General features: G+C 65.0%; 42 protein-coding genes and 1 tRNA gene (2 of these 43 cut by a window edge). 20 read left to right on the top strand and 23 right to left on the bottom strand.

All coding sequences use genetic code 11. The features are described 5' to 3' along the window. The 10 genes from FRC98_RS17825 to FRC98_RS17780 form a co-directional block, all read right to left on the bottom strand. On the bottom strand, positions 1–1,207 hold the 5' portion of the coding sequence (locus tag FRC98_RS17825; protein WP_146982782.1) for a hypothetical protein. It extends 605 nt beyond the left edge of the window; the window shows 1,207 of its 1,812 coding nt (coding positions 1–1,207); the start codon lies at positions 1,205–1,207; its stop codon lies off the left edge, out of view. A gap of 315 nt (positions 1,208–1,522) precedes the next feature. Further along, positions 1,523–3,358 carry an RCC1 domain-containing protein gene (locus tag FRC98_RS17820; RefSeq protein ID WP_146982781.1) on the bottom strand — a complete coding sequence of 612 codons (1,836 nt, stop codon included), beginning with the start codon at positions 3,356–3,358 and terminating at the stop codon, positions 1,523–1,525. Between the two features lie 75 nt (positions 3,359–3,433). Beyond that, the gene (gene kamB / locus FRC98_RS17815; protein WP_146982780.1) at positions 3,434–4,501 is read right to left on the bottom strand and encodes a lysine 5,6-aminomutase reactivase subunit KamB; all 1,068 of its coding nucleotides are present in this window, start codon (positions 4,499–4,501) and stop codon (positions 3,434–3,436) included. Between the two features lie 113 nt (positions 4,502–4,614). Beyond that, positions 4,615–5,853, bottom strand: coding sequence for a M20/M25/M40 family metallo-hydrolase (locus FRC98_RS17810; protein WP_146982779.1), 1,239 nt, complete (start codon positions 5,851–5,853; stop codon positions 4,615–4,617). 130 nt (positions 5,854–5,983) lie between these two features. After that, positions 5,984–7,735, bottom strand: coding sequence for an acyl-CoA dehydrogenase family protein (locus FRC98_RS17805; RefSeq protein WP_146982778.1), 1,752 nt, complete (start codon positions 7,733–7,735; stop codon positions 5,984–5,986). 171 nt (positions 7,736–7,906) lie between these two features. After that, complete coding sequence (locus FRC98_RS17800; protein WP_146982777.1) at positions 7,907–9,133, bottom strand: serine/threonine protein kinase; 1,227 nt, start codon at positions 9,131–9,133, stop codon at positions 7,907–7,909. Between the two features lie 178 nt (positions 9,134–9,311). Beyond that, complete coding sequence (locus tag FRC98_RS17795) at positions 9,312–10,538, bottom strand: baeRF3 domain-containing protein (protein ID WP_146982776.1); 1,227 nt, start codon at positions 10,536–10,538, stop codon at positions 9,312–9,314. A gap of 235 nt (positions 10,539–10,773) precedes the next feature. After that, positions 10,774–12,096, bottom strand: coding sequence for a mechanosensitive ion channel family protein (locus FRC98_RS17790; protein ID WP_146982775.1), 1,323 nt, complete (start codon positions 12,094–12,096; stop codon positions 10,774–10,776). A gap of 31 nt (positions 12,097–12,127) precedes the next feature. Continuing rightward, a complete protein-coding gene (locus FRC98_RS17785) occupies positions 12,128–12,769 on the bottom strand; it encodes a hypothetical protein (protein WP_146982774.1) in 642 nt (213 codons plus the stop codon). Positions 12,770–12,869: 100 nt separating this feature from the next. Next, positions 12,870–12,955: transfer RNA gene (locus FRC98_RS17780), tRNA-Leu, on the bottom strand. A gap of 347 nt (positions 12,956–13,302) precedes the next feature. Here FRC98_RS17780 and FRC98_RS17775 point away from each other — a divergent pair. Next, the gene (locus FRC98_RS17775) at positions 13,303–16,143 is read left to right on the top strand and encodes a neutral/alkaline non-lysosomal ceramidase N-terminal domain-containing protein (protein ID WP_146982773.1); all 2,841 of its coding nucleotides are present in this window, start codon (positions 13,303–13,305) and stop codon (positions 16,141–16,143) included. After that, positions 16,140–16,838 (top strand): hypothetical protein, encoded by a 699-nt coding sequence (locus FRC98_RS17770; RefSeq protein ID WP_146982772.1) that lies wholly within the window; start codon positions 16,140–16,142, stop codon positions 16,836–16,838. Before FRC98_RS17775 ends, FRC98_RS17770 begins: the two co-directional genes overlap by 4 nt. A 167-nt stretch (positions 16,839–17,005) precedes the next feature. Here FRC98_RS17770 and FRC98_RS17765 read toward each other — a convergent pair whose 3' ends face one another. Both FRC98_RS17765 and FRC98_RS21720 read right to left on the bottom strand, forming a co-directional pair. Beyond that, positions 17,006–18,304, bottom strand: a complete 1,299-nt coding sequence (locus tag FRC98_RS17765; RefSeq protein ID WP_146982771.1) for a hypothetical protein — start codon at positions 18,302–18,304, stop codon at positions 17,006–17,008. Positions 18,305–18,451: 147 nt separating this feature from the next. Next, entirely contained in the window at positions 18,452–18,616 is a 165-nt protein-coding gene (locus FRC98_RS21720; protein ID WP_230467748.1) for a hypothetical protein, read from the bottom strand. Between the two features lie 259 nt (positions 18,617–18,875). Between FRC98_RS21720 and FRC98_RS17760 the strand changes: the two genes are divergently transcribed. From FRC98_RS17760 to FRC98_RS17735, 6 genes are all read left to right on the top strand, one after another. Continuing rightward, positions 18,876–20,813 carry a choice-of-anchor D domain-containing protein gene (locus FRC98_RS17760; RefSeq protein WP_146982770.1) on the top strand — a complete coding sequence of 646 codons (1,938 nt, stop codon included), beginning with the start codon at positions 18,876–18,878 and terminating at the stop codon, positions 20,811–20,813. Between the two features lie 375 nt (positions 20,814–21,188). Continuing rightward, positions 21,189–23,126: a choice-of-anchor D domain-containing protein gene (locus FRC98_RS17755; RefSeq protein ID WP_230467747.1), complete on the top strand. Its 1,938-nt coding sequence runs from the start codon at positions 21,189–21,191 to the stop codon at positions 23,124–23,126. A 304-nt stretch (positions 23,127–23,430) separates the two neighbouring features. After that, positions 23,431–25,365 (top strand): choice-of-anchor D domain-containing protein, encoded by a 1,935-nt coding sequence (locus FRC98_RS17750; RefSeq protein WP_146982768.1) that lies wholly within the window; start codon positions 23,431–23,433, stop codon positions 25,363–25,365. Positions 25,366–25,506: 141 nt separating this feature from the next. Then, a complete protein-coding gene (gene kal, locus FRC98_RS17745) occupies positions 25,507–25,899 on the top strand; it encodes a 3-aminobutyryl-CoA ammonia lyase (RefSeq protein WP_230467746.1) in 393 nt (130 codons plus the stop codon). Between the two features lie 32 nt (positions 25,900–25,931). Next, a complete protein-coding gene (gene kce / locus FRC98_RS17740; protein WP_146982767.1) occupies positions 25,932–26,768 on the top strand; it encodes a 3-keto-5-aminohexanoate cleavage enzyme in 837 nt (278 codons plus the stop codon). A 237-nt stretch (positions 26,769–27,005) separates the two neighbouring features. Further along, positions 27,006–27,299, top strand: coding sequence for an HU family DNA-binding protein (locus tag FRC98_RS17735; protein WP_146982766.1), 294 nt, complete (start codon positions 27,006–27,008; stop codon positions 27,297–27,299). Between the two features lie 190 nt (positions 27,300–27,489). On the opposite strand, the gene FRC98_RS17730 is transcribed toward FRC98_RS17735, so the two are convergent. Then, on the bottom strand, positions 27,490–28,449 hold the full coding sequence (locus FRC98_RS17730; protein WP_230467745.1) for a decaprenyl-phosphate phosphoribosyltransferase: 960 nt from the start codon (positions 28,447–28,449) through the stop codon (positions 27,490–27,492). Between the two features lie 129 nt (positions 28,450–28,578). On the opposite strand from FRC98_RS17730, the gene FRC98_RS17725 reads away from it, so the two are divergent. After that, entirely contained in the window at positions 28,579–30,087 is a 1,509-nt protein-coding gene (locus FRC98_RS17725) for a cellulose synthase family protein (protein WP_146982764.1), read from the top strand. A gap of 3 nt (positions 30,088–30,090) precedes the next feature. Here the strand turns inward: FRC98_RS17725 and FRC98_RS17720 are convergent, their stop codons facing one another. Genes FRC98_RS17720 through thiS form a run of 3 tightly spaced genes read right to left on the bottom strand, consistent with a single transcriptional unit; the run spans position 30,091 to position 31,810 of the window. Next, complete coding sequence (locus FRC98_RS17720; protein WP_146982763.1) at positions 30,091–30,753, bottom strand: thiamine phosphate synthase; 663 nt, start codon at positions 30,751–30,753, stop codon at positions 30,091–30,093. 3 nt (positions 30,754–30,756) lie between these two features. Further along, a complete protein-coding gene (locus tag FRC98_RS17715) occupies positions 30,757–31,554 on the bottom strand; it encodes a thiazole synthase (protein ID WP_146982762.1) in 798 nt (265 codons plus the stop codon). Positions 31,555–31,600: 46 nt separating this feature from the next. Next, positions 31,601–31,810 carry a sulfur carrier protein ThiS gene (gene thiS / locus FRC98_RS17710; RefSeq protein WP_146982761.1) on the bottom strand — a complete coding sequence of 70 codons (210 nt, stop codon included), beginning with the start codon at positions 31,808–31,810 and terminating at the stop codon, positions 31,601–31,603. 120 nt (positions 31,811–31,930) lie between these two features. Between thiS and murJ the strand changes: the two genes are divergently transcribed. Continuing rightward, entirely contained in the window at positions 31,931–33,535 is a 1,605-nt protein-coding gene (murJ, locus tag FRC98_RS17705) for a murein biosynthesis integral membrane protein MurJ (protein ID WP_146982760.1), read from the top strand. A 54-nt stretch (positions 33,536–33,589) separates the two neighbouring features. Here murJ and FRC98_RS17700 read toward each other — a convergent pair whose 3' ends face one another. Beyond that, entirely contained in the window at positions 33,590–36,055 is a 2,466-nt protein-coding gene (locus FRC98_RS17700; RefSeq protein WP_146982759.1) for a protein kinase domain-containing protein, read from the bottom strand. Between the two features lie 403 nt (positions 36,056–36,458). On the opposite strand from FRC98_RS17700, the gene FRC98_RS17695 reads away from it, so the two are divergent. After that, the gene (locus FRC98_RS17695; protein ID WP_230467744.1) at positions 36,459–37,052 is read left to right on the top strand and encodes a TetR/AcrR family transcriptional regulator; all 594 of its coding nucleotides are present in this window, start codon (positions 36,459–36,461) and stop codon (positions 37,050–37,052) included. Positions 37,053–37,093: 41 nt separating this feature from the next. Here the strand turns inward: FRC98_RS17695 and FRC98_RS21715 are convergent, their stop codons facing one another. Then, entirely contained in the window at positions 37,094–37,264 is a 171-nt protein-coding gene (locus tag FRC98_RS21715) for a hypothetical protein (RefSeq protein ID WP_230467743.1), read from the bottom strand. 340 nt (positions 37,265–37,604) lie between these two features. On the opposite strand from FRC98_RS21715, the gene FRC98_RS17690 reads away from it, so the two are divergent. Beyond that, positions 37,605–41,006: a DUF7107 domain-containing protein gene (locus FRC98_RS17690; RefSeq protein WP_146982757.1), complete on the top strand. Its 3,402-nt coding sequence runs from the start codon at positions 37,605–37,607 to the stop codon at positions 41,004–41,006. A gap of 354 nt (positions 41,007–41,360) precedes the next feature. Continuing rightward, positions 41,361–41,927, top strand: a complete 567-nt coding sequence (locus FRC98_RS17685) for a radical SAM protein (protein WP_347342171.1) — start codon at positions 41,361–41,363, stop codon at positions 41,925–41,927. A gap of 100 nt (positions 41,928–42,027) precedes the next feature. Here the strand turns inward: FRC98_RS17685 and FRC98_RS17680 are convergent, their stop codons facing one another. Together FRC98_RS17680 and FRC98_RS17675 are read right to left on the bottom strand one after the other, a co-directional pair. After that, on the bottom strand, positions 42,028–42,333 hold the full coding sequence (locus FRC98_RS17680) for an HU family DNA-binding protein (RefSeq protein ID WP_502260849.1): 306 nt from the start codon (positions 42,331–42,333) through the stop codon (positions 42,028–42,030). A 262-nt stretch (positions 42,334–42,595) separates the two neighbouring features. Continuing rightward, entirely contained in the window at positions 42,596–43,873 is a 1,278-nt protein-coding gene (locus FRC98_RS17675; protein ID WP_146982754.1) for an FHA domain-containing protein, read from the bottom strand. A gap of 307 nt (positions 43,874–44,180) precedes the next feature. On the opposite strand from FRC98_RS17675, the gene rpmB reads away from it, so the two are divergent. The 3 genes from rpmB (at position 44,181) to FRC98_RS17660 (ending at position 47,576) form a co-directional block, all read left to right on the top strand. Next, a complete protein-coding gene (gene rpmB, locus FRC98_RS17670) occupies positions 44,181–44,423 on the top strand; it encodes a 50S ribosomal protein L28 (protein WP_146973896.1) in 243 nt (80 codons plus the stop codon). Positions 44,424–44,686: 263 nt separating this feature from the next. Beyond that, positions 44,687–46,636, top strand: coding sequence for a GAF domain-containing protein (locus FRC98_RS17665; protein ID WP_230467742.1), 1,950 nt, complete (start codon positions 44,687–44,689; stop codon positions 46,634–46,636). A gap of 1 nt (position 46,637) precedes the next feature. After that, positions 46,638–47,576, top strand: a complete 939-nt coding sequence (locus FRC98_RS17660; RefSeq protein ID WP_146982752.1) for a tetratricopeptide repeat protein — start codon at positions 46,638–46,640, stop codon at positions 47,574–47,576. Positions 47,577–47,582: 6 nt separating this feature from the next. Here the strand turns inward: FRC98_RS17660 and FRC98_RS17655 are convergent, their stop codons facing one another. Next, entirely contained in the window at positions 47,583–49,985 is a 2,403-nt protein-coding gene (locus tag FRC98_RS17655) for a YncE family protein (RefSeq protein WP_146982751.1), read from the bottom strand. An 86-nt stretch (positions 49,986–50,071) separates the two neighbouring features. Then, a complete protein-coding gene (locus tag FRC98_RS17650) occupies positions 50,072–51,364 on the bottom strand; it encodes a YncE family protein (RefSeq protein ID WP_146982750.1) in 1,293 nt (430 codons plus the stop codon). A 530-nt stretch (positions 51,365–51,894) separates the two neighbouring features. Between FRC98_RS17650 and rpmG the strand changes: the two genes are divergently transcribed. The 4 genes from rpmG (at position 51,895) to FRC98_RS17630 (ending at position 56,884) form a co-directional block, all read left to right on the top strand. Further along, entirely contained in the window at positions 51,895–52,050 is a 156-nt protein-coding gene (gene rpmG / locus FRC98_RS17645; protein WP_111731220.1) for a 50S ribosomal protein L33, read from the top strand. A gap of 42 nt (positions 52,051–52,092) precedes the next feature. Beyond that, positions 52,093–52,335 (top strand): 30S ribosomal protein S18, encoded by a 243-nt coding sequence (gene rpsR / locus FRC98_RS17640; RefSeq protein ID WP_115606679.1) that lies wholly within the window; start codon positions 52,093–52,095, stop codon positions 52,333–52,335. Positions 52,336–52,692: 357 nt separating this feature from the next. Further along, on the top strand, positions 52,693–54,447 hold the full coding sequence (locus tag FRC98_RS17635) for a hypothetical protein (protein ID WP_146982749.1): 1,755 nt from the start codon (positions 52,693–52,695) through the stop codon (positions 54,445–54,447). A gap of 268 nt (positions 54,448–54,715) precedes the next feature. Next, positions 54,716–56,884, top strand: a complete 2,169-nt coding sequence (locus FRC98_RS17630; protein ID WP_230467741.1) for a WD40 repeat domain-containing serine/threonine protein kinase — start codon at positions 54,716–54,718, stop codon at positions 56,882–56,884. Between the two features lie 21 nt (positions 56,885–56,905). Here FRC98_RS17630 and FRC98_RS17625 read toward each other — a convergent pair whose 3' ends face one another. After that, on the bottom strand, positions 56,906–57,671 hold the 3' portion of the coding sequence (locus FRC98_RS17625) for an MJ1255/VC2487 family glycosyltransferase (protein WP_146982747.1). The gene runs 350 nt beyond the window's last position; the window shows 766 of its 1,116 coding nt (coding positions 351–1,116); its start codon lies off the right edge, out of view; its stop codon occupies positions 56,906–56,908.

Raw genomic sequence — 57,671 nt, 5'->3', positions numbered from 1 at the left:
GGCGCTCGCCCTGGGCCAGCGGGGCGCGCTTCTCAAAGGCGCGCGCGCCGAGCTGCCCTGCGCGCACCGGAGCAGCCGCACCTTGCAACGCCCGCTCCATCCCTCGCAGAAGATCGCGCAGGGCGTCGCGCTCGCGCGTCGACCAGCATAAAAGGGGCGTGCTCCAGGGGAGGTTCGCGGGCTCACTCAGGCCGGTGGCCTCGGAAGGTGGGTCGAAGACATTGAGCGAGAGATCTTGGCCAGAGGCCGCTCGCCAGCTCCCAAGGTGGCGGGCCTCCTGGTCGAGAAGATCGCGCCAGACCTGCGCCAGCTCGGCAAACGAGGGCCAGGCCTCAAGCTCGCCACTCTGGGGTGCGGCGCCCTCAGCGAGCACCTCGGCGACCAGGCGCAGCGCGCGCGCCTGATCCACACCCTGGATGGTGCGCAGCGTGCGCGCGGCCTGCCGCAGCGCCGAGCGCGGAGACACCCCGCCGCACTCCCACAACATCTCGGTGAGCGCGCCGGCGTGGCGTGCCCAGGGGGTCGTCTGCAGCGCGGTGCTGGCCGCCTCGACCGCGTTCTGGAGGTAGGGCACCTCACTCACGTCAAACCACTCCGGCCACCTCGGCTCAGCCGCGAGCGCGCGCATCAGCGGCTCGCGTCCGCTGGTATCGAAGCTCGACGCGGACTCGCTCAACCCGGCGATCAGCCCAGCATGACGCGCCTCAAAACGCGCCAGCCGCCAGCGCACCAGCGCCGGAATTCTGGTGGCGGCCACCGGCTTCGCCGCCGCATGCCGAGCGGCCTGCCCGGCGAGGTTGCGAACCTGCTGGTCGTCGCGCAGGCGTAAGAGCAATGAGACCAGGGTGGGTGAGAGCCCGAGAAGTTGCGCCAGCGTGGGCGCAAAGGCATCGGCCAGCGCCGGCGGATAGAGCTCCATCAGCAGAGCCGCGTTGACCTTAAGCGCCCCTGCTCCCGTCGCATCGAAGGTGGTGAGCACCGGGCGGCCGCGCTCCTGAAGCTGCGCAACCACCTCCATCGCCTCAAAGGCCACCACCAGGCGCTCGATGCGCGCGGCCTGACCCTCATCACCCAGGCCCGTCTCGGCCAGTGCACCGATGAGCGCCGGCAGGTAGCTCTCCAGCACCTCCACGACTACGCGGCGGGCGCGGTGGCGGGCCGCCTTCAGATCCGCATCTTCTCCCTGGATCGTTGCGACCTCTCTCACACCAGCTCCTGAACTCACCGCGCGCTGAGCTTCGCTCAGCGTCGCGTCATCGACATCACTCTTCGGGGGGTTGTCGCCAGTATCTTAGGCCCGGCGTTACAAGAATTGAAGTGTCGAACGCGAACTTCTGCTCTCCCACCCCCAAAAGTGCTGGCGAGCCCGGACCTTCACCGATGCTCCAGCCGCGATCAGCGCCCGAAGGGCGCGCCGTTGCGCGTTCACCGGTACGCGTGCAACGTGGCGCGACACATCGTGAGCGCGGCGGACTTCGGGAGACGCCGCCAACCCACTGGCGGCGCCGCCCCCACCCGATGCTCAGAGCGCTTCCAGCCCGTAGGGCCAGCTCACCGGCCCGGGCTCGGAGGTTTCGGTGCCTTCAATCTCGCGCCCGAGCTCGCTGTCGCCGTTTTCACCCCAGCACAGGAGGGCGCCGGCGGTGGTGATGCCGCAGGTGTGGATCTTGCCGGCCTCGATCTGCGCAAAAGTCTCGGTGGTGTCGACCTCGATCGGCACAAGCTCATTGCCGGTTTGCTCCACCCCGATCTGCCCGTGGTTGTTATAACCCCAGCACCAGGCCACATCATCGGGCGCGATCGCGCAGCTGTGAATGTTGCCGCTGCTCACGCCGCTGAGCTCCACGTCGGTGCCCACCTCTTTGGGTTCCAGAATGAGCGTGGTCGAGTCGTCGCCGGTGCCCAACCTCCCGGTCGACGCCGGCCCCCAGCAGAAGACGCGCGCGCCCCGCGAGGTGGCCATATCGGCGCAGGTGTGCTGAAAACCCGCCGCCAGGCGCACCATCGTCGCGTCTTCCACCTCCCCAACCGCTGTGGGTTCACTCAGGTTCTCGGTGCCCCCGTAGCCCAGACGACCATCGCCCCCTCGCCCCCAGCAGAACGCCTCATCCGCCTCCGTCAGCCCGCAGATATGCTCGGCGCCGGTGCTGATCTGACGCCACGCGCGCTCACCCGACACCGGCGTGGGCGTTGGCACAGTCCCGGCGGTGCTGCCCACGCCCAACCTCCCCGCCGGATTGTAACCCCAGCAAAAGGCCTCTGCGCCGCGTCGCCCGCAGGTCAACGAGTCGCCCGCGCTCACCTCATCCCAGTCGTCGAACTCACCTACCTGCACCGGCTCGAAGACCGCGTCGACATCAACCTCTCCGTTGCCCAGCCGCCCGTACTGCTGCTGCCCCCAGCACCAGAGCGTGCCATCGGTGCGAATCCCGCAGCTATGCGCTGTGCCCGCGCTCACCTGCGCCCAGCTCCCCTCAACCAGAAGCGGTACAAGAGAGCGCTCGGGCTCCAGGCTGCCAAGCTGCGCATCGGTGTTGTTGCCCCAGCACCAAAGCGTCGCGTCGGCCAGGATCGCGCAGCCGTGCGTCTCCCCAAGCGACAACGCGCTCCACTGAGGCTCCACCAGGGTATAAGTGCGCCGATCCTCGTTGCAGCTCTCCTCGCCATCGTCCTCCACGCAGGCGCGCACCACCAGCTCCACCTCCGGCTGCTCCAGCACCAGCGCCGCACCCTCTTCGCAGCCGACCAGCGCCTCGCAACTTCCATCCGCACACACCTCACAGGTGATCGTGCAATCCTCGCGGTCGGTGCACGTGGCCACCACCTCACCCAACGCCGCGCGGTACACATCGCCCTCGGCCGGCGCGCTCACCTCAAGCGCCGGCACCTGCACCGTGCGGAAGGACACCGTCTCCTGCACCTCCTCCCCCTCATAGCTCGCGCGAATCACCACCGTATGCTCCCCGGCGTCGACCTCCACCAGATATGGCGAGGTGCAGAGCTCGGCGGCGAGCTCATTGAGCTGACAGGTCGTCACGCAACCCGCCGGCTCGCAGGAGAAGGTCAGCGTGACCTCGGCTTCTGCCCCCTCAAAGGTCACGGGTGAGTCCACCGAATCGACCTCCAGTCGAAGATCGCCCGGCGGCTCCCCATCATCGGGCACATCGATGTCGGGCTCCTCGCCATCGGGCACATCCGGGCCTGCGTCGGCGTCAGGCTCATCGCCGTCGGGCTCACCGCCCCCGTCTTCGACGTCCGCGTCGCGATCTTCGGGGGGATCATCATCGCCGCACCCCGTTCCCACGCCCACCAGCAACATCACCGCCAGCACCAGCCCCCATCGCCGCCCGATCCTCATGCTCCCCCCTCATTGCCAGATAGATGCTCGCCGCACTCGCCACTGGCGAGCGCGCGCGCCCCTTTTTCGTTGCCCTCAGCTCTCCCGAAAGATGCGCGCAACCTCATCGGGGTCAACCGGATTAAACACCGGAACCTGCGGCCAGCGCGCCTCCAGCCCCTGACGCAACGCCCGCGCGTCGAGGTGGGCACCGGTCACAGACGTCGGGTTGTAGGTGATCGCCAGCAAGCGGCTGGAGTGCCCCACCCGCACCTCCCAGCTCCGCCTGAACCGTCGCCACAACTTCCCGCTCGGGTGCAGCGCTGTACCGTCGCCCACTACCAACGTCCGCCGGCGCTGCGTGCCCACCGCCAGCAGCTCCTCCAGCACCCGATCGCTCACAAGCCCCGGCACCACCACCCCCGCCGTCGACCTTCGCCATAACTTGCGCCCCTGGCTCAACCCCACCAGCCCCGAGGCATGCGGAAGTTCGCGCAGCTCGCCATCATCTTCGACCAGATACGCGCGCTGCTCGCGCTGCGCGCTCGCCAGCGCGTCGCGCCACATCGCCCGCTCCACCACCGGCAGTGTCAGCCGATCGACCACATCCGAGGTGCGCCGCACAACCTCCCGCACCGAGTGCCCCACCACCGCGCCGGTCGACATCACGATCGCCTGCGCCACCTCCGGATGCGCCCCCACCACCCGGCCGTACGCCCCGTCCACAAAGACCGGATTAGCCCCCAGCTCCTCCAACGCCCCCAGCGCCGCGCTCACATCCCCGCGGTGCCTCAACCCCGCCAGCACCACCTCGCCAGCGCCCCGGGCCCGGGCCACCATCACCTGCCCCAGTGGCGAGCTCATCCCTAACGCCCTGACGTACTCCAGCGGCGCCGTAGAGCGCGAGAGTGCCTGCTCCGCGCTCACCACCCAATGCCCCTCCCCCACCACAATCGCGGGCTTCTCCGTGCCCAGCAGCACATCGGACTGCTCCCCATCAATGCCGACCGACACAAGCCCCACCGCTCGCTCTTGCTGACGCGCGATCAGGGCGTTGAGTGTGGTCGTCTTCCCGCAGTTCTTCGCCACACCCACCACCGCCAGCCGCCCACTCTCCCACCAGCGCTCCCCCTTCGGCTCTTCGCGATCTTCTCCCTGACTCACGCCCTGCTCCTTGACGCCCAACGCCCATGCTCCATCAAAAAAACCAGCGACGGGTTACCCCCGCCGCTGGTTCACCGGACGCAAGCTGCGCGTCCGCTCTTAAGGCTCAGACCTTACGCACCGCGGTGGGTGAGCTTCTCCACCTGGTCAAGGCGCGGGTGCCCGTTGCGGAAGTCCTCCGCCGTCAGGCCCTTGCCGCCGTTGGCCTCGTCCATCTTCTGCAAGGTGCGCACGATGGCGTAGATCGAGGCCAGCACATCGCCGGTATGACCCAGCTCCGAGACGGTGTGCATGTTGCGAATCGGGAACCCGATCGAGGTCGCCGCCGCATCCACGCTCGCCAGGACCGCCGCCATCGCGTCGGTGCCGGTATCGCGGCCGCACACATCGCGCTGCACCGGGATCTCATGGGCGATCGAGGCCTCTTCAAAGAGGCGGTTCAAGAACTCGCTGGCCACCGCGCCCACGCTCAGCGTGTAGCCCTTGCCCATCTTCAGAGGGGTGAAGCGCTTGTCGCCCACACCCGGGGCCGCCTCAAGGTCGTGGTTCACGTCCACGCCGATCACCACATCGGGCTTCAGCTCGCCAGCGAGCACCCGGCTGCCGAAGCGGCCGATCTCTTCGTGGGTGGCGATGGCAAAGAGCACGCGCACATTCTTAAGCCCGCCCTCTTCCGCCAGGATGCGCGCGCACTCCGCGCTCACAAAGCAACCCAGACCGTTGTCCAGGTACGCCCCGGTGAAGCTGTCCGGACCAAACCCACGACGGATGGGGCGATCGAGCAGGATCGGATCGCCGGCGCGGATCCCCAGCTTCTCAACCTGCTTCTTACGATCGTCGCCGTGAAGGCCCAGCTCCAGATAAAGCTGCTCGGGCTTCAGTCCCTTATCACCGCTGCGCACCGCGCTGTCGGCGAAGTGAATCGCGCCCAGCGCTTCGATCGTGCCCCCGCGGATCTCGCGGTAGTTGCCCGGCTTCTCCGGATCTTCGCTGAAGAGGATCACTTCGTTGCCCAGCAGGGTCAGCGGCAAGAAGGAGTCGCTGTTGATCCAGATCTTGCCGTCGTCGGAGATGCTGCGCACCTGCATGCGGATCTTGTCGGCGTGACCGATGATCATCACCGTGAGGCGATCGTCCTCACCCGGGTGCGTGTCGAGCACCAGACCGGCGTTGCCGCGGAACTGATGCACCGCCCAGCCTTCCATCTTCACCTTGTCGAAGCGTGGCTTGAGCACCCCGTAAGTCATCGCGCCTTCCAGACCGATGGGGCTGGGGGCGGCGAGTATGTCGCGCATAAAGTTAAACTGCGCCTCGGGCATCGACTCGTTCCACGGTTGCTTCGTCTCGCTCATAATCTCACTCATCTTGGGTTGCGTGAACTTCCGGGCTCAACCTAGTGACCACACAGGTCGCTGGCAACGCTCGATTATGACGCGCCGCACCATGCCCGGGTTCTTCAGAGAAGTTGCGCGCACCGCACGCTCAAATGCGCGCGGCCAGCGTCTGCAAACGCTTGAGGTAACCCGAATCATCCACACGGCGCACACCGCGCACCCGCAAATCCAGGAAATGCTCCACCGAGGCCAGGTCCATCGCCTCTTCGGCCCCCTGCAGCTCGGTCGAGTCGCGCTCCCAGACCCGCACCACCGCGTAGAGCAGGTAGGCCAGCTCATCGACCAGTCCGCGCATCTCCAGGCTCGCTGTGGCCTGCTGCAAGCTCAGCACCCGATCGACCTTCGCCGAGAGCTCGCCCAACATCTGGGCCAGCTCATCGGCACGCGCCTTCTCCTTGCCCTTCACCTCATCGAGCAGCCCGCTCAAATACGCAAAGAAGCCACCGTGCACCTTGTAGCGATGCATATCGCGCAACACCTGCATATACAGCGTGTTGTGGGTGCCCTCCCAGTTCTCATAGACGATCGCGTCGCGCAGAAGACGCGGCAGCACCGAGAAACTCTCAATGGCCCCGTTGCCGCCCAGCACCTCAATGCCCTGCACACACGCCCAGCGCGCCGACATCGCCGTGCGCGACTTGTTGATGTTGATGGCCATGCGCAAAAACTGCCCCTCGCGCTCGCTGGCCTTCCCATCATCGAGGCGATCCTGGAGCGCCGTCAGGTGGAAGTTCGCCGAGACCATCGCCTCAAGCTCCGCGCGCACATCGGCCAGGGTCTCCTGCACCAGCGGATAGTTGATGATCGCCTGGCCAAAGGCCTCCCGATAGTCCGCGTAGAGCTTGGCCGTAATGTACGCCCGGCGCATCACCCCGCAGCACCCCACCGCGTTATAAAGCCGCGAGGTGTTGATCACGAGGTTCATCATATGCTTGAACCCCTCGCCGACCTCCCCCATATGAACGGCCCGTGCGCCGCGGAAATCGCACTCGCCAGACGCCATCGAGCGCGTGCCCAGCTTATCTTTGAGCCGACGCACATAAAATTCATTAACCGACCCATCGTCGAGCTTGCGCGGCACCAGAAAAAGCCCCAGCCCACGGGTGCCCTCGGCCCCCAGCTCCTCCATCCGCGCGGTCATCAAAAAGACGTCGGCGTCGATGTTTGAGCAGAACCACTTCTCGCCATAGATGCGGTAGCTGCCATCATCCTCGCGCACCGCCCGGGTGCCGTTGGCGCCCACATCGCTGCCACCCTGAATCTCGGTCAAGAACTGCGCCCCCTCCAGGTGATTGGCATACTCAGCATCGAGAAAGCCCGGCAAATACCTCGCCTTCAGCTCCTCGCTCCCCAACTCCTGCAAGACGCGAATCACCCCCGCGGTGCACGCCAGCGGGCAGTTATGCCCGGCCTCCCCGTTGAGGCTTGAGAGGTAGAAGCGGCTGAGCGCCCCCATATTATTGGGATGCTCCGCATACGCTGCCATCACCCCCGAGCCGTAAATATATCGTCCGGCCTCATGGTAGGTGGGGTGATGATCGATCTGCTCGACCCGCTCCCCAAACCCCGTGTAGCGGCTGAGCTGTGGTAGATTCGTCGTCTCATTGTTTTTGCGCACCACCTCATCAAGCTCACCGAGCACCACCTCCCCGAACGCATCGAGCGCCTCCTCCAGCGCCTCCAGCCGCTCGGGCCGCGCGTAGCGCCGAATCACCCGCTGAAAATGGGCGTCGGCCTGGTAGGCATTATGGCGCTGCGCCTCCCCAAAATTATTAAGCGCCTGACGTCCACGCGCATTGGGCTTCGGCGTCTCAAAGCCGGGATCGATCGAGTCGGCCATCGTCTCACTCCTTCGATGCGCCCGACGGGTAAGCGAGCGCTCACGTTTGGTGGTTTTTGCAACATCTCAGGGCGATGCGCGCCGTGCGACTGCGCTCGGCACCATCGGACCGGGCAAACCTACACACCGCAGACAAACACCGCAAAGCCCCCGAATCTCTTCCTCACACGCTCACCCCGGCACCGCACCGAACTGCTGGTAGAGCATGTACATCAACGCCACGATCAGCAGGATGAGAATCAGACTCATCATCGTCACGATCGTCATCGGCGCGACCAGCGGCTCTGGAAAGATAAGCCCGATCAACCCCTCGCGCCGCGGCGGAAGCCGCGGCCGCTCCGAGTCCTCCGGCTCCAGCAACATCAGCGGCAGCGGGCTGCGCTCCCCGGTCGTATCCAGCGCCTCGCGCTGCGGCGGGATGTACACCGAGGCATCCGGATCGCGCACAAGCTGCGTCTCGCGCATCCGCCGAAGCCGGTCGCGCACCTTGGCCGCATCGCGCGGCCGGCGCTCAACCTCTTTCTCCAGAAGTTCGCAGGTCAACTCAATGACCTCCTCCGGCACCGCCGCCCCCACCCGCGCCCGCAAATTGGGCAAAGGTTCGGTCTTATGCGCGCGCATCAGCGCCAGATCATTATCCCCCTTATACGGCGCCTCTCCCGTCAACGCCGTAAAGAGCAGCACCCCCAGGCTATAGAGATCGCTGCTGGCCGAGGGCCGCTTCCCGTCCACAAGCTCCGGCGCAATGATCCCGGGCGTGCCCGCGACCTGCCCACCCTGCGTCAACTCCCGATCGCGGGAGAGCAGCTTGGCCACCCCGAAGTCCAGCAGCTTCACATGGATCCGCCCGTCGCGCTGTCGGGTGAGCATGATGTTATCGAACTTCAGATCCCGGTGAATGATCTGCTGGCCGTGCGTCTCAATGAGAGCCTCACACACCTGGGCAAAGACCTCCAGGATGTCGGCCAGCTTCAAGTGCCCCCGCCGCAACGCCTGGCGAAAGGTCACCCCGTCGACGTACTCCATCACAAGGTAGGTCAGCCCGCCGGCGTCGGTGCCCGAGTCGATCAGCTGCACCACATGCGGGTGCGCAATGCCCGAGACCAGCTCCACCTCCAGCTGAAAGCGCTCCACCAGCGAGGGATCGCCGGTGAGCGTGGGCTTGAGCACCTTCACCGCCACCGTGCGGTTCACCGAGAGCTGACAGGCTTCAAAGATAATGCCCATCCCCCCGGCGTTGAGCACCCGGTCCAGACGGTAGCGTCCCTCCAGCACTCGACCCACCAGCATCTGCGGGGTGTCGAGTGGCTGCGTCGAAGAGCGCCGCCTCGGTGGCGTTTTGTCGGTGGGCTGCGTGGTCATCGTCAGACGCTCGCGGGGCTGCCAGCCTTCATCCATCCAACATCATCAAAGAGGCCCCACCATAAACCCTCTGCGCTCAGGCCACAAAGCCCCCGCGCTTATCACCAGATCACGAAGGGCGCCGCAGGCAAAGCCTGCGGCGCCCCTACTCCGTGCGATCGTAAAAACCTGGTGCGACGCGAGCGCGCGCCCGGCGCGCGCCCCCACCCTGAACTTAAGCCCGGGAGGTGTTCATCGGCGAATCCCCGCCGCGCAAGATCGCGCCGAGCCCGGTCTGGCTGGGCATCTTCTCATGGGGCAGCACCACCACCTCGCCGCCCATCTCGATGACCACCTCGGCCAGCTCATCGTAGACATCCTTGGCCAGGGCCTGCTCACTCTCTTCGGCCCCGTCGTCGAGCTCATGGACCTGCCCCAGCTCGCGGTCGAAATCCCCGCGCATCTGCGCACTCTCATCGAGCAGCAGCATATGCACGCGCCCCTCAACCACCCGACGCGCGACCTGCGAAAGATCGATCTCGGCGCTGCCCTTGCCGTAGCTGCGCTCCCAGAGCTCCAGCGCTCGCTCCACCCGGGACTGAGCCTGGGCCTCAACGATCGGCCAGGCGCGCTGGTGAATCTCCGCGTCGCTCCAGAAATGCACGTTGCCCTCAATCCCCGACTCCACAAGCTGCGAGAGCCCGGCGCTGCGCGCGGCGTCGTGGAAGATCGGATGGCAGAAGTCCACCGCCGCAAGGATCAGCGGCCCCTGCGCCTCCCCCAGATAGTCGGCGATCGCCTCACTGACCCGCGTAAAATACTGCTTCAGATACGCCTTATGCTGATCGCGCCCGCCGCCGTGACCATGCACCATCGGCGACATAAACCCGCCCGGACGGCCGTTGCGCGGCCCGGTCGCCGAGCGCAGCATCAGCCCGTCCTGATCTTTCTCCTCTTCGAGCTTGAGCGCGTCATGAAGATCGCGGGGCAGATTCTCAACCTCCACCGGCGAAGCCCCCGAGACGCTGCCCTCCCAGAAGTTGACCTGCTCCTCGCCAATGGCCAGCACCCAGTAGTTCGCCGGCGTGGCCAGCATCCCCAGCAAGGGACGCGTGTGGAAGTTGTCGCCCACCACCACCTCATCCTCAAAGGTGCGCGGCAGCCAGTAGACCCGCTGAAACTCCGGCGAGACAAAGAGCGCTACGCCCTCCCCCGACTGATTCCAGAAGTCGCGATCCTCAACCATCGCATAGAGAGGCTTGAGCATCGCCTCACTCCCCTCGGCGTCGAGCACCTCGGCCGCCTTGATCCTCCGCTCCGCCTCCTCCAGATGCCCACGCAACTTCAGACGGTTGACCTTCCCCGTCATCTCCCGGCGCTCCACAGGCATGTAGATCGAGATCGCCGGGGTGGCGTTGACACCCACCAGCTCGCGAAATTCGGTCGTCCCAAAGCGGTCCATACGTACTCCTTCATCCGTTGGATTGATGTGCAACAGAGGCTCCCCACCACCGCCTCCGACGCCTCCCTGGCGCTCTCGAAGTTGTAAGACCGAAGCCCCCCACGGCAAGCTGCGCGGCGCCCCATTCCCCTTTAGTTTCAAGACGTTACAAGCCCTCACCCCGCCCCCACGCCCCCCAAAAAACGCCCCGACCCAACGCGAGCTGCGCTCATCATCCCCCTCTCTTACACTGAGCTCAGGCCGAAGGCTTCGCGCCCGCGCCCGCGCGCGTCCCATTCTCCAGGTTTTCCCTCATCCCCGGCCCCGGCACGCCCTCCACCCGCACCGGCGTCTCCAGGTAAAGCGACTGGCTGGGGAAGGCAAACGAGCCCCCCTCTTCGTTGACAATGTCCATCATCGCAAAGAAGAGCCGCTCGCGGATCGCGTGCCACTGATACCAGGTCGTCGCCCGCGCAAAGCAATGCACATAGATGTCCAGCGAGCTGGCTCCAAAGCCGGCAAAACTCACCACGAACTGCGTGTTATCCACGCCCTCATCCTCACCGAGAAGCTCGCGGATTCGCTCGATGATGCGCTCGATCACCGCCTTCGAAGTCCCGTAGGTCATGCCCAGGGTCGTGGAGATCGCAATAACCCCCTCTTTGCTCAGGTTCGCCACCGCCGTCGTAGCAATGTCGGCGTTGGGCACCGTAATGATCGTGCGATCAAACGTGCGAATCTGCGTGGAGCGAAGCCCGATCTCCACCACGCGCCCCTTCCCGTGCTCCGACTCCACCAGGTCGCCGATCGTAAAGGGGCGATCGGTGAGGATCATCACCGACCCAAACCAGTTCGAGAGCGTCGACTGCGCCGCCAACGCAAACGCAAGCCCCCCCAGCCCCAAACCCGCGATGAGGCTGGTCACATCGTAGCCCCACTGCTGAATGACGGTGATCACCATCACCACCAGCACCGCCAGCCGCATCACCCGCTTCAACAGCGGCACCAGATGATCATCGATGCCCGAATCCGTACGCCGGGCCAGCGCCTCCAGATACGCCCCGATCGCATCGACGACGTTGAAGATCATCCAGGCCACAAAGACCGTGCCCATCGTCTGCAGCACCAGCACCGTGACCTGATGCAACGCCTCGGGCACCTGCAGGATCAGCACCGCCGCGTAGGTCGCAACCAGGTTAAAGAGCCACCCCATCGGCCTGCGAATCGCCGCGAGCAGGCGATCGTCAACATCGGTCTCGGTGCGCGCGGCTAACTTCTTCAGCGGCCGCATCAGCCGGTCGAGCAACGTGGTGCGCATCAAGATGCCCGCCATCAGCACCACGCACGCAAGCCCCACCCGCCAGATCGCGATATCGAGCACATTGAGCGCCATCACATCGTCGATCACCGCCTCATAACTCGGCAGCGGCGAATGCCCGGTCGCAGTACTCTCCACCCCGCTGGCTTCCGCGCCCGTATCCTGAGCAAAGGCTCGCCCGACGCTCAGGCACATCAGCGCCCCGCTCGCCAGACCCACCCTCATCGCTCGACTCAACATGCTGCGCGTCCCTTGCATCATCGCTGCTCCGCTCGTTGTCGGTTTCAGAAAGTCATGAATTGAATACGTCGACCCATTCCGGCCCAAACTTCAACCATCGTGCGGGGACGAACACAAACCGACCATCAAGACGAAAAAGATCGAAGGGATGATGGATCACTTCGCAAATCCATTCGCCTATATCGACGCCATAGTCTGCGGCTTCCGGGATGTTTTCCGCTCGAAAGATCTCGGCATACACCATAGCGACCCTTCCAGGCCCAAACACATCGGGTGCCTCATCGTGTACCATGGCAAGATCTCCCCATCGAAAATCTGGAAGTGACCGAAAAATCGCCTCAGCTTCATCATTGCGACACCGGCGCCGTGCTTCAGCTTCACGATGAAGCAAGTGTGGCACGTCCTGCGCAAGACCACAGTACATGGCTAAAAACGCGCCATAGTTCTCCAGGAGCTCCGGCGTTCTCCCCTCATGACGTATCACGCGTGTGAAGGTGCGGCTCATCAACCACATGGGGAGGTCGCACCATAACTTCGCGTCCAACAGTTCACGTAACTCAAGAGGATCGTCGACGCGTTCCCATACCCGAAGCAATTCGCGGTAGGAGTTCTCCCAGTCGTTCTCCGTCGTCGGAGGATCGGCATTCAGCCTCGATTGATAACGCCGGGCGACGTTGAGTAGGTTCTTAGACATGAGAACGCTCGACGTTTGGGCAAATCCTTAAAAAAGGTTTATCCCCAAATCCCAGACACAAAAAAACCAGCGCCCTCTCAGGCCCTGGTTCTTTTGATGATGCGGAAGGGGGGAGTCGAACCCCCACGGGCTTTTACGCCCACTGGATCCTTAGTCCAGCGCGTCTACCAATTCCGCCACTTCCGCCCGCTGCGTCGGGGGTTTCCCCCTCAGCGAGCTTGACGGTGTATAGGCAGATGCTCCGGAGGTGTCAATCAGAAAAATGCACGCCCCCCTAAAAATTTTACGCGCTGTCGGAAGCCCCGCCGCGCCAATACCCGGGCGCGACGATCATAGGGCCACACACGCCACGTGGAACCCGCTGAAACACAACAAGAAACCGCCCCTCACACCTCAATAATGCTCCAAAATACGACGCTCCGATCGCCGCGCCGGAGTCGGCGTTGTTTCAATCGCGCGCAGGCGCTAGGATCCGCCCACTTTATATGGCTTCTTTTTCCCGGCGGCCTCCCCGCCCCTGCTCGGAGTCTCCTGTGCGATCTTCCCATCTTCCCCACCTCCTCGCCGCGCTGCTGATTGCGCTGGCCAGCCTCACAGCCTGTTCCGAGCCCGATGGCCCGGCCGATACCCCCGACGCCGGCGACGAAGACACCTCCATCGACGACGTCGGCCCCGACGCCGACGCCGACGCCGGCCCGCAGAGCTGCGAGTTCCAGTCGGAGTGCGCCCACGGCACCTACTGCGACACCGAGGCCGGTGAGTGCGTTCCCGCCCCCGACTGCCCCGGCCGCCAGCACTGGGCCTCCTGCGTGGAGGCATTCGGTGAGATCGCCCCCGAGCTCGCCCGCCGCACCAGCTGCATCGAAGAAAAATGCGTAGTGCACTGCTCGCTCGATACGCACTGCCCCGCCGGCAACGTCTGCACCAACAATGGCCAATGCCTCCCCTTCACCGGTGAGATCACCGGCGAACACCCGGGCGGCGATACCCCCGCACCGCTTCAGGCCGGCGTCGCCAACGTGCTGATGAAGTTTCCCATCGGACTCTCGATGGGCGGCTACGGCAGCCGCGCGGCGATCAACGCCGGGCGCTACGTCGAGTCGCTGCGCCCCAGCCGTGGCCAGATGCACGGCCTCTACGCCCGCGGCCTGGCGCTCGACGACGGCACCCGCCAGCTGATCCTGCTGCGCGCGCCCATCATCTTCCCCTCCGGCGCCCTGCATGAGGCCGTCGCACGCCGACTTCAAGAAGAGACCGGCCGCGACTGGCGCTCAAGCCTGGTGCTCAGCGGCACGCACACCCACTCCGGCCCCGGCCGCCACTGGCATCTGCCCGCCGTCGAAGACGCTGCCATCCGCCTGGGCGTGCTGGGCACCGATGAGTTCAGCCAGGAAGCCTTTGAATGGCTCACCGACTCGTTTGCCGAAGCCGCCCTGGCCGCCCTCGACGATCTGGCCCCGGCGCGCATGGGCTGGGAAGTCGTCGAGAGCTTCGACGTCGACGACGCCATCTCCAGCGATCGCTGGGGCGCCACGCCCGCTTTCGATGATAACCGCGTGCTGATGCTCCGCGTCGACGACCTCGACGGCAACCCCCGCGGCGTGCTGGTGAGCTTCGGCAGCCACGGCACCCACAACTCCGGCGACTACATGACCGGCGACGCCCTGGCCGGCGTGGAGCGCGGCCTGGAAAAAGCCCTCGGCGAGCATTACGACCGCTTCGTGCCCGTGATGTACTTCAACCAGAACGGCGGCACGATGTCGCCCCGCGGCGACCGCTACGGCCACCGCGGCCCTCAGATCTTCGAGCGCATCGGCCAGCACTTCGCCGAGCGCGTCATTGAGCCCCTTACCCAGATGGAGACCACCACCGAGTGGAGCTTCAAGGGCCACACCCAGCGCTTCTCCATCCAGTACGACGACCTGGGCTATGAGCCTGGCGAGTTCGGCATGGAAAACAGCCCCACCCACGAGGGCGAGTTCTACCATGGCGCCTTCCAATGCGATCTTCCCGAAGATGGCGACCCGGCGACCTACGCAACCCCCGGCGAGTTCGGCTGCCAGGGCATCCACCAGATCGCCTTCCACCGCCCGGTGACGCTCTTTGGCAAAAGCCAACTCACCGCGCTGCAGCTCAATGACCTGACCATCGTCACCATGCCCGGTGAGCTGGCCATGGAGCTGGGCTGGGACATCCAGCGCGCCCTGCGCGACGCCTGGGGCATCGATCCTTTCAACTCTTTCACCTGGGGCTACGCTCAGGATCACCTCCTCTACCTCTCGCCGACCAACGTGCGTGGCGAGCGCCCGCCCTTCCCCGGCCACTCGCTGGTGGGTGACCTCGACGACTACCCCGACTTCACCTTCAGCTTCCTGCAAGGTGGCTATGAGGCGCAGATGGGCACCTGGGGCTACAAGTTCGGCGACTACCTGGTCGATCGCGCCGTCGAAGCCGTGGGCATCATGCGCGGCGAAGACGTCACCGTCAGCGTGCCGGAGCCCCTGCCCGATGAGTTCGCCCCCACCGGCCAGCCCACCTTCCCGATGGATCCGAGCGACCCCGATGATGTGGGCCGCATCATCGACCAGCCCCCCGCCCAGGTGGAGCGCCGCCAGGCCATCGACATCACCTGGCGCGGCGGTGACCCGGGCGCCGAGTTGTTCCAGGCCCCGCGCATCGCGCTGGAGCGTGCCGACGGCCAGGGCGGCTTTGAGCCCGTCCTCCTCCCCAGCCGCGCCCCTTACGATAACCGCGAGCCCGTCTTCATGACCCGCATCCGCCAGGGCGAAGACGACGCCTGGGAGTGGGGTGCCTACTGGGAAGAGACCAAAGACTTCCCGCTGGGCACCTACCGCTTCCGCATCGAAGGCCACTACCTCAACGCCGACACTGGCGAGCGCACCCCCTACAGCGCCACCACCGATAGCTTTGAGATCGTGCCCTCCACCGCCATGGTCATCGACCAGATCGAGGTGCTCACCCCCACCATCTTTACGGCGCGCGTCTCCTACCCGCCGGCCACCGAAGTCCTGACGGCCGGTCCGAGCGAAGATCGCGCCAAACTCGTCGGCTCCTTCCGCATGCACCACCCCGAGGTTGCCTCCGGCCTTCCCATTCCCGTGATGGCCGACACCGAGTTCGACGCCCTCACCGGCGAAGTTCGCCAGGGCCAGAGCGCGCTTACCTTTGCGGAAGTGACCGTGACCACCGCGCCGGAGACGGTTGAGGGCCGCAACAACGTGCCCGTCACCCGCGTCACCGTCACCCTCGACGGCGACCTGAGCGAAGGCGACGCCGACTTCGATCTGCAGCTCACCGACACCCTGGGTAACAGCGGCGAGCTCCTCACCACCCTGAACGTGGATCTTCCATGAGCATCCTCGATCACCGCACCGCCTGGCTGGCGGTGGGGTTAGGCCTGACGCTCGGCGTCGGCTGCAAAAACCCCACCGTCAACGCCCCGCCCCCCAAACCCACCATCGAAGATGCCCTGGGGCTGTGGGCCATCGACGCCTACCGCCTCGATGAGCAGGGCTGCACCCCGCAGCCCACCCAGGCTCCCATGGCCGGCATCGAAGCGCGCCGCGCCAGCAGCGAACTTCCTGCCGATACGCAGCCCGAGGCGCCGGCCGAAGCATCAACCGACGCCGGCGCCGAAGCTGACGCAGCCCCACCGACCCTCGAGCTCGCGGACTGCCCTGATTTTTCCAGCTGCGCCGATCTCACTCGCCCCGAAGATCGCCTCACCTGGAACGACGACAACGCCACGGCCAGCGCCAGCCACACCTACGCTTCGCCTGCCACCCGTGGCGAGCTCGAGAGCTGGTGCCGGGTCGGCCGCGTCGACGCCGAGTTCATCCTCGACGGACCCGCCGCCCGCCACACCCGCCAGCGCTACGAAACGGTGATCGCCCTCGAGGGCGACCTCGAATGCACTCCCCAGCTCGCCGAAGACCTGGGCGACGAGACCCCCTGCGTCACCTCCGAGGTCTTCGAACTCGTCCCCTACGAGCCCATCCCAGAGGCCAACTCGGCCACGGCCGGCGAACCCGAAGCCTCACTCGACTGAAGATCGCGCCGCGCGAACGACCGCAACGTCCTCGCCAACCCGGCACACCGCCAACCTTCAGCCGATCTTTCTAAATAAAGAAGCCCCGGCAGCTGACGCTGCCGGGGCTTCTTTCGTTCATCGCTTCTTAAGAGCGGGCGCGAACCTCTCGCCCGCCCTCACTGACCTCACTCACACTGCCCGCTGGCCGAGCAGCTCAGACCGCTGGGGCAGTCGCAGTCATCGTCGCACTGCGCCACGCTCCCGGAGGGCTCTTCGCACATGCCGGTGTCCATGTCGCAGACCTGACCGGTGCCGCACTGCTGGTTGCAGCTGCAGGGCGTCTCGCAGCTTCCGTCGACGCAGATCTCGTTACGGGCGCACTCGGCGGTCGCGCGGCACTCCACGTTGGGATCTTTGACGCAGTAGTTGAGGCTTGAGCAGATGAACCCGTCACCGCACTCCGCGTCGCTCTGGCAGGAGGGCTCGCAGGACGCTTCCACGCAGATGTTACCCGCGGCGCAGTCACCGCTACGGCGACACTCCACCACTTCGCACAGCCCCTGACGGCAACGCTCGTTGGCGCCGCACTGCGCGTCATCGGAGCAGGTCGCCTGGCACTGACCATCGACGCAGCGCGCATCGGAGTCGCACTCTTCATTGAAGACGCAGCTCTCATTCTGGCGCACGCACTCGCCATCGATGCAGATCTCGCTCGACGAGCAGTCGTTGCGATCGACGCACTCCGGCGCGTCCACGTCCACGCAGCTCAGGTTGCGGCAGACTTGCCCGTTGGGGCAGGGGTTGTTGGTGCCGCACTCCGCGCTCTGCGGTCCGACGCACTCGTTATTCACGCAGCTCTCACCGAGCTGGCAGTCGTTGGCCCGCACGCACTCCAGCTCCGGCGAGGGGTTGCAGGTGCGAAGCTCCGTCTCACCGATGTTGGGCAAGCACTGAGCCGAGACACCCGTCTCACCGCTGATGTTGATGCAGCTGAACCCGGCCGGGCACTCGTGGTTGTACTCACACGCCCGTCCACAGACCTTCTCACCGGTGTTTGTGGCCTGGTCGTAGTTGAGGCGAATGCAAAGCGCGCCATCTTCCACACAATCCGCCGACGACTCACACGCCTGGCAAAGACCGGATTCGCCGCGCACATCGGTGTCGGCCGCCTCACAGCGGTTGCCCACGCAGATCTGGCCCTCACCGCACTCCACATCGCTGTAGCACTCCGCCGAGTCCCACGGGTCGGTGTAGGGATCATCGGGGTAGTACGTCTCATCGCAGGTCGTGGTGCAGGTCGTCTCGATCCAGGTCTCATCCCAGCACTGCCAGGCGTCGCAGTAGGTTTGGACCATCTCGTAGTCGTAGCAGTCCACGTCGCAATCGTCGTCGTGGTAATCGGTCTCCGAGACAATCAAACAGCCCGGCAGCAGCGCTGCGACCACCAGCGTCGCTAACAGTCTCCACATCGCGTTGGCGTTCATCTTCTCTCTCCTCATCGTTATGGCGTGTGGCCGGCTGGCCAGAAAGCTCGCTCGGGGTCTCGGTTTACATCGTCGACACCCTTATCGACGACGCCCGAATTTTCTTTATTCAATCCGATCTTCATTCGGATCGCCAACTCAGTGCGATCAGACGCGCCCCCACTTTAACATCTCATTACACACGCGCGCTCGCCGCCCCTGGCCACATTCGCCCTCGTCTCGCATCTCCATAAACGCATCCTCTGGCAGCCGGACGCGCACCTCTTGCGTTCCCACCACATCGCGATCAGCCGCATAAATAAACGACTTCATCACCATTGATCTCGCTGACCTTCCGCGTCACGCGGGCGTCGCAACCACCTTCGCACAACGCAGCGCGTTCCCAAACAAGCGTCCTCCCGACGCGGATACCCTTTGCCTCTCAACCTTTTGACGCCCCTCCTACACTTCGCTACCCTTACGCAGTTGCGAGCAGTTTTCGGATCGCCCCGGCGAAAGGGTCGATTCGAGCTTCACTCCTCGCCAACCGGTGTTCACGCTCACTGACCCACGCTTGCCGACGGATAGATTCATGATCCAGCCATCCCTCTTCGCCCGCCGCCCCTCCGGCCTGACGCTGCTTTTAAGTGTCTTCCTCTCCCTCGCGCTCTTCGCCTGTGGCGACGACGAGGGCGACGGCAACATCACCGGCACCGACTCGGCCACCCTCACCGTCAACCCCACCCAGCTCAACTTCGAGCAGGTGGCCATTGGCGACTCCATCGCCGAGCTCATCGTCATCGAGAACACCGGTGAGGCCACCCTCAATGTCAGCAACTTCCAGATCCAGGGCGAGAGCGCCTCGGCCTTTAGCCTGGCCGAAGGCACCCCCTCCTCGTTGAGCCTGGCGCCCAACGAGCTCGCCGAGATCTATGTCGAGTACGCCCCCACGGCCATCGCGGCCTCCAGCGGCACGCTCAACATGCGCTCCAACGATCCGTCTCGGGAATCCTTCAACGTGGAGCTGCGCGCCGACGCGCCCTCCCCCCAGATCTTCACCCCCGAGATCGTCACCTTCGCCCGCACCCCCGAGGGAAGCGAGGAATGGCGCGTCACCGAGATCACCAACATCGGCTACGCCCCCCTTGAGATCGACTCCATCGAGCTCGACGGCCACTCCGACTTCTCCATGACCTTCCCCCAGCCCACCGGCGAAGAGGAAGAAGGCCAGTTCCCCGACCGCGCCAACGACACCACCGTGGCCCCCGAGGTCATCTTGCCCGGTGAGTCGGTCATGGTCCGCGTGATCTTCCTTCCCACCAGCTCGGACTTCCGCACCGCCGAGATCACCATTGAGAGCAACGACGCGGAATCCCCCCGCACCAAGGTGCTGATCTCCGCCAACAGCGACGCCCCCTGCCTGGAAGTCGACGAAGAAATCAACTTCGGTCAGGCCTCCATCGACAACGTCGCGCGCCGCACCATCACCGTCACCAACTGCAGCGCGATCGCCGAGCTGGTCATCGGCGGCGTCGAGTTTGAAGATGACGCCGGCGTCTTCGAAGTCGCCGAATCCAGCCTCCCCGGCAACCTCCCTACCGGCGGCGTCGCCAACATCGGCCCCCGCCAGAGCGCCAACTTCGTGCTCACCTACGCCCCGCTGGAAGAAGTCCTCAACGAGGGCGTCCTCAAGATCACCAGCAACGACGCCGCTCGCCAGTACACCTACGTCGACGTCGTCGGCCAGGGCTCGCTCCTGACCTGTCCCAACGCCCGCGCTCGCGCCCGCGTCCAGGGCACCAGCCGCTGGTTCGACGCTTCTGAAGGCATCGTCGCAAGCCCGCTTGCCACCATCGAGCTCGACGGCAGCATCTCCGACGATCCCGACGGCACCCAGGTCACCTACGAGTGGTCGTTGCGCGACAAGCCGCTCAGCGCCCAGACCCAGATCTCACCCTCCATCACCTCCGAGACCCCCACCCTCTGGCTCCCTTACGCGGGCCGCTACGTGGTGGAGCTCACCGTCTACGACGGCGCCGGTCTCACCTCGTGTGAGCCCGCCGAGCTCTTCATCGATGTGGTCCCCGGTGGCGACATCTGGGTCGAGCTTGCCTGGGATACCGCCTCGGGCGCTCGCACCGACATGGATCTCCACTACCTCAACCTGGAAAACGCCGATCGTTGGAACGCCCGCCCCTGGGATGTCTACTTCGCCAACCGCAACCCCACCTGGAACGACGGCAGCGAGACCAGCCTGGACCGCGATGACCTCTGCTGTGGTGGCCCCGAGAACGTCAACCACAACGAAGCCGTCGCCGGCGACTACGCCGTCGGCGTCTACTTCTACAGCGGCGGCGGAGGCGGCACCGACGTCACCGTCAACATCTACCTGGGTGGCAGCCTCGCTCAGACGCTGACGCGGCGCATGAACGCCAGCCCCGAGTTCTGGTACGTCGCCGACATCGGTCTTCCCGAGTTCAGCGTCACCGTCCACGACGAGCTCTTCCCCGACGGGTATCCCTCGCTCTAAACGCCCTCTCTCCCTTTCCGGGGGGAGCTACATCGGAAACGCAGAGAAGGCCGAAGTCACCGACTTCGGCCTTCTTTTTTAGGCGATTTCAGACCGTGAAAACCCAACATCGACCCCACACTTCTCGGCGCTTCACACATGACTGAATGACGATTCAGCGCGAAGATTGACGCACAACCGCGCGATCCCTATAGTTTTCTCCCCCTGACTCAAGCCTTTTGGCTTCGGCTCCCCGGTCCCTCGTATGGGCGAGCATGTTCACGATCCGAATCGCCCGATCAGGCCAGGGATTTCGAGCGCATGTCAGCCCTAAAGATCCATCGCGTGCCTCTACTCAGAAGACTGACTGATCTAACTCTGCCGACGGATACATCCATGATCCCCATTCCTCGCTTCCCGCGCTCCTCCGGCCTGACGCTGCTCTTAAGTGTCGTTCTCTCCCTCGCGCTCTTTGCCTGCAACGATGACCAGGACGACGGCAACATCACCGGCACCGACTCGGCCACCATCAGCGTGACCCCCTCCCAGCTCAACTTTGAGCAGGTGGCCATCGGCGACTCCATCGCCGAGCTCATCGTCATCGAGAACACCGGCGAGGCCACCCTCACCGTCGACGACTTCCGCATCCAGGGCGAGAACGCCTCGGCCTTTAGCCTGGCCGAAGACAGCCCCTCCTCGTTGAGCCTGGCGCCCAACGAGCTCGCCGAGATCTATGTCGAGTACGCCCCCACGGCCATTGAGGCATCCAGCGGCGTGCTCATCATGAGCACCAACGATCCCGGCAACGAATCCTTCGAAGTGGCGCTCAACGCCGACGCTCCCACCCCGCAGATCTTCACCCCCGAGATCGTCACCTTCGCCCGCACCCCCGAAGGAAGCGAAGACTGGCGCGTCACCGAGATCACCAACATCGGCTACGCCCCCCTCGAGATCGACTCCATTGAACTCGACGGCCACTCCGACTTCTCCATGACCTTCCCCCAGCCCACCGGTGAGGAGCCCGAGGGTCAGTTCCCTGACCGCGCCAACGACACCACCGTGGCCCCCGAGGTTATCTTGCCTGGTGAGTCGGTGATGGTTCGCGTGATCTTTTTGCCGACCAGCTCGGAGTTTCGCACCGCCGAGATCACCATCGAGAGCAACGACGCGGAATCCCCCCGCACCAAGGTGCTGATCTCCGCCAACAGCGACGCCCCCTGCCTGGAAGTCGACGAGGAGATCAACTTCGGCCAGGCCTCCATCGACAACGTCGCGCGCCGCACCGTCACCGTCACCAACTGCAGCGCCATCGCCGAGCTGATCATCGGCGGCGTCGAGTTTGAAGATGACGCCGGCGTCTTCGAAGTCGCCGAATCCAGCCTCCCCGGCAACCTCTCCACCGGTGGCGTCGCCAACATCGGCCCCCGCCAGAGCGTCAACTTCGTACTCACCTACGCCCCGCTGGAAGAAGTCCTCAATGAGGGCGTCCTCAAAATCACCAGCAACGACGCCGCTCGCCAGAACACCTACGTCGACGTCGTCGGCCAGGGCTCGCTCCTGACCTGCCCCAACGCCCGCGCTCGCGCCCGCGTCCAGGGCACCAGCCGCTGGTTCGACGCCTCCGAAGGCATCGTCGCAAGCCCGCTTGCCACCATCGAACTCGATGGCAGCCTCTCCGACGATCCCGACGGCACCCAGGTCACCTACGAGTGGTCGCTGCGCGACAAGCCGCTCAGCGCCCAGACCCAGATCTCGCCCTCCATCACCTCCGAATCCCCCACCCTCTGGCTCCCTTACGCGGGCCGCTACGTGGTGGAGCTCACCGTCTACGACGGCGCAGGTCTCACCTCGTGTGAGCCCTCCGCGCTCTTCATTGATGTGGTCCCCGGTGGCGACATCTGGGTGGAGCTTGCCTGGGAGATGCCTACCGGCGCCCGCACCGACCTCGACCTCCACTACCTCAACGTGGAGAACGCCGACAGCTGGAACACCAGCTGGGATATCTATTTCTCCAACCGCAACCCCACCTGGGGCGACGGAAGCGAAACCAGCCTTGACCGCGACGACACCTGCTGCGGCGGCCCCGAAAACGTCAACCACGATGAGGCCGCTCCGGGTGACTACGCGGTGGGCGTCTACTATTACCCGGGCACCTCTGCCGGTGATAACCCCACCGACGCCCTTATTAACGTCTACCTGGGCGGAACCCTCGCTCAGACCTTTGAGCGTCGTATGAGTAATCAGCGCGAGTTCTGGTACGTGGCCGATCTCAGCATCCCCGATGGTGTCATCACCGCCGTCGATGACCTGGGTAATGGGTTCCCCTCGCTCTAACGCCCGGTCAGCCCATCTAAACGGGTACGACCCATTTTACTGAGAAAAGGCCGAAGTCATTGACTTCGGCCTTTTTATGCGCTCTCCCTTCCGAAAATCACCACAACCGGGGCGATCCTCACCCCGAATGAATCCGAATTCATTCCCCATAAGATTGACGCAAGCTCAAGCTCTGCCTATAGTTTCGCCCCTGACTCAGGTTTGCATGGCTGCGATGTGCTCCGGCCTCCTCCTCATCCGATGACGGCCTGGCTTATGTGTGCCGGCGATAACGCCGCATCAATACGAACGAAGGACGACCACAATGAAGCGACCCTCCCCATCCTATCTGCGCGACGGTAAGAATTTGCTGCTGTTGGCGCTGGCCCTGCTCTTCGTCGTGGGCAGCTCCGCCTGCGGTGATGACAGCATCTCGAGCGGCAAACCGGCAGCTTTCTCGCTGAACCCCAACCCCATCTCCTTCCAGCAGATCGCGCTGGGCGAGGAGATCGCCGAGACGATCATCATCGGCAACAGTGGCGAGGGCGCCCTGCGCATCACCAGCATCGAGATTCTGCAGAACGGCAGCGCTTCGATTGACGCCTTCTACCCCGGCAACAACTGGCCGGAGGGTACGCTCGAAGTTCCTCCCAACTCGGAGTACGACTTCCAGCTGATCTACCGCCCCGAGCAGCCGATCGCCTACGGCGGCATCCTGCGCCTGGTCACCAACGACACCTCGGTGGGCAACCAGGGCACCGTGGATGTCAACATCAGCACCCAGGGCCTCAACCCCGAGATTTTCTCGCCGCCCACCATCAGCTTCCCCCGCGTTCCCGCCGGTGAAGAGCAGTGGAAGTTGGCCCAGGTGGCCAACATCGGCCAGGCCCCCCTTCTCATCGAAGACATCGTGATGAGCGGCAACAGCGAGTTCCGCGTCTCCTTCCCCGGCGCGCGCGACGGCGACGGCGTGCTGCCTCCCCCGGAGCAGGACACCAACGAGTTCCCCTCCGAGCTCGCCCCCGACGAATCCTTTGAGATGCGCGTGTGGTTCAACCCGGCCACCGACGATCCCACCACCGGTGAGATCACCATCTACAGCAACGACCCCAGCCGTGAGGAGTTCCGCATCAACCTCAACGGCAACAGCGGCTCGGCCTGCATCGCCGTGACCGATGAGGACGGCATCGACTTCAACATCGCCACCCTCGATCGCGCCACCAACCGCACCATCACCATCAGCAACTGCTCCCCGGGCTCCGAGCTCAACGTCAGCGAGATCGCGCTCAACGACGACGGCGGCGGCACCTTCAGCCTGCGCCCCGAGAGCCTCCCGGCGCTGCCCATCACGCTTCTGCCTCGTGAGTCGGCCAACTTCGTGCTCACCTACACCCCCGACGAGATCACCACCCACGAGGGCGAGCTGCGCATCCTCTCGGATGACCCTGCCAAGTCCGTGCTGGAGATCCCCCTGATGGGTCAGGGCTCCGACTCGGTCTGCCCCATCGCCGTGGCCACCGCCACCATCCAGGGCTCCAACCGCTACCAGGAAGAGCTCGCCGCAAGCCCCCTGGAGACCATCCAGCTCAACGGCTCCGACTCCTCCGACCCCGACGGCACCAACGTCACCTACGAATGGAGCGTGATCTCGCGCCCGGTCGGCTCGCTCTCGCAGCTGCAGCCCTCCTCGGCCAACGCGCAGCCCACCCTCTGGCTCGACATCGCCGGCACCTACGAGGTGGAGCTGGTGGTCTACGACGAGCTCGGCATGGCCGCCTGTGAGTCCGACATCGTGCGCATCAACGCCGTGCCCGAAGACGACATCCACATCCAGCTCACCTGGACGATTCCCAACGTGCCGCAACCGCGCCGCGGTAGCGCTGGCACCGACCTCGACCTGCACTACCTCAGCCCCACCGGCACCTGGGGTGGCAACCAGGCTGTCTGGTACAACAACACCCGCGCGTTCGGCGCTTCGCTCGACATCGATGACCTCTGGGGCGTCGCTCCCGAGAACATCAACCACAACGATCCGGGCGAAGGCCTGGCCTACTCGGTCGGCGTGCACTACTACAGCGATCGTGGCAACGGCGAGTCCAAGGCCACCGTGCGCTATTACATCAGCCAGCAGCTTGTGTACGAGTATCGCGACAAGTCCCTGACCCAGGCCAAGCAGTTCTGGTACGTCGGTGGCATCCTCTGGAGCAACCCGCCCACGGTCTTTGTGCGCGACGAGTTCATTCAAACGGCGCTGCGCTAATACCGACCAAACGCGCTTGCCTTCGGCAAGCGCGCTGGCCATGATTCGGGCGTCCTCCCCTGTGCGGGAGCGGCGCCCGCGTCTTTTCTTGGCCGCAATTTCACGCTGACTGACTGCCCCCCTGACTTGATGGAGTCTTCTATGAGCACCCCCGAGGTGATGGTCCGCATGCGCATCGGCATGGAGCAGGTTCACTACGCCGGCGATCTTGTCGACGGCGCGATGATGCTCAAACTTTTTGGCGACGTAGCCACCGAGCTGCTCATCCGCCACGACGGCGACGAGGGCCTCTTCCGCGCCTACGACGCCGTGGAGTTTTTAGCTCCGGTCCAGGCCGGCGACTACATCGAAGCAGTCGGCAGCATCACCCACGTGGGCAACTCCAGCCGCAAGATGCGCTTTGAGGCCCGCAAGGTCATTCGCCTCACCGGCAACCCCGACAACCCCGCCGAGGCTGAAGTGCTCGACGAGCCCATCGTCGTCTGCCGCGCCTCCGGCACCTGCGTGGTCCCCGTCGATCGCCAGCGCCGCTGAACCTCTGCCCCCCCCTCAACGACGAGCCCACCATGACTGAGCCCACACCCCTGATCATCACCGCCGCCGTCGTGGGCGCCGAGGTGATGCGCGAGCACACCCCGCATGTGCCTTATACCCCGGTGGAGATCGCCGAGGAGGCCGCCCGCTGCCGCGACGCCGGCGCGGCGATGGTGCACGTGCACGGCCGCCTCGACGACGGCACCCCCACCCAGGATCGCGCCACCTTTGAGAAGATCCTCAACGAGACGCGCCAGCGCACCGACGCCCTGGTGCAGTTCTCCACCGGCGGCGCGGTCTGGATGAGCGTCGACGAACGCATCGAAGGCCTCGATCTCAAGCCCGACATGGCCACGCTCACCACCGGCACGGTCAACTTCGGCGACGACGTCTTCATGAACTCGCTCCCGATGATCCGCCAGATCGCCGCACGCCAGCGCGAGCTGGGCATCGTCCCCGAGATCGAGGTCTTTGATACCGGCATGGTCGACACCGCCCTCAACCTCCTCAAAGAAGGCGTCGTTACCGCCCCCCTGCATTTTGACTTCGTGCTCGGCGTGCCCGGCGCGATGGGCGCGCGCCCGGAAAACCTGCGCTTTCTCGTCGAGATGCTCCCCGAAGACGCAACCTGGTCGGTCGCCGGCATCGGCCGCCATCAGCTCCCCCTGGCCGAGCTGGCCATCGCCATGGGCGGCCACGTACGCGTGGGCCTCGAAGACAACATCTACCTCTCCCGCGGCGTACTGGCGAAAGGCTCCTATGAGCTCGTCGAGCGCGTCGCCGAGCTCGCCGCAGCCGCAAATCGCCCTCTGGCCACCCCGGCTCAGGCCCGCCAGATCCTTCAACTCGATCGTTTTCAGAGCATCTGAATCGCCCCGATCGCATTTGCGCCCCTATTCTCGCGCTAAAAAGGCCTTGCAAATTGCCAGATTGCGCGTAAATAAGGATTGACACGCGATCCGGCCAGCCCTATTCTCGGCCACGATTCGCAGTCCGAAGTCCATGGATACTCACTCAACTCGCATCTTGATGTTTCGCGAGTTGAACCTGGGTTGGAATGGTTTAAGCCACGTTCTCACCTTAATTTCTGTTTTAAGGGGATCACCATGACGAAGTCCGATCTGATCAACGCCGTTAACGCTGCTGCCGCCGAGAAAGGCATTGAACTCACCAAGAAAGACACCGGTGAGCTCATCGACATCCTCTTTGACACGGTCTCCACGACCATCAAAGAAGATGAGCGCTTCTCCTACCCCAACTTCGGCACCTTCAGCGTCAAGCACCGCAAAGCGCGCGAAGGCCGCAACCCGCGCACCGGCAAGACCATCAAGATTCCGGCGTCCTACTCGGTGGGCTTCAAGCCGGCGCCCAGCCTCAAAGACCTGGTCAACGAGAAGTAAGACCAGCGCTTTGAGCCAGACCGCGCATCCGGCGGTCTGAAGAGCTCTCAAGCCCCCTCCCGCAGCTCGGGAGGGGGTTTTTTATGCCCGCGACCTCACCTCAAAACGCAACCGGGCCAGGCATCCGCCTGACCCGTCCATTGACCCCACACCACCTTTTCTCAACCTGCCCCCGGCACCTGAGCGCGGCTCAGAGCACGCTCAGCACCAGCATCACCAACGCCCACACGCCGATGTTGAGCATAAAGGGCTTGTCGCGCAGCATCATCTCGGTGGGGCTTCGCGCATCGTCGCGCCGCACGATCTGAAAGAAGCGCGCCAGCCCCACCACCACCATCGGGATCGTCACCGGCAACCACACGCTCGCAAAGGGCGTGGCCACCGCCCGCAGCGGCTGATCGGGCAACGACGCCGTGAGCGTGTAGATCGTATACGCCGCGCTCGTCAGCCCGGAGCAGACCAGCATCCCGAAATCGACATTCTCCAGCCGGTAGCTATCCAGCACGCGCCGCGTGCGCTCCACGCTGCCGCTCAAGTAGAGCGCAAGCTCATGGCGCCGCTTTCCTAGTCCCAGGTAGAGCGCCAGCAAAAAGGTGCAGGCCACAAGCCACTCCGAGACCACCACCGAGACCGCTGCCGCCCCGGCGAGCACGCGCAGCACGAAGCCGGTAGCGATGATAGCCACGTCGACGAAGGCGTAGTGCTTCAACTTCACCGAGTAGGCCAGGTTCATCACCAGGTAGGTGCCCACCGCCGCCGCAAAGAGCGGCGCGAGCAGGTACGAGCCCACCGCCGCAACAAGCCCGATCACCACCAACGCGCGCCAGGCCACCGCCTGCGGCAAAAGCCCCGAGGCGATCGGCCGATGCCGCTTGACCGGATGCTCCCGGTCGCGCTCCACGTCCATCAGGTCATTGAGCAAATACACCGTGCCCGCCGCCAGCGAGAAGAGCAGCGCCGCGGCCAGCGCCTTCGCGCTCTGCACCGGATCGGTGTACGCCTTGGCAAAGAAGAGCGGCGCGAGCACAAAGGCATTCTTGACCCACTGATGCGGGCGCAGACTCTTCCACAGCCCGCGCCAGGGGCGCGCCTCAACCTGCTCTATCGGATGTTGGGCGGTCAGCGCCGCCGATGGGTTCTGCTCTGGCACAATCGGGTCCAGGTCTGCTAAGTCACGTTGGGTCGCGCGCGCGCGCCGGACATCAATGCCCCTGCATTACCACAGATGCACCCCGGAGTTCTTCTCCGGCGCGTTCGCCCTGTCGTAGAGCCCTATCTTATGTCGCACCTGCAAGACTACAACCTCTGGGAGCTCACGGTGCTCGCGATTTACTTCGCGGTGCTCCTGCTCCTCTCGTTCTACGGGTCGCATCGCTACGTCATCGTGCGCCTCTATCGCAAGCACGCCAGCGGACCCGATCCCGAGCCCGCCCGACGCTTCGCTCCCGAAGAGCTTCCGGTGGTCACCGTGCAGCTCCCCTCCTTCAACGAGCGCTACGTCATCGAGCGCCTCATCGACGCGACCTGCCAGCTCGACTACCCCGCCGATCGCCTCGAGATTCAGGTCCTCGACGACTCCACCGACGACACCACCGAGCTGGCCCGCGCCCGCGTGGCGCACTGGCAGGCGAAGGGCGTCGACATCAAACTTCTGCATCGCAAAGATCGCGAAGGCTACAAGGCCGGCGCTCTTGAGGCCGGCCTCAAAAGCGCGCGCGGCGAGTTTGTAGCGGTCTTCGACGCCGACTTCATTCCCCAGCCCGAGTTTCTGCGCCAGACCATCGACCACTTCACCGAGCCCGACATCGGCATGGTGCAGGCGCGCTGGGACTACCTCAACCGCGACTACAGCCTGCTCACCCGCGCGCAGGCCGTGCTTCTCGACGGCCACTTTGTGCTGGAGCACACCGCGCGCAACCGCTCCGGACGCTTTTTCAACTTCAACGGCACCGCCGGCATCTGGCGCCGCCAGACCATCGAAGACGCCGGCGGCTGGGAGCATCACACCCTCACCGAAGATCTCGACCTCTCCTACCGCGCCCAGCTCGCCGGCTGGCGCTTTCGCTTTCTGCGCGACGTCACCGTCGCCAGCGAGCTGCCCGTGGAGATGAACGCCTTTAAGAGCCAGCAGCACCGCTGGTCAAAGGGCGCCCTGCAGACCGCCTTTAAGGTGCTGCCGCGCGTGCTTCGCTCCGATCTTCCGCGCACCATCAAGCTCGAAGCCGTCCATCACCTCACCGGCAACCTGGCCTACTTTCTGATGGTGATCCTGGCGCTGATCATGCCCCTGGCTACGCTGGTGCGCGTGCAGCAGGGCTGGCACGAGGTGCTCCTCTTCGATCTTCCGATCTTTTTGAGCGCCACATTCTCGGTCTGCTACTTCTACTGGGTGTGCCAGCGCGAGGTGGGGCGCTCCCGGCTGGAGATCATCCGCATGATGCCGGCGGTGCTCGGCTTAGGCATCGGCGTCTCGCTCAACAACGCCAAAGGCGTCGTCGAGGTGCTGCTCGGCCATAAGACCCCCTTTGTGCGCACGCCCAAATACGCCATCGAGCGGCGCGGGGAGTCCTGGGCCAAACGCATCTACCGCGGCGGCCTCAACGCCATGCCCGCCCTGGAGTTCGCGCTGGGCGCCTGGTTCACCTACGCCATCTACGTGGTGCTCGTGGACCCGGCCCACCCCTTTGGCAGCCTGCCCTTTTTGATGCTCTTTCAGTTCGGGTTCTTCTACGTGGCCTTTTTAAGCGTCACGCAGACCCTCGGCGGCCGCTCCGAACCTCACCGCTAACCCTCACGCCGCGTTCACCGACTGAACGTAGTTGCGCGCCGCACCCTCAACATCTTCGGCGCCGAAGAGGCCCCCCACCACCGCCACGCCCCAGAACCCCGCGGCCAGGCAATCCGCCACATGCTCCGGCCGCACTCCGCCCAGCGCGTACACCGGCACGCGACTCGCCGCCACAAGCCTCGCCCACCGCTTAAGGCCCACCTCCCCGCCATACCCGGGCTTGGACACACTCGCGAAGATCGGGCTCAGCGTCACAAAGTCCGCCCCGACCTCCTCCGCCGCGCGAAGCTCCTCGGCGTTATGGCACGACACCCCCACCAGCGCCTCCTCACCCAACCGCGCCCGCACCCCGGCCACCTCGCCAGCCTGCCTGGCTTTGAGGTGCACGCCCCCGCAACCCATGCTCGCTGCGCGCTCGATATGGGCGTGCAACAACACCGTCGCGCCGGCCTGCCGCCCCTGCTCCACCACCTTTTGAACCTCTCCCCACAACGCCTCGCGCCCCCGCGCATCCCGACCCACAAGCGCCTCGCCCACCCGCACCGAGAGCATCGAGACGCCCCCGGCGATCGCGCGGGCCGCGACCTCCTCCAGACTCAGGCCCCTGGCAGCGCAGAAGCTCACGTCGGCGATCGCATAAAGCCGCGAGGGTAGGTGGCGCGCCATCGATTAACTCGTCGGCTCCGAGCCCACCACGCCCTCCAGCGGCGTGGAGGCCTGCGCGTAAAAACGCCGCGGAATCCGCCCGGCCTCATAGGCCCAGCGCCCCGCGCGCACCGCGTCGCGAAAGGCTTTAGCCATCATCACCGGCTTCTCCGCCCCGCTGATCGCGCTGTTCAACAGCACCCCGTCGCAGCCCAGCTCCATCGCCAGCGCCGCGTCCGAGGCCGTCCCCACGCCGGCGTCCACCAGCATCGGCACCTCCATAAACTCCCGGATGATCTGGAAGTTATAGGGGTTGCGAATCCCCATCCCACTGCCGATGGGCGATCCTAAGGGCATGACCGCCGCGCAGCCGATGTCCTGAAGTTTGCGGGCCAGCACCGGATCATCGTTGGTGTACGCCATGACCACAAAGCCGTCTTCGACCAGCGTGCGCGCGGCCTTCAAGAGCTCTTCGCTGTCGGGCAAAAGCGTCTGGTCGTCGGCGATCACCTCCAGCTTGATCAGATCCGTCTCCAGCGCCTCGCGCGCCAACTGCGCGGTGAGCACGGCGTCGCGCGCGGTGTAGCAGCCGGCGGTGTTGGGCAGAAGCGTGTAGCGCTCCATCAAGATCTCTAAGATCCCCGCCTCCCGCGACGCCTCAATATCCAGACGGCGGATGCCCACGGTCACAAGCTCGGTGCCGCTGGCCTCCAGCGCGTCGAGCATCACCTGATAATTCGCATAGCGGGCCGTGCCCACCAGCAGGCGACTCTCAAAGGTGTAGGGGCCAACCTTCCAGCTCGACACTTCCGACTCACTCATTCTCGTCTCCTCGCTCAACTTCGACGTTCTTAACGCTTACTTTCGCTCAACCGCCCTGGGTGGCGCGAATGATCTCCACGCTGTTCCCCGCCTCGATCACCGGCTCGCTCCAGCGGCTGCGGGGCACGACCTGATCGCCCACCGCCACCGCCACCCCCCGGGCGGCTTCCACACCCAGCTCCGAGAGCAACGCCTCCACCGAGAGGCTTCCCTCGACCTCGATGTTCTCCACCTTGCCGTTGACCCGAATCTCCATCGCCTCCATCCTCCGCTCTTAGCCGGCGACCCGACGCCGCCAGCCACCTAAAAACTTCGCGCGCGCCCTAACGCGCGCTACACACATCACTCAACGTTGCTCCCGCGCACCCCGGGCACCATGAGCTCTGAGACTTCTGAAAAACCTCAAAAACCCGCCCGCTCCATCGGCCGGCGCATGGGCATCGCCGCCTTGATCCTGGCGGTGAGCACCTTCTTGAGCCGCATCCTGGGTTTTCTGCGCGAAGCGGTCATCGTCTACACCCACGGCGCCAGCGCCACGACCGACGCCTACCAGGCCGCGTTCACCATGCCCGACATGATGAACTACGTGCTGGCCGGGGGCACGCTCTCCATCACCTTCATACCCCTCTTCTCCGCCTATGTCGCCTCCGATGACGAGGAGGGCGCCTGGCGACTCTTCTCCACCATCGCCACGACCATGGGCTCGGTGCTGGCCGTCTTCATCGCCATCGGCTACGTGTTCGCCCCGCAGATTGTTCCCCTGCTCAACCCGGGGTTCAACGATCCGCAGCAGCTCGATCTTGCCGTCAGCATGACCCGCATCGTGCTGCTCGCGCCGATGGCCTTTTATATCGGCGGGCTGATCCAGGGATCGCTCTTTGTGCGCGAGATCTTCTGGCCCAGCGCCATCTCGCCATTGATCTACAACCTCTGCATCATCGGCGGCGGGGTGCTGCTCGACCCCTGGTTTGGCATCAAGGGCTTTGCCATCGGCGTGGTCATCGGCGCCCAGCTCGGACCGCTGGCCGTACCGATGTGGGCCGCCCGAAACGAGGTGAAGTTTAAGGCCCGTTTTGCCCCCTTCGACCCCGACTTTCGCGCATTCTTGCTGCTGACGCTCCCGCTGATGGTGGGCGTGAGTCTCGTGACCGTCGACGAGTGGTTCCTCAAGTATTTTGGCTCCCTGCAGGGCGACGGGGCCATCACCTGGCTGGCCAACGCGCGTAAGCTGATGATGGTGATCTTCGCTATCATCGGTCAGGCCGCCGGCCAGGCCGCACTGCCCTTCCTCACGCGTCTTTTCCACCAGGGCGAAGAAGAAGAGATGGGGCAGATGCTCTCGCGCAGCCTGCAGCGGGTGGGTTTTCTGGCGATGGTCGGCGCGGCCGGGCTCATCGTGGCGAGTTACCCCCTGGTGCACGCGATCTTCCGCCACGGGCAGTTCTCGGCCTCCGACGCCGACACGATGGCCGGCCTGCTGGTGGTCTTTGCCTGCGGGCTGTGGGCCTGGGCGGTGCAGACCCTGGCGGTACGCGGCTACTACGCGCGCAAAAACACGCTCACCCCCATGATCCTGGGCACGGTCACCGTGGCCCTGGCCGCGCCCCTCTATGCGATCTTCGGCGAGGCCTTCGGCGTGCGCGGCCTGGCGATGGCGACCAGCGCCGGGATGACCCTCAACGCCCTTGTGACCATCGGCTACTACCGCTGGAAGGTGGGGCATCTTCCCCTGGGCCCGATTGTGCGCGGCACACTGCGCGGCGCGCTGCACGGCGCGTGGGCAGCCGCAGCCGCCTACGGGGTCTTTCGCCTCTGGGACACTCCGGCCGCCGATCTTTCCTTCGGGGGCCTGGCCGCGATGCTCGCCACCATGGGCACGGCCTTTTTCGCCGCGCTGGGTTTAAGCGCCTGGCTCCTCTCCCCGCCCGAGCTCAACGTGATCCTCGACCGCGTCAAACGCCGCCTCAAACGATCGCGCTAACCCCCTGATTTCATTATACAAAACCCCTGAAGCAACACCTGAGCTCCCGGCGCCTCAGTCCACCTTCGGCAGGTCGACGCGCTCGGTGACCTCAAAGACAAGAATCTCCACCTGGTGCAGCAGATACACCGTGCGATAGACCTTCTCATGCTGGTCTGGCGTGAACTTCGCCAGGAGCGCGCGCAGGTTATCACCAGCGCTGAGCTGGTTGAGCACGCGCAGCTCGTTCGCCCTCAAGCGCAGCCGGTCCACGCTGAAGGGCGCCGGCTCATTGAGGTAGATGCTCACGAAGTTGCGGTTGCGATAGAGCTCTTTGATGCGCGCCAGCGGCACCTGCTCACGGCAGCCCTCCACGATCATCTCGTAGGTATCCAGCCCCAGCGAGTAGCCCTGGGTGTCGGGCTCCTGGTTCTCGTAATAGCCGTAGTAGCCCTCGGGCCAGGTGAAGATCTCCAGCAACTTCTCGCGCATCTGACTGGAGAGGTGGGTGAAGATCGCGTGCGCCGGGATCGCGCCGATGGCCACCAGCGCATCTCCCAGGCGCCCGCCCCACTCATTGAGGCGCGCAAGGCCTTCCTGCAGCTGCGCCTCGGTAATGAGGTCGCGCGTGCGTAAAAAATGCCCGAGCAGCTCTTCGCGGCGGTTGGAGTCCACATAAATGGGCTCCCCGCTGCGAATGAAGATCGACTTCTCCACCTGCCCGTTCGTCACAAAAAGCCGCCCCGTCTCCCCGGCCCGGTGCAGCCTCCCCAGGATGCGCGCAAAAGACACCTCCGCCAGCTCGCCCTCGTAGCTCGCATAAAGATTCTTGAGTTCCTGGAAGGTCGACCCGAGCGCGCCCTCGGTCATCGTCAGCCCCATGGAGGGGGGCGACTGCGAGACCGGCGAGGACTGGGCGCCCAGCTCCGCTTCAGCTGCCGAAGGCGGGCTCATATCGGCCACATCGGTGCTGCCGGCGGCCAGCGAGTCGCGCTCATCGAGCATCACGTCGGTATCACCGGCTGCGGCGCTCTCCTCTTCCATCGCCCCGACCGCGCGGCGCACATCGCGCATCACGTCGGTATCACCGCCGCGGGTGGCGGCATCGAGCGTGGCTTCCACCGCCACCGGGCGCGCGCGCCGCGCGGTGGCGCGGCCGGTGGGAACCTCGATCTCACTGACTTCATCGAGCTTGACCCAGGGCCCGTCGCCCACCGCGACGCGATCGTCGGCGCGAGGCCGTCGCACACGCAAAAGATCGACCAGCGTCTGTGGCCCCATCGGCCCGAACACAAGCCCGCTGCCGTCGCGGTAGCGATAACGCCGCTCGTCCCCCTCCTCTTCAGCCGGCGCGTCGGGCTCCTTACTCCGCGCGACCTGCCCGGCGAGCTCCCGCGCCGGCATACGCCCGGTATTTTGCGGATCGCGCACCGCGGCGGTGTCCCCCATCGCCATAAGCTCCGACTTGTCGGACTTCTGCTCCGGCGTAAACTCCACCTCGGAGGCCGCCGCAGCCGGCGCCTCTTTAGGCACGCTCTCTTCAAAAAGTCGTTGGGCGGCAAGCCCCCCGGGCTCGCTGCGACGCTGGCTCTTCTCCTCCTCGATCTCCCGGGCAAAGAGCCGGCGCATCAAGTTGGAGAGATCGTTGCCGCTGACCTTGATGCTGTGCTGAAAACAAAAGTCCATCAGCGCCTGATAGAACTCCCCGGCGCTCTGGTAGCGATCCTCGCGGTGGCGCGCCAGACCGGTGCGAATGATCTGCACCAGATCCGAGGGCAAGGGCCCCATCTTCTCCAGACTCGCCTCCACATCGGCGTCGCGCACCTTAAGCATCACGTCGAGGTCGGAGCTGCCCACAAAGAGGCGGTTCATGCTCAGCGCCTCCACAAACACGATGCAGGCCGAGAAGATGTCGCTGCGCGAGTCGATCTCCTCGCCCATCACCTGCTCGGGGCTCATGTAGCCGACCTTACCCTTGAGCGTGCCGCTCTCGGTGAGGTTGCGCTGGATGGCGGCCTTGGCCACCCCGAAGTCGCCGACTTTCACGTCGCCGGCGTAGCTGATCAGGATGTTGGAGGGGCTGACATCGCGGTGGATGATGTTGAGATCGTCGCCGTAGGGATCTTTGGCGCGGTGGGCAAAATCCAGCCCCTTGAGCATCTCCATGGCGATAAAAAGCACCAGGTTGAGCGGGATCTTGATGTTGAGCTCGGCGCAGCGCGCCAGCACATCGAGCAGATCCTTGCCATGCACAAACTCCATGGCGATGTAGTACTGGTTGTCGAGCTCACCCAGGTCGAAGACCTGCACCACATTGGCGTGGTAGAGGCTCACCGCGATCTTGGCCTCGTTGATGAACATCTCGACGAACTCGGTGTCGTCGACCAGGCTGGGCAAGATCAGCTTGATGGCGAACTCTTTCTCAAAGCCCGCCGCCCCGAAGGTTTTGGCGCGATAGATCTCGGCCATGCCCCCCGCGCCGATCTTCTGCAGGAGGGCGTAGCGCCCGAACTTTGTCCACTCGCGGTTGCTCTCAGCCACAGATGTTGCCTACGCGCTCAAGATCGAATCGCTCACCGGCACAGCCGGCCGGGTACAAACACGCTTGATGGTCGACGTCATGACCCCGGGAATCGGCAGAATCGGTCGTCGTCTCGGTCCGCTGACTCACTGACATCTCTTCGGGTGAAACGTTGCGCCTGACCGACAGAGGCAAGACTCGCCCCGGGCTGGCATCGGATGTGAGGATCGCGTCGTTTTGACCGCCGAAGCTTAACACAGACTTTCCGGCTCAAGCCAGCCGGGTTTACGCCTGCACCTGGCCGATGACCTCACCATGGTTTTCGCACACGTGGAGGTTGCGCCGGGGGCCTCGCGGCGCATAAAAGAAAGCCGCGCTCACCCCGGGCGCCCCCGCCGCAGTGCCCTAATGAGGAGCCGGAGCGTGACCAAACACAAAAGCCCCGACGAACGCGCCGACCAGATCCTGGCGGCCGCCCGCACCTGCTTTCTGGAGCGGGGCTACTTCGCCACCAAAATGGACGACATCGCCCGCGCCGCAAAGCTCTCTAAGGGAGGGGTTTATTTTCACTTCCCCTCCAAGCGCGAGATCTTCCGGGCGCTGGTACAGGCGGAGTTCGACCGCGCCACCGCGTTTATGGATCAGGTTGTCGATGAGGAGGGCGATCTTCTGGCGCAGCTCCTGCGCCTGGGCGACCACTTCGTCGAAGCCTTCGCCGCCGACGCCACAATGCCGCGCTTTATGCTGATCGCCGCAGAGATGTCGCTGCGCGATGAGCCGATCCGCCAGATGCTGCTGGAGCTGCAGGAGGCTTACATCGATCGCCTCACCGCGATCCTGGAGCGGGCGATCGCCGACGGGCACCTGCGCCAGATCGACGCGCGCGCCACGGCTATCGCCCTCAAGTCGCTGGTCGACGGGGTGCAGGCCGCCTACGCGGTGGGCTATGAGCCCGACCGCGATCGCCTGGTCGAGGCGACCTTCGCCCTGATCGGCAACGGACTTGCCCCGCGCTAAAGCGCGCAAAAAAGCCCCGGGGGCAGTCCGGCAAGACCGACTTATTCGGCCGCTTCAGCCGGGGCGGCTTCGCCCTCGACCGCCGCGCCTTCTTCACCCACACCGCTGGGCTCGTAATGCGTGCAGCCAAAGCCCACGCGGGTGCCCAGAAAGGCCACAAGCACCACCGCCAAAAAGCCGAAGATCAATCCCTGCGTAATTTCTTTCGCCATAACGAAGGCTTACCTGAGTCTGTGGACGTCACCCGCTCCGGGGCAATTCCGGGTGTCGGATAAGGCCCGCACACCCACGTCGCTTTAGTCATCATCGGCCCCATCGCATACACGCTCGCGCAGGGCCGCACAGCGTGGCGAATGGTCTAATATAACGCCGCCACGCTGGCAATCCCCATTCCGCGCCCGCGACCATGCGCCGCAGCAGGCGAATTTGCCGCGTGTGTGTCGCTGTGCTACATCTGCGAAGTCTATGTCATGTGCGCCCCACCGCTTTATTCCGACCTCCCGGCCGGAGGCTCGCGGTGAGCCCCGATAAAGCATTTTTTCTGGATACGTCATGAAAGCTCCCTCCATGCGTTCGCCCGCTCGCCAGCTCATCTTCGCCACCCTCTTCGCAGTGTGGGCGCTGGTGCTCAGCAGCTGCGGCCGCACCGTGCTTATGGATCGCTGTGAGGCTGACAGCGAGTGCCCCACCGGCTCGCAATGTCTGGGCGCGGTCTGCTCCGAGCCCCTGCGCTGCGAGAGTGAAGCCGACTGCCCCGAGCAGGCGATCTGCCGTGGCGGCTTCTGCGCCCCGGCTCCCCAGTGCACCGAGGATGCCGAGTGCGCCGAGGGCCAGATCTGCCAGGAGGGCAGCTGTGTTGATGACGCCCCGGTCTGCGAGAGCGCCGAGGATTGCCAGCCGGGTGAGCGCTGCGTCGACGGCGACTGCCTGCCCGAGTGCCAGGAAAACGCCGACTGTGAAGAGGGCGAGCTCTGCGTCGATGGTTTTTGCTCGGTGACGTGTGAGTGCGCCGAAGACGCCGACTGCCCCCAGACCTTCACCTGCGATGATGCCTGCCAGTGCGTCGAAGAGCCCGGCTGCCAGAGCGACGACCAGTGCGAGAACGGCCAGATCTGTGTGGATACCCGATGCGTCGTTCCGCAGCTCGACTGCACCATCGATGAGCAATGCGAGCCCGGCGAACAATGCGTGGATAACCTCTGCGTCCCCGCCCCCGAGTGCCGCATCGACCAGGACTGCCCCGGCAGCGCTGTCTGCCTTGATGGCAGCTGCCAGGTGCTGCCGCCAGAGTGCGAGTTCGACGACGACTGCGGCCCCAACGCCATCTGCCTCGACCAGATGTGCCTGCCCATCGATGGCGAGTGCCAGATCAACGAAGACTGCCCGTCGAACTTCGACTGCATCGACCAGTTCTGCGTCTTTGCTGGCGAGTGCCTTCGCGATGACGAATGCGCCTTCGGCCAGGTCTGCCAGGACGCCACCTGCGTGGCCCCCCAATGCCAGACCGACGAGCAATGCGGCCCGGGCGGCCAGTGCGTCGAGGGCTCGTGTGTGTTCATCCCCTGCCAGGGCGACGATGAGTGCCCCGACAACCAGTCCTGCCAGGAAGGCATCTGCCAGCCGGTGGAGTTGGAGTGCCGCACCAACGCCGACTGCGGCGCTGGCGAGGTCTGCGTCGACAATATCTGCCAGGCGCGCCCCCCGGAGTGTTTTGACGACTTCGACTGCGGGCTGGGTCAGAGCTGCATCGACGGCCAATGCTTCGGCGGGCCGCAATGCCAGAGCGATCAGGACTGCCTGCCCACCGAGATCTGCCGCGCCGGCCAGTGCGTGACCACCCAGGGCTGCCAGGCGGATAGCGACTGCGGCCAGGCCGAGATCTGCCTCAGCGGCGACTGCTACTTCGTGGGTGACTGCCGCGCCGACACCGACTGCCGCCGCGACGAGCAGTGCATCGACTTCCGCTGTGAGTTTACCGATCCCTGCCAGGCGATCTCGTGTGAGCCGGGCACCGTGTGCGAGCGTGGCGACTGCGTGCCCGTCGATGGCTGCGTCGTCGACACCGACTGCCCCGCCGGCGAAGCCTGCATCGACGGCACCTGCACCAACCCCAACGAATGCAGCACCGACGCCGACTGTCGCGCCGACGAGTTCTGCCAGAGCGGCCAGTGCCTGCCCCAGGGCGACTGCCAGGTCGATGGCGACTGCCGCGATGGCGAGGTCTGCGAAGACAACTTCTGCACCACGCCGGATCAATGCCGCCGCGATTCGGACTGCCCCCCGGGCGAAGAATGCGAGTCGCTGACCCGCCAGTGCCAGCCCGCCGTTGAGTGCACAAGCTCCAACGACTGCGCCGAGGGTTTCACCTGCCTCGATGATCGCTGCGTCGATCTTCGCGAATGCACCGTCGACCGCGACTGCCCGGCCGGCACCATCTGCAACGGCTTCTTCTGCCAGCCTCGCCCCGAGTGCAGCGCCGACAGCGACTGTGAGACTGGCGAGCGCTGCGACCTGGGCAACTGCGTGGCCACCCGCTGCCAGGGCGACGATCAATGCCCGCCCTCCTGGCAATGCCTCTCCCAGCGCTGCGTGCCGCCCCTGGCCTGCACCAGCGATGCGGACTGCCCCCTTCCCAACCTGCAGTGCATCAACAACGTCTGCGAAGATCCCGGCGGCTGCCAGTCCGACGCCGAGTGCTTCCCGGGAACCAGCTGTGTGGCCGGCATCTGCCTGCCGCTCCCCCCGCCGGAGTGCAGCGGTGACAGCGACTGCCGAAACGACCAGATCTGCGAGTTCGGCATCTGCGCGCCGCGTCCCGAGTGTACCAGCGACCGCGACTGCTCGGCCACCGAGCGCTGCCTCAACTACCAGTGCCAGCAGGTGCGCGAATGCCTGCGCGACGATCAGTGCCCGGCCGGATCGCAATGCATCGACGAGAGCTGTGTGGCTGTAGAGTGCAACGCCGATGGCGACTGCGGCCCCGGACAAGCCTGCGGCGCCGACGGCCAGTGCGTGCCCAACCCGCCTCAGTGCAGTCTGGACACCGACTGCCCCGACGGCTTTGAGTGCCGCGGCGGCAACTGCCGACCGATCGTCTCGGAGTGCTCCACCGACGACCAGTGCGCAGACAATCAAACCTGCGAGCAGGGCGTGTGCGTCGACCCGGTGCCTGAATGTGTCGAAGACACCGACTGTGAGGATGGTCGCGAGTGCGTGCGTGGCTCCTGCCAGACCGCCCCGCCCTGCCGCCGCGACAGCGAATGCGCCGCAGACCAAATCTGCGACGCGTTCAGCGGCCGATGCATCGCCGAGACCACCTGCGCCACAAGCAACGACTGCCCCCAGGGTCAGACCTGCATCGGTGACACCTGCCGTCTGGTGCGCAGCTGCCAGGTCACCGCCGACTGCGCCGCCGGCACCGAGTGCATCGAGGGTCTGTGCCGCGTGGCCACCACCTGCGCCGCCGACGCCGACTGCGCCGACAGTGAGCGTTGCGACGCCGGCTACTGCCAGCCCTTCGCCTGCCAGAGCAACGAGGACTGCTCCAGCGGCGCGCTCTGTGTGGCCAACCGCTGCACCTCCGAGCCCTCCTGCGAAGCCAACGCGGACTGCCCCGCCCCCACCAGCTGCATCAACTTCGTCTGCCAGAACCCCGGCGGCTGCGAAGACGATGGCCAGTGCCCGCTCGGCCAGGTCTGCTACGCCGGCGCCTGCTTCAGCTTCCCGCCCTCCGAATGCAACCGCGACTCCGACTGCGCCGCCGGCACCGAATGCAACTTCGGCGTCTGCGAAGACACCTCCCCGCCCCAGGCCTGCCGCATCAACGCCGAATGCGACCCCGGCGAGCTCTGCATCGGCGGGGTCTGCCTGGGCGGCACCGAGTGCAACTCCAACCAGGACTGCACCTTCCCCGAGGTCTGCCAGAACAACCAGTGCGAGCTCGCCGCACCTTAAGCGACTCGCCGCACCAACCACCCTCGAACACCGCGTAGCGTTGCGCCCGGGCCTGCCCCTGTACTATGGGGGCAGGCTCAGCCCGCCTCACCGTGAGGCCGGCCCCCGCCACGAGCGCTAACCTCTCGGGCGGGAAGATCGCCTGCGCCCTGCGCCTTCTACACGCGTCTGTGCGTCTCAGGCCCCCGCCTCTTGCCCGACCCCCTTGCAGGTTTTCCCATGTCTCTGACCACGCCCGCCCAGCGCGCCGCCGACATCGCCCAGGAGCGCGGCACCCCCGAACGCGAAGAGCGCAGCTGGCTGCGCCTCACCGAGATCTTTTTCAGCATCCAGGGTGAGTCCAGCTTCGCCGGCATGCCGTGCACCTTTGTGCGCCTCTCGCGCTGCAACCTGCGCTGCACCTGGTGCGACACCACCTACTCCTTCAAAGGTGGCGAGCGCACCGAGATCGACGACATCATCAGCCGCCTCGATGCGATCGGCTGCAAAGTCGTCGAGATCACCGGTGGCGAGCCCCTGCTCCAGCGCCCGGTGCACACCCTGATGAGCCGGCTGTGCGACCTGGGCTACACCGTCCTCATTGAGACCTCCGGCTCGCTCGACATCGCCCCCATCGACGAGCGCGTGCACATCATCATGGATCTCAAGGCGCCGGGCAGTGGCGAGGTCGACAAAAACCTCTTTGCCAACATCGAACACCTCAAGCCCACCGATGAGGTGAAGTTCGTGCTGCTCAACCGCGAAGACTTCGACTGGGCCATCGCCACCATTGAGGAGCATCAGCTCCTCGATCGCGCCCAGATCATCTTCTCGCCAGTCCACGGAGAGCTCTCCGGCCACGAGCTGGCCAACTGGATTTTGGAGAGCGGCAAGTCGATCCGCCTGGGCCTGCAGATCCACAAGTTCCTCGACGTCGAATAACGCCGGGCCCCCGGCGCCCCGCACAGAAGACGCACAAAAGCCGGCCGCTCTCTAAGAGCGCCGGCTTTTTTCGTCTCCCCCTTACAATGATCGGTCGGGCTCAGGCGCCTTCAAGCGTATCGACGCGCTCGCGCAGCTCTTTGCCCACCTTGAAGTGCACCGACTTCTTGGCCGCCACCTGCACCTCATCGCCGGTGCGCGGGTTGCGCCCTTTGCGCGCGCGGTAGTTGCGGATCGAGAAGCTCCCAAACCCGCGTACCTCAATGCGCTCGTCGTCCATCAGCGCGTCGCTCATCGCGTCAAAGACCGCGTTGACGATCTCTTCAGCGTGGTTTTTGGGAAGATCGATGCGTTGCGAGACCATCTCAATGAGTTCTGACTTCGTCATTCTACTACTCGTCCGAATGCAGTTCAGCGGGCGTAAAAAAGAACACGCAGCCCCGTTACGAACTGCAAAATCCTTAATTCCCACGGCAAGTTATCAACACCGGCGTTGATCTGCCACGAGCCCCCCCCCGATGTCAACCGGCGATACCCCTTAAGGATGAACACACGGGCAAACGCGCGCTCCAACGAAAAACGCCTCCCCGAAAAGGGAGGCGTCTTCACCATCTCAAAATCTCAAAGTCCCTGGAGAGCGCCCGATAGGAGCGCTCCAGCCGGCGACATCAGCTCTGCTGCTCCTGATGCACGCGGAAGAGCTGCTGACCCATAAAGATGTAGTCGCGATGACGCAGGCGCGTCTTCTCCCAGATCTTGATCCAGGTGCCGTTCGACGAGTTCAGATCGACCAGGTAGCAGTGGTTATCCTCCCCGGCGTAGATCTGGGCGTGACGACCGCTCATGAACTTATCGTGGGGGAACACAATATCGCCCTTCTCTCGCCCCAGCACCGCGCCGGCTTCGGGAAGGCAGTACACGTTCTGAATCACACCGCCGATGCCTATCTGCAGGATCTTGAAGGTGCCCCCGGGAGCGGGGCTGCCCATGTAGCGGGTGCCGTCGCTGCTCTTGGTCTTGGGGGTGATCGACTGCTCAAAGCGCTCAAAACGCAGCACCTGCCGCCCCATCAAGATCGTGTCGCCGGCGGTGAGTTTGGTCTCATCGCGAAGTTTGATGAAGGTGCCGTTGAGGCTGTAGAGATCTTCGATGAAGAGCTTGCCATCGACCACGTGAAAGCGCGCATGACGCGGGCTCAAGAACGCGTCGGTCGGAAAACGCTGATCGCCCTCTCGCCCCACCGCCGTCTCTAAGAACTCCAGGGCGATGGCGCTGCCGTCACTGCCGTCTTCATTGATCGAGATGAGCTGGATCGGCCAGGGGTTCTTCTGGTGGGCGGCCTCGGAGGCCGGCGGGGCCTCGCGACGCTTCTCCACCAGGGCCGGGGCTCCGGCGCCGCGGCCGCGCAGGCTCACCTTATGGGTACCGGGCTTCTGGGGCGCGGCCAGCGCGCCGCCGCACTCCACGCAGAACTTCATCGAGGCCGGGTTTTCCGCATGGCAGGAGGGGCAGACCACCGGACGCCGGCTCTCTTCGAGCGGCTCCACATCGACCATCGGCAGGTTATCGCTGGTCTGACCTGGATCGCGTCCCGTGATCGAGACTTCACCGAGATCTTCGAGCGGCGCCAGGGTCACCGGCTCGGCGCTTGCTTCGAGCGCGTCGAGCAGAAAACCGGCGTCGACATCGGCCGAGGCCTCGTCGCTGTCGAGGGTGGGCGCGTCTTTGAGCGCCGCGCCGCGCAGAGCGGCGCCGCTGCGAAAACGCTTGGCCACCGCGGCGACCGCCTCATCATCTTCGGGCTGGTACGTGGGGAGATCGAGGCCGCTGGAGCGCGGCGCGCGAATGCGTCCGCCCAGCTTAAAGGACAGCCCCTCTGCGCGCTCCTCGTCTGCCGTCTCTGCCTGTTCGTCTTGCAACTTCGACGACAACTTCTGGTCGCTCACCGATTGCCTCCGGAGGTCGATGTTTCGCGAGCTTCCCTCGCGTGGGCTTGCTCGTGGTTGGGTCGTCGGCAATCTACAAGAGCCCCCCCAACCTTTCAAGGATGACCGGGGCGTCAACCAGGGCGATCACAGGCCCTATTCCGACGCGGCGATCGGGCTTTTCAGACGATCGACTTGACATCATCCTTAAGCGCTGCCAGTCTCCCGCCTCCGAAGCGCGCCCTCTTTATCGCGCCCGGCCAAACGCTCAATGAAGTTGTAGTCACGACACCACGTCGCTGAGACCGTTGATTCATAGGAGATCCTCATGGCTCGCAAATGCAAACTGACCGGCAAGAAGCCGCTCGTCGGTAACCGCGTCTCCCACGCGAACAACAAGACCAAGATGCGCCAGCTGCCCAACCTGCAGCAGAAGCGTATTTACATCCCCGAAGAAGATCGCTGGGTCCGCGTGCGCCTCTCGGCCCGCGCGCTTCGCACGGTCACCAAGAAGGGCCTGCTTCCCTTCCTGAAGTCCGAAGGCCTCACGCTTAAAGACGTGACCGCCTGAGTCTTGGACGGCCGCGAGCCTCTCGCGATCTTCAAGCGCTTTTAAAGCCGCCGCCCCTTCAAGGGTCGGCGGTTTTTTTATGCCCGCGAGCGGCCCTCAACGCGATGCCCGGTGATCGCGGTGCTTCGCGCCGGCGCCGGCGCTGTGTTAGGCTACAGGGTGCGCAGCGCGGCGATCGGCCGCGCTCCCCCGGCACACGCGCAGACGCGCGACGCTGGCCGCCGGGTCCACCGCCTCTTGTTGACGTAGTGCAGGCCCTCGCGATGTCTGAGAAGTCGCTAAAGACCCCGCAACGCGCCCGGCGCGTGCGCCAGATCACCGGAGCGCTGGCTGCGATCCCCACCGCGGCCCCCGACGCCCCCGAGATCCTGCGCGACCCCGGCCAGCTCACCGAGCTGAGTCTGCGCCTGCTCAGCGAGGGCGAGAAGATCGAGCTCTTGCTGGCCTTCCGCCGCCAGCTTCAGAAGCAGCAGCGCCGCTACAGCTCACTCTTGCAGATCAGCAGCTCGCTGGGCGCCACCCTCGATCGCGAAGAGTTTCTGGAGATCACCCTGGAGCAGCTCACCGAGCTGATGCGTGCGGAGCGCTCCACTCTCTACCTCATCGACCAGAGCACCGGACGGCTCTACGGCAAGATCGCCCAGGGCTCCCAGACCCAGATCGTACTCGACCCCGGCCAGGGCATCGCCGGCTGGGTGGCCCAGATCGGGCAGAGCATCAACATCCGCGACGCCTACGACGATCCCCGCTTTCACTCCGACGTCGACTCGCGCACCGGCTTTCAGACCCGCTCGATGCTCTGCCAGCCCATCCGCAACATGGAGGGAGAGATCATCGCCGTGGTCCAGGTGCTCAACAGCGCCGGCGGCAACTTCTCCGAAGACGATGAGAACCTCTTAAGCGCTATCGGCGGCCAGATCTCCATCGCGCTGGAGAACAGCGAGCTCTACCACTCCCTCGTCGAAAAAAACGCCCAGCTCCTCACCACCAAGGAGCGCCTGGAGCATAAGTTCGCCGAGCTCGATCTGCTCTACAACATCCAGAGCAAGCTCAGCCATCACAGCGATCTGGAGAGCCTGGTGCAGACCATCACCCAGGAGACCCTGGAGCTGGTCAACGGTAAGGCCTGTGCGCTCACCCTGCGCGAGGAGGGCTACCACCGGGTGCACGTGCTCATCGATCGCAGCGAAGATCAGTCGCGAAAGTGGGACTTCTACACCCGCGCGGTCACCGACGAGAACACCATCGGCCAGGCGGTCATCGCCAGCGGTCAGCCCTTTGTCTGCCACAGCCAGGCCTGCCAGCACCTGCCCGGCCCCACCAGCGAGGCCAGCGGGCTGAATGTGGAGAACATCATCGCCGTGCCCCTCTTCGACGATGAGGTCTGCATCGGGGCGCTGGAGGTCTTTAACCTGATCTTACCCCAGCAGGAGTGCCTGGGCTTTACCGACGATGACGTCAAAATCATCACGCTGATCGCCTCCCAGATCGCCGGCACCGTGGCGTCACGTCGCCACCGTGAGGCCCAGGAGAAAGAGCATCGCCTGGCGAGCATCGGGCAGATGATCTCAGGCATCCTCCACGACTTTAAGACCCCCTTCTCGGTGATCAGCGGCTACGTGCAGCTGATGGCCGACACCGATGAGGCCGAAGAACGCCAGGAGTACGCCGGCCGGGTCAAACATCAGATCCAGCAGCTCAACCAGATGACGCGCGAGCTCTTAAAGTTTGCCCGCGGCGACTCCCGGATGCTGCTCAGAAAGATCTTTGTGAACGCCTTTATGGACGAGACCCGCGAGCTGCTCGACGCCGAACTTCGCGATCGCAACATCGAGCTGGAGATCGATCTGAAGTACCGCGGGGAGGTGCGCATCGACGTGGTCAAGGTCAAGCGCGCCATTCTCAACCTGGCCCGAAACGCCGCCGACGCCATGCCCGAGGGCGGCCGCTTCACCATCGGGGTGGACCGCAAAGACGACCAGGTGATCTGGCGCTTTAGCGACACCGGCCAGGGCATCCCGCCGGAGATCCGCGACCACCTCTTTGAGTCCTTTGTCACCCAGGGCAAGCAAGACGGCACGGGCCTTGGCCTGGCCGTGGTCAAAAAGATCGTCTCCGACCACGGCGGCACCATCACCTTTGAGAGCAGCCCCGGCCAGGGCACGACCTTTGAGATCCGCACCCCGATCCATCCCCCGGAAGAGCCGAGTTGAGATGAGCCATCAACCTCTCCCCCGCACCCTGCTGGCGCTGCTGCTCTGCACAGCCGTCAGCGCGTGTGAGCCCTCCGAGCCCGTCAAAAGCCCGCCGGTGACCGTGCCCGGCGCCCCCAAACCGGACGCCAAAACGCCGCCTGCCGCAGCCGCAGACGAAGCCGCCGAGGCGTCCGAAGACGCGGTGGAGAGCGGCGAAGAAAGCCCCACACGCGCCCCCGCAGCGCTTCCGCCCGGCACGCCCGAGCAGCAGGAAGCGCTGATGCAGGCGAAGATGGCGTTTTTGCAAAACCGCCTGGTTGAAGCCGAAGATCAATTCAAAGCGATCGCCGAGTCGGAGCCCGTCACCGGCGACACCGTCTCAGCGGCGATCGCGCTGGGGCAGATCTACAGCGAGACCGGCCGCCGCCAGCGCGCGCTGGATCTCTACAACGATCTTCGCGCGCGGGTCAGCGATCTTCCCGAGGTGCTGCTCGTCCTGGCCCGCACCATGGCCGAGCTCGACCGCCCCGAAGACGCCATCGCCACCTACGAAGAGGCGCTCAAGGCCCAGCCCGACTATATCTTCTTGCTCACGGAGCTTGCCGAGCTGCACATCCAGCAGGGCAACCAGGAGAAGGCCGGCGAGCTGCTCTACACCTACGAGCAGCGGGTGCACACGCTGGCCAACCGTCTCGAAGATCACACCACCGCCCCCGAAGATCGCCTCTACCTGGTCGACGTCTTCTCGTTTGTGGATGACGATCGCGGCTACCGCGCGCTGATCGAGGCGCTCAACGATCCTCACCCTCAGGTGCGTCGCGCCGCGGCGATCACCGTGGGTGAGCTGCAGCTCGATGAGGCGCGCAACATCCTGCAGCGCGTCGCCATTGAGGATGAGGCCACCGAGGTTCGGCTGGCCGCCCGCGCCGCCCTGCAGGTGATGCAGGAGCAGCGCTGAGCGCCCTCAGCGCACGAAGTCGCCGCCGGTGAGGATGTTGTCGAGCGGCGCGATGTACACGGTACTGGTGCCGGCGTCGACGAGCGCGATCTGGCGGCCGGCGCCGATGTCGTCAATCACCACAAGCTCCGAGGGGAGCGCCGTGCCCAGCGAGGCGCCGTCGACGGCAAAGGCCCGGTCCACGCGGAAGGTGTAGCTCAAGCCCTCGCGCGCGCCGACCTCACCCTCGCGGATGCGCAGCGCCAGATACGGCCCTTCCCAGACCTCGCCAGCGGCCACGCGGCCCTGAATGCGGCCGTTGAGCGCGTCTTCTTTGAGCACGCAGGACTCACCGTCGCGCTCCCACACCGAGGCGAACCCGCTCTGGGTGCCCGTGGCGATCCACTGCTCCTGAGGACGCACCTCGTAGCGAAGCCCCGTATCAAAGCACTCGCGGGTGGGGAGCATCGCCGCAAACCCCTCCTCGTCGATGGGGCTGATCGTGAGCGTTGTCGCGCCGATCTCGGTGATCTCGTAGGTCAAAAAGGTCTCACTGCCCTGGAAATCGGCGCAGCCCCCACCCTCGGCCGGCTCGGAGAGGATGCGCAGGCGATCGCCCACCTCCACGCCGGCCGCGCAGTAGTCGACGCCGCCGGAGAGAAACTTGCCGGCGCCCTCGGTGGCGATAATGCCGCGCTCCTGGCTTCCCACGCCGGGGAGCGCACCCTCAAAGGTGAGCGTCCAGCTCTCGTTGCGCAGGCGCACGTCATAGACCTGGCGGTTGATCTCGGCCTGAACCTCGTCGCCCTCGACCTGAAGCTGGGCGCGGGCCAGCTGCATCAGCTCGGCGCGCGGAGCGTCGATGAAGTTGCGCAGCTCCTCGTCGACGTCGGGGGCCACGGGCTGATCGATGAGCGGGGAGCCGCAGCCCAGCGCGGTAGCTGTGCCGGCGGCGGCCTGGCTCATGGCCTGGCGAAGCTCATCGGGCTGCTCGCAGGTGGCACGGCCGACCAGGCGCCCCTGGGCCGCGGCGGCATCCCGCAGCGCGAAGATCGGGGTGATGGCCAGGGTGCGATCCTCATCCTCAATGACACGGCGATTAAGGAGGGCTTCGTCAGAGGTGTCGATGCTCTCTTCGAGCGAGGCCAGAGGCAGGGCCGGAAGCGTGAGGCAGCGAGCCTCCGGGTGGGCGTCTCGGAGCTCGGTGTTGGAGGCAAACGCCTCGTCGCTGAGCAGACCCTCGGGCGCCTCAAAGGCGCACTCCACGTCGAGCACATCCACGCGGTAGAGGCTGCCATTGTCGGAGGCGACCATCAGGCCGTGGCGATGCACCACAAGCGCGGTGGGGCCATCGACCAACACGCGGCGCTCAAGCACAGGCGCCATCGTGCGGGCCTGACGCACAAGCGCGATACCCGGGATATCCGACGCCCCCACTGTCGTGGGCTCGCTGGCCAGACGCGCATCAATGAGCTCGCCGCGCGCCCGGTCGATGACCACGACCTGGCTCTCGGCCTGCTCGAGCACGTAAATAAACGCGCCGCTCGGATCAAAAGCGACCTCGGTGGCGCCAAAGAGGGTGCCACGCTCGCCAGCCCAGTCGATGCGGGCGACTTCACAGGGGGCGGACTCCCCCTCCAGGCAGGTGGCCTCGCCAAGGGCCTCATCGCTGAGCGCGACGAGTGAGAGATCGGCGAGGTCGCCGTAGACGATCGCGGCCATCCCGGCCTCGGCGTCGAGCGCCAGATCGGTGGGCTGACCCGGGAGCGCAAGCTCCACGGCCTCACCCTCCGCCCAGGTGCAGTTCTCCGGGGTGTAGCCGCGGCGGTCGATGTTGCCCTCGGGCCGCTCGCAACCCAGCGAGGGTCCCACCCAGAGGGTGTTGGGAGCGGCCAGCAATGCGGCGATCCCGGCACTCGACGCGTTCTCAAATGTCTCAATGGCCACCGGCGAGCCGGGAAGTTCCACGGCTTCGGGGAGCGTGCGCATCGTCCAGAGATCGACGGCGCTCAGGGTGTTATCGCCCTGGTTGGCCACCAGCGCGGCGGTGCCATCGGGGCTGGCCGCCACATCAATGGGGCGCGGTCCCACCTTGATCTGGGTGATGCCCGGGATGCGGGTGTCCAGGTTGACCAGACGCGGGATCGACGCCGTCAGGTCGACCACGCCCAGGCGCTCGGAGACGGTGTTGACCACCAGCCCGAAACCGCGGGGGCGCTCCACATCGGCGCAGCGCGGCAGCGCCCCGGGCGCAATGGAGAAGTCCTCGGAGTCGAGCCCGGGCAGACACACCTCGCCACGCACCGCCTCGATGGCCACCGGGGCGTTGAGCCCACTGGGAGCCTGGCGCACCTGCTCTTCGCAGCCGGCGGTGGCCAGCGTGAGAAGTCCCAACCCGCAAAAAGTCGCGATCGTCCTGGCGTTGCTCATACGCGTTCACATCGTGTGCTACCCACCCTCAGGCCCGCCGCGCCACGCCCGGAGTAAAGGGGTGGCGAGTTGGCGGGGAGGTGGGGTTATTGAATATGTTCGATGACCTGATGAAAGGTCTCACTGGCCGGATCGAGATCGATAATCGCGATCGTCCCGCAGCTCTTCTCGTCGTCTTTGCAGCGTGCGCCGGCCACGTCTCCACGCTGGTCAAAGAGCGAGACGTAGGCCTGGCAACGCTCCCCGGGAGCGCCGCAATGGACCGGGGCCGGATCGATCACCATATCGTAAGGGCTGCGACCGACCTCAATGATATCGACCACCGCGCCAAGCTGCGGATCGACGACCTGAATGATGCCGTTTCGATACGAGGGGACATAGACCCGCTCCACCCCGTCGGCGCCCTGATGCACGACCACTCCGGAAGCCCCGGGCTCCAGCGGAATGGTGTTGATGATCTCGTGACGAAGCCCCTCGCTCTCATCGATGCCGACCACAAAGAGCGCGCCGGGGCGGCGCGCGGCCACATAGAGGCGATCGCCGGCAGCATTAAACGCTAGCCCGCGCGCATCGACCTGCGTCACCGCGCGAGAGAGCTCCACGGTGCCGCGGCGCACGATGGCCTCCACCGTGCCCTCTTCGTTGACGTAAGGCTGGAAGATCGCCACCACATTGGTGAAGCGACCCGCCACGTACACATCCTGGGTGCCGGGGCGAATGCGCGTCTGGTTGCCGCCCTCAAGCAGCGCGGCGCTGCGCATCGACGCCCCCGCGATCTCCCCATCGGGGAAACTCAGCGAGGTCACCTGATTACCCTGAAGGTGCGAGAGGTGCACCAGATCAAAGTCCACCTCCTCGCCGGCGATCTCCCGGGTTACCCGGCCCACCGAGAGGCCGAAGGGATCGAGGGGAATCTCCGCCCCGTCGCGCACATCGGGCACCCGGCGCACAAGGCAGCTGCGGGTATCTCGCTGAGACTCCCCGTCGACCTCGCAGAAGAGCGCCTGCCCCTCGGAGGCGACCTCAAGCACGGTCACCTCGCTCTCCTGACGGCTGGTCACATATGCGCGCGTGCCGTCTTCATTGAGCTCGATATGACCGGCAAAGGAGGGAACATATGGCGAGGCGTCGGCCAGGATCGTGTTGGTCGTCGTATCGATCACCGAGACCGTGCCCCCCATCTCCTCGTTAAACTTCAAATCGAAGTTGCTGTTGGTCACATACAAAAAGCGCCCCGCCGGGTGCATCTCCAGCCCGATCGGGTAATAGAGCGCGTCGCGAGGCGGCAGGGGCTCTTCGTAGGGCTCCCCACATCCTGTCATTCCCAGCGCGCAGCCGGCGGCCGCGATCAGCAGCCGCACCTTCATTCGGTCATTCATACCAGTCCAGATCGCCCTGTTTTCTTCTATCGATGCCCGCAAACGCGGCGAGTGCGAATTAGCACCTGCGCGCCCGCGAGCGCAAGCGCGCCCGCTGAAGGGCTGGCCCTCAAGGCTCAAGACGCCCGGCCTGCAAACCAGCGCCTCCGGCTTCAGGGGATCGCCGCCGCCCGTGGTGCGATCGGCGCCGATCGGCCGCGATCAGCAGGGCGAATCTTCCATAGCGAGGCCACACATCGCCTCATCGCCCGCAGAGGCACGTGCCGATCCCCCCCTGAATTCGCGCCGAACTCGCCGTCTCACCTCCGAGCAACGCTCTCTTCTCCTCCAACCCCTCGCCCTCGCCACAGCGCTTCGATGAGGGCTCGCAGGCGCCCGCGCGCGCTTTCGTCGTTACCCGGCTTGTTTTTTTCTCCAAGGCCCGTTATGTAGTCCTCCGCCCACCTGCTGGGTCAAAATTTTGCGACGCCGACTTCAGGCCTGTGAAGCCTTCGCGCTTTTGAGCGCCACGATATTCTGGAGAGTTTGTCATGCGAGAGAAAATCCGACTCGTTTCGTCCGCCGGCACCGGCTACTTCTACACCACGACCAAAAACAAGCGGAACACCCCCGACAAGCTTCGCATCAAGAAGTTTGATCCGAAGGTCCGCAAGTACGTCGAGTTCGTGGAAGCCAAGATCAAATAATGTAGGCCGGCGCACCCGGCTGACCCTTAAGAGGAACCCCTTATGTCCAAGTACGGAAAGATCAACTGGCGCCGCCGTCGCAAGATCGACCCCTTTGAGCAGAACCCCTCCTGGCGTCTGGACTACAAGAACGCCGAGCTGCTCAAGCTTTTTGTGACGACCACCGGCAAGATTCTGCCGCGTCGCATCACCGGCGTGAACGCCGTGAACCAGCGCCGCCTGCGCCGCGCCATCCTGCGCGCTCGCCAGATCGCGCTGCTGCCCTACACCACGCACAAGTCGTAAGGGTTGAGCGCGCCTGCTCCTGATGTTTTCAGAAGAACAGCGCGCGCCAGGGCAACGACGACGGCGGCCCCCTCCCCCATCATCCCGCTTAAGCGGGTCGGGAGGGCGGCCGCCGCGTTGCGTTCTTGCGCTGCGCACAACGCCGCGAAGTCAGACCGCACAAGGGGTTACGCTTTATTACAAGGGCCGCAGCTGCCGCCGGCGCGCGAGAAATCGGCGCGTTCAGGCCACACGCGCCCCGAAAGGGGGGCAGAGGCTGTAGACACCGCCGGGTGTCTCCGCTAGCCTTGCGCACAACCAGAAGCTCCTCAACCCGCTGCATCATCAGCGCTCTTCTGAAACGACATGAGGCCAGATATGGGATGGAATGTGCCCGGCGCATCGCGCCTGTTGACCGCGACCCTGGGGCTATGCACCGTCGCCGGCATCACCGCCTGCAACGAATACCCGGTTCAGCTGACGCGCTCGACCAGCGCCATTGAGTTTATTCAACCCCAGACGGCCAACGGCACAGCCAAGGCCGACATCCTCTGGATGATCGATAACTCCGGCTCGATGTGTCAGGAGCAAAAGCTCTTGCGCGAGGGCTTTGCCGACTTTGTCCAGATCCTCGGCGAGGTTAACCTCGACTTCCATATCGGGGTGACGACCACCCACTTTGTCGATGACACCGTCGACAGGGGGCGCGAGCCGGTCGCTGAGCCGGGATATCTGCAATCGACCCCGCAGCCCATCCCGGGCGCTGACAACACCTGCTATTACGGGCTGAATGAGGACGGAAGCCTCAACTTAAATGATATGTCGCCCATTCTTGACTCCATCGCCACCGCGGTGGAGTGCACGACCAACCCGGACGACTATCAGGATCTTCTCAACCCGCCTCTTTCTGAGCTGCGCTGCACCTTTGACGAGTTTAACTGGCCTGAAGAATGTACCGGCGACGCTCGTCTGGCCGAGACCTATTTCCCGCCGCCCTCGGCCTATCGCCCCATCCCCAAGGTACTTCGCGCTGAAGACTACACCGACGAACGTGGCGAACTTGAGGTTGACCGCCTCTCCAAGGACTTCGCGTGCATGAGCCTGGTCGGCGTGCGCGGCTGGGGTTTTGAACAGGGGCTGGCCGCTGTCGCCCGCGCCTTTTCTCCGGAGTTGACCGGCGGTCCTGACGGCGATCCGGCGCAATACCCCAACGCTGGCTTCTTGCGTCCTGACGCAGAAACCGGGGTAATCTTCGTCTCCGACGAGAACGACTGCAGCCACGATGGCACGCTCGACTACCAGACCTACTGTGGCGTCAGCGAGTGCACCTACCAGGAAAACCTGGGTGAAGCCGGCGCGCTTTTGAAGGTTAGCAACCTGCGTGACGAGCTGCTCGCCAACATCGCCGCCTCCCGCGGTGTGAACAGCGTCGATCCCAATACCGAGGTCATTATGGCCTCGATTCATGGACGCGAAAGCCGCTTTACCAGAGATCGCCCCGAGCCGGACTGTCAGCCTGAGACTGCCAACGCCGGTGACCACGTCCCGATCAGCTGCGCCAGCGTCAACGGGGAAGCGTATTCGGGCCACCGCTATGCAGAGTTCATCAGCGCTTTTGAACGGTCTTTCCCCAAAGCGCCTTCGGAAGATGAGCCGATGACCGGGCTTATCTGCAGCGATTTCACGCCGGCTCTTGATAAAATCGCTGAACTCTTCTCACCCAAAGCCTCCGGCTGCATCGACGACATCTACGCCTGCGACGGGCCTGAGGCGGCCTGCCCCTCCAACCCCTACACTGGCGAGGCGGGCACCTGCCGCCCCTACCCGGTGGACGCCGGCCTGGAGTCCTCGGGTTATTACTGCGACACGGGCGTGCAGGTGCGCATGAAGCTTCCGGCGGATGCCGAGGCCGACCTGACCCGCCTGGAGACCACCCAGTACTGCCTGGAAGGCACCATCGGGCTGCCGGAGTATCCGCGGGGCTGCGTGGTCGATCCGGCCAACTACCAGCTCAGCGCCTGCCCGGGTGGTACCTCCGGGGTGATCATCGACTGGAACGACGAGCAGTGGTTCAACATCCTCTCTGGCCTTGAGGTCGAGGCGCGTTACGCGCGTCTGCCCAGCGAGCGTTAACCACGGCACCACACGCTGAAAACAAGCCACGGGGGGGAGGCTGAAAGAGAATAAAGCCACCTCCTGTTGCAGGAAGGTGGCTTTATTTTTGACCAATCGCGCCAAACTTTTCGCCGGACACGCCAAACTTTTGACAAGATTTGACAAAATAGGGCTTGGCGATCTCAAATAGAAGTCATTAGCATACCGGCGCCTGGCACAGATGAAAGGGGGAAACTCGTGGTTTGTGCCCCGTGTCACCGATGTCGACGCCGTCAGGGAGCGCATCATGTCTAACCTGGGTTCGTCCTCCGGGACAGGCCAGCACATCCGCGCATTACGCGAAGCGCGAAGGCAGAAGTTGCGGGAGCAAAGCCCCCAGCATCACTGCCCGAGCTGCATGTCGGTGGTTTTCGCCGATGAGCCGCAATGCCTGGAGTGCGCCTTGAAGGCGCCCGAGGACGGTTGGCCCTCCCTGGAAGAGGCCAACGACCCGTGGCTCGGGCGAGTGATCGACAAGCGCTACCTGGTGGCCAAACCCCTGGGACGCGGATCGTCTGCAGCGGTGTACCGGGCGGAGTCCCTCTCGATCTCGCGCCACTTCGCCATCAAGATCATTTCGACCGACAAAGGTCAGGCCGACCAGATCATCGAGCGCCTCAACCGCGAAGTCGAGGCGCTGAGCCGACTTCGCAACCCGCACATCGTCTCCTTCTACGAGATCCTCGACCTGAAGGGCTCGTACGTCGCCGCGATCATGGACCTGATCTCGGGGATGACGCTCGAGGATCTGGTGATTCGTCAGGGCCCGCTCAGCGTGCAGCGCGCCTGCGCGCTCCTGCGCCAGATCGCCAACGGTCTTTATGAGGCGCACCAGGCCGGCATGATCCACCGCGATCTCAAGCCGGAAAACATGATGGTCGAGCGCCTGCCGGCCGGCGACGACTTCATGCACATCCTCGACTTTGGCATCGTGCGCCTGACCGACGACTCCGGTGTGAGCATGACCCACGGGTTCATCGGCACGCCGCTCTACGCCAGCCCCGAGCAGGCGATGGCCAAGACCGTCGACCGGCGCAGCGACATCTACAGCCTGGGCGCGATTCTCTTCTTTATGCTCACGGGCAAGCCGCCCTTTATCTCCAACAACGTCTACAGCGTGCTGCGCATGCACGTGCGCCAGAAGCCGCCGCGCTTAAGCGAGGCGCACCCCGGGCGTGTCTTCCCCGAGGAGCTGGAGCGCCTGGTCGCGCGTATGCTGGCCAAAGAGCCCTCCGAGCGCCCCAATGACCTCTCCGAGGTGATCGCCGCGCTGGACACCTTTGCCAACTCGCAGCTCTCCTCCGAGGCGACCTCATCCTCACAGGTGGGCTCAGGGCGCATGACACCGCCCTCCGGGGTGTTCGGGGCGACCAAAGCCACGGTGGCCTCCAGCGCCGAAGCCGCGGCCACCTCCGACGCCTCAGTGGCCGCCCCGCCGGCCGAAGCCGCCGAGCCGCACGGCTTCGGGCGAGAGGAGCACACCAGCGCGGCCACCCTGCAGGCCTTTGGCAAGCGTCAGCCCGCGCACACCCCGGTCTTCTCGCGCATCGACACCCCGCAGCATCACGAAGGGCTTAAGGCCATCCCCGCCCAGGTGCGCTACGCCCCGCACGAGAGCAGCTCGGCCACGGCCGTGCCTGGCGCGCTGCACACCCTTCGGGTGAGCCCGGCTGAGGTGGTGGCAAGCGCCCACAGCGGCGGAAGTTTTGTGATCCTTGAGGGCGCTCCCCACGAGGCCATGCTCTTTGACGCCGGCGCAAGCAGCCCGCGCCCCCTGGCGGTGGCGACCGCCTCGCGCGTGACTGCGCTCGCCCTGGGCGAAGATGCGATCTTCGCCGGCCATCGCGACGGCTCCATCTCGCGCACCTCGCTCGACAAGGCGCAGACGCGCACCCTTTTTCAAGATGTTCGCCGCGCCTCGATCGCCTCGATCGCGGTGAGCCCGGGCACCAAAAGCGTGATCGCCGGCTCGACCTCCGGGCGGGTCTACGCGCATCAACCCGGGCGCTCGAGCTCCAGCGAGTGGACGCGCGTGCGAAATGGCGAGGCGGTGCGGTGTGTGGCGCTGGGCGCCGGCGGCGACACCGCCGCGATCAGCCGACGCGACAACAGCGTGGAGATCCTCTCGCTGGGCTCACCCCGACAGCCCACCGCCCAGTTCCGCACCGAAGCGCCCGTGACCGCCATGGCCCTCTCGCCAGACAACTACCTGCTGGCCGCCGCGCTCGCCAACCACACCCTGGCGCTTTTCCAGATCCCCACCGGGCGCAAGCTGATGACCCTGCCCACGCGCCACCTCGATGTGCTCGCCCTGCTCTTTGCCGACGGCAGCACGCCGACCGCCATCTGCGCGGTCGATCGCCGGGTCGAGACCCTCTGCTTTGAGCAGATCAGCGCCGGCGCCGCCGCGCGCTGAGCCGCAGCGCCCGCCCGCGTCTCACTGCGGCGCTTCCCACCCCAGCCAACGCACCCGCCGCGACCGCAAAAGCCCGGCCTCCGCTTGATCGAAGAGCTCTTCGAGCCGCTCAAAAAGCGCTCTGTTATCGCGCGGCTCGTAGCTCTGCAGCGCCTCGCGGTAGCGGGGCAAATCATCAACAAAATCCACCAGGTCGGTCGGTCCCATCCGCTGAGTGTACGTGCCGTAGCCCAGGTCTTTGAGGTAGCGCGCGTTAAGCAGCTGCTCAAACTGCCCGCCCACCGGCGTGGCCAGGTAGGGTTTGCGCAGGTGCAGTGCCTCCCCCATCAGCGTAAAGCCCGCCGAGCCGATGACGCCGGCACAGCTCGCCAGGTCCTCGACAAACTGCGTCTCACTAAAGGGCCGAAAGGTGAGGTTGCCGTGGCGTTGATCTTCTTTGATATCGCGGCGAAGCCCGTAAATGTAGACCGGACGCGTGAGCCCGGCGAGCATGCGTGGAAGATCCGAAAAGCTCGGGGAGGTCTGGTAGACGAGCAGGTGTTCCCCTTCTGAGGGCCGCGCGTTGAGGAGCTCCGGGCGTAAGATCGGCGGCACCAGCGACGTGCGTTTTTTGCGCACCTTCGGCTCCACAAAGGTCGTGATCACGTAATGCGCCGCCCGCGGGCATTTGGCCTTCACGATCGACTTGGCCAGCAGAAACGCGTTCATCTCCTCGCCAATGATGTGGTCTTCGTGCCAGCAGCGGTTGATGAGCTGAATGTTATCGATGCAGATCAGCGGAATGCGA

It is taken from the genome of Lujinxingia vulgaris (genome assembly GCF_007997015.1).
Lineage (GTDB): Bacteria > Myxococcota_A > Bradymonadia > Bradymonadales > Bradymonadaceae > Lujinxingia > Lujinxingia vulgaris.
This window is presented reverse-complemented; position numbering and strand designations above follow the sequence as displayed.

Excerpts from the sequence above, each read along its gene's own strand:
- FRC98_RS17820 (WP_146982781.1), bottom strand. The coding sequence starts at position 3,358 with ATGAGGATCGGGCGGCGATGGGGGCTGGTGCTGGCGGTGATGTTGCTG.
- FRC98_RS17810 (WP_146982779.1), bottom strand. The coding sequence starts at position 5,853 with ATGAGCGAGACGAAGCAACCGTGGAACGAGTCGATGCCCGAGGCGCAG.
- FRC98_RS17805 (WP_146982778.1), bottom strand. The coding sequence starts at position 7,735 with ATGGCCGACTCGATCGATCCCGGCTTTGAGACGCCGAAGCCCAATGCG.
- FRC98_RS17800 (WP_146982777.1), bottom strand. The coding sequence starts at position 9,133 with ATGGATGAAGGCTGGCAGCCCCGCGAGCGTCTGACGATGACCACGCAG.
- FRC98_RS17795 (WP_146982776.1), bottom strand. The coding sequence starts at position 10,538 with ATGGACCGCTTTGGGACGACCGAATTTCGCGAGCTGGTGGGTGTCAAC.
- FRC98_RS17790 (WP_146982775.1), bottom strand. The coding sequence starts at position 12,096 with ATGATGCAAGGGACGCGCAGCATGTTGAGTCGAGCGATGAGGGTGGGT.
- FRC98_RS17785 (WP_146982774.1), bottom strand. The coding sequence starts at position 12,769 with ATGTCTAAGAACCTACTCAACGTCGCCCGGCGTTATCAATCGAGGCTG.
- FRC98_RS17770 (WP_146982772.1), top strand. The coding sequence starts at position 16,140 with ATGAGCATCCTCGATCACCGCACCGCCTGGCTGGCGGTGGGGTTAGGC.
- FRC98_RS17765 (WP_146982771.1), bottom strand. The coding sequence starts at position 18,304 with ATGAACGCCAACGCGATGTGGAGACTGTTAGCGACGCTGGTGGTCGCA.
- FRC98_RS21720 (WP_230467748.1), bottom strand. The coding sequence starts at position 18,616 with ATGAAGTCGTTTATTTATGCGGCTGATCGCGATGTGGTGGGAACGCAA.
- FRC98_RS17760 (WP_146982770.1), top strand. The coding sequence starts at position 18,876 with ATGATCCAGCCATCCCTCTTCGCCCGCCGCCCCTCCGGCCTGACGCTG.
- FRC98_RS17755 (WP_230467747.1), top strand. The coding sequence starts at position 21,189 with ATGATCCCCATTCCTCGCTTCCCGCGCTCCTCCGGCCTGACGCTGCTC.
- FRC98_RS17750 (WP_146982768.1), top strand. The coding sequence starts at position 23,431 with ATGAAGCGACCCTCCCCATCCTATCTGCGCGACGGTAAGAATTTGCTG.
- kal (WP_230467746.1), top strand. The coding sequence starts at position 25,507 with ATGAGCACCCCCGAGGTGATGGTCCGCATGCGCATCGGCATGGAGCAG.
- kce (WP_146982767.1), top strand. The coding sequence starts at position 25,932 with ATGACTGAGCCCACACCCCTGATCATCACCGCCGCCGTCGTGGGCGCC.
- FRC98_RS17735 (WP_146982766.1), top strand. The coding sequence starts at position 27,006 with ATGACGAAGTCCGATCTGATCAACGCCGTTAACGCTGCTGCCGCCGAG.
- FRC98_RS17725 (WP_146982764.1), top strand. The coding sequence starts at position 28,579 with ATGTCGCACCTGCAAGACTACAACCTCTGGGAGCTCACGGTGCTCGCG.
- FRC98_RS17720 (WP_146982763.1), bottom strand. The coding sequence starts at position 30,753 with ATGGCGCGCCACCTACCCTCGCGGCTTTATGCGATCGCCGACGTGAGC.
- FRC98_RS17715 (WP_146982762.1), bottom strand. The coding sequence starts at position 31,554 with ATGAGTGAGTCGGAAGTGTCGAGCTGGAAGGTTGGCCCCTACACCTTT.
- thiS (WP_146982761.1), bottom strand. The coding sequence starts at position 31,810 with ATGGAGATTCGGGTCAACGGCAAGGTGGAGAACATCGAGGTCGAGGGA.
- murJ (WP_146982760.1), top strand. The coding sequence starts at position 31,931 with ATGAGCTCTGAGACTTCTGAAAAACCTCAAAAACCCGCCCGCTCCATC.
- FRC98_RS21715 (WP_230467743.1), bottom strand. The coding sequence starts at position 37,264 with ATGGCGAAAGAAATTACGCAGGGATTGATCTTCGGCTTTTTGGCGGTG.
- FRC98_RS17690 (WP_146982757.1), top strand. The coding sequence starts at position 37,605 with ATGAAAGCTCCCTCCATGCGTTCGCCCGCTCGCCAGCTCATCTTCGCC.
- FRC98_RS17685 (WP_347342171.1), top strand. The coding sequence starts at position 41,361 with ATGCCGTGCACCTTTGTGCGCCTCTCGCGCTGCAACCTGCGCTGCACC.
- rpmB (WP_146973896.1), top strand. The coding sequence starts at position 44,181 with ATGGCTCGCAAATGCAAACTGACCGGCAAGAAGCCGCTCGTCGGTAAC.
- FRC98_RS17665 (WP_230467742.1), top strand. The coding sequence starts at position 44,687 with ATGTCTGAGAAGTCGCTAAAGACCCCGCAACGCGCCCGGCGCGTGCGC.
- FRC98_RS17660 (WP_146982752.1), top strand. The coding sequence starts at position 46,638 with ATGAGCCATCAACCTCTCCCCCGCACCCTGCTGGCGCTGCTGCTCTGC.
- FRC98_RS17655 (WP_146982751.1), bottom strand. The coding sequence starts at position 49,985 with ATGAGCAACGCCAGGACGATCGCGACTTTTTGCGGGTTGGGACTTCTC.
- FRC98_RS17650 (WP_146982750.1), bottom strand. The coding sequence starts at position 51,364 with ATGAATGACCGAATGAAGGTGCGGCTGCTGATCGCGGCCGCCGGCTGC.
- rpmG (WP_111731220.1), top strand. The coding sequence starts at position 51,895 with ATGCGAGAGAAAATCCGACTCGTTTCGTCCGCCGGCACCGGCTACTTC.
- rpsR (WP_115606679.1), top strand. The coding sequence starts at position 52,093 with ATGTCCAAGTACGGAAAGATCAACTGGCGCCGCCGTCGCAAGATCGAC.
- FRC98_RS17635 (WP_146982749.1), top strand. The coding sequence starts at position 52,693 with ATGGGATGGAATGTGCCCGGCGCATCGCGCCTGTTGACCGCGACCCTG.
- FRC98_RS17630 (WP_230467741.1), top strand. The coding sequence starts at position 54,716 with ATGTCTAACCTGGGTTCGTCCTCCGGGACAGGCCAGCACATCCGCGCA.